General features: G+C 71.1%; 51 protein-coding genes, 1 tRNA gene and 1 pseudogene (1 of these 53 cut by a window edge). 17 read left to right on the top strand and 36 right to left on the bottom strand.

The features are described from left to right. The 6 genes from ABZS40_RS02280 to ABZS40_RS02255 form a co-directional block, all read left to right on the top strand. On the top strand, nucleotides 1-377 hold the end of the coding sequence (locus ABZS40_RS02280; protein ID WP_112624284.1) for a M56 family metallopeptidase. Its footprint begins 529 nt before the window's first position; only the last 377 of its 906 coding nucleotides appear in the window; its start codon lies beyond the left edge, outside the window; it ends in the stop codon at nucleotides 375-377. Nucleotides 378-649: 272 nt separating this feature from the next. Continuing rightward, on the top strand, nucleotides 650-1,903 hold the full coding sequence (locus tag ABZS40_RS02275; RefSeq protein WP_354940997.1) for a cytochrome ubiquinol oxidase subunit I: 1,254 nt from the start codon (nucleotides 650-652) through the stop codon (nucleotides 1,901-1,903). Nucleotides 1,904-1,913: 10 nt separating this feature from the next. Next, nucleotides 1,914-2,921, top strand: coding sequence for a cytochrome d ubiquinol oxidase subunit II (locus ABZS40_RS02270; protein WP_354940994.1), 1,008 nt, complete (start codon nucleotides 1,914-1,916; stop codon nucleotides 2,919-2,921). Then, on the top strand, nucleotides 2,918-4,594 hold the full coding sequence (cydD, locus tag ABZS40_RS02265) for a thiol reductant ABC exporter subunit CydD (protein WP_354940991.1): 1,677 nt from the start codon (nucleotides 2,918-2,920) through the stop codon (nucleotides 4,592-4,594). Before ABZS40_RS02270 ends, cydD begins: the two co-directional genes overlap by 4 nt. Beyond that, nucleotides 4,591-6,378: a thiol reductant ABC exporter subunit CydC gene (gene cydC, locus ABZS40_RS02260; RefSeq protein ID WP_354940988.1), complete on the top strand. Its 1,788-nt coding sequence runs from the start codon at nucleotides 4,591-4,593 to the stop codon at nucleotides 6,376-6,378. The genes cydD and cydC overlap by 4 nt, the downstream gene beginning before the upstream one ends. Before the next feature lie 68 nt (nucleotides 6,379-6,446). Further along, nucleotides 6,447-7,121 carry a permease prefix domain 1-containing protein gene (locus tag ABZS40_RS02255; RefSeq protein ID WP_354940985.1) on the top strand — a complete coding sequence of 225 codons (675 nt, stop codon included), beginning with the start codon at nucleotides 6,447-6,449 and terminating at the stop codon, nucleotides 7,119-7,121. A gap of 21 nt (nucleotides 7,122-7,142) precedes the next feature. On the opposite strand, the gene ABZS40_RS02250 is transcribed toward ABZS40_RS02255, so the two are convergent. Next, nucleotides 7,143-7,481 (bottom strand): helix-turn-helix transcriptional regulator, encoded by a 339-nt coding sequence (locus tag ABZS40_RS02250; RefSeq protein ID WP_112680778.1) that lies wholly within the window; start codon nucleotides 7,479-7,481, stop codon nucleotides 7,143-7,145. A 160-nt stretch (nucleotides 7,482-7,641) separates the two neighbouring features. Between ABZS40_RS02250 and ABZS40_RS02245 the strand changes: the two genes are divergently transcribed. Together ABZS40_RS02245 and ABZS40_RS02240 are read left to right on the top strand one after the other, a co-directional pair. Further along, a complete protein-coding gene (locus ABZS40_RS02245; protein WP_354940982.1) occupies nucleotides 7,642-8,589 on the top strand; it encodes a DNA primase in 948 nt (315 codons plus the stop codon). 39 nt (nucleotides 8,590-8,628) lie between these two features. Then, nucleotides 8,629-11,103, top strand: a complete 2,475-nt coding sequence (locus ABZS40_RS02240) for a transposase (RefSeq protein ID WP_354941578.1) — start codon at nucleotides 8,629-8,631, stop codon at nucleotides 11,101-11,103. A 181-nt stretch (nucleotides 11,104-11,284) separates the two neighbouring features. Here ABZS40_RS02240 and ABZS40_RS02235 read toward each other — a convergent pair whose 3' ends face one another. From ABZS40_RS02235 to ABZS40_RS02220, 4 genes are all read right to left on the bottom strand, one after another. After that, nucleotides 11,285-11,878, bottom strand: coding sequence for an ATP/GTP-binding protein (locus tag ABZS40_RS02235; RefSeq protein ID WP_007455465.1), 594 nt, complete (start codon nucleotides 11,876-11,878; stop codon nucleotides 11,285-11,287). 1 nt (nucleotide 11,879) lies between these two features. Then, a complete protein-coding gene (locus tag ABZS40_RS02230; protein WP_124820399.1) occupies nucleotides 11,880-12,254 on the bottom strand; it encodes a DUF742 domain-containing protein in 375 nt (124 codons plus the stop codon). A 98-nt stretch (nucleotides 12,255-12,352) separates the two neighbouring features. Next, entirely contained in the window at nucleotides 12,353-12,757 is a 405-nt protein-coding gene (locus ABZS40_RS02225; RefSeq protein WP_030329023.1) for a roadblock/LC7 domain-containing protein, read from the bottom strand. After that, a complete protein-coding gene (locus ABZS40_RS02220; protein ID WP_354940979.1) occupies nucleotides 12,754-16,335 on the bottom strand; it encodes a nitrate- and nitrite sensing domain-containing protein in 3,582 nt (1,193 codons plus the stop codon). The genes ABZS40_RS02225 and ABZS40_RS02220 overlap by 4 nt, the downstream gene beginning before the upstream one ends. A 502-nt stretch (nucleotides 16,336-16,837) precedes the next feature. Here ABZS40_RS02220 and ABZS40_RS02215 point away from each other — a divergent pair. Next, entirely contained in the window at nucleotides 16,838-17,131 is a 294-nt protein-coding gene (locus tag ABZS40_RS02215) for a hypothetical protein (RefSeq protein ID WP_354940976.1), read from the top strand. Nucleotides 17,132-17,133: 2 nt separating this feature from the next. On the opposite strand, the gene ABZS40_RS02210 is transcribed toward ABZS40_RS02215, so the two are convergent. Further along, nucleotides 17,134-18,207 (bottom strand): adenosine deaminase, encoded by a 1,074-nt coding sequence (locus tag ABZS40_RS02210; RefSeq protein WP_354940973.1) that lies wholly within the window; start codon nucleotides 18,205-18,207, stop codon nucleotides 17,134-17,136. A gap of 52 nt (nucleotides 18,208-18,259) precedes the next feature. Further along, nucleotides 18,260-18,676: a PPOX class F420-dependent oxidoreductase gene (locus ABZS40_RS02205; RefSeq protein WP_354940970.1), complete on the bottom strand. Its 417-nt coding sequence runs from the start codon at nucleotides 18,674-18,676 to the stop codon at nucleotides 18,260-18,262. A 57-nt stretch (nucleotides 18,677-18,733) separates the two neighbouring features. On the opposite strand from ABZS40_RS02205, the gene ABZS40_RS02200 reads away from it, so the two are divergent. Continuing rightward, nucleotides 18,734-19,231 carry a MarR family transcriptional regulator gene (locus ABZS40_RS02200; protein WP_354940967.1) on the top strand — a complete coding sequence of 166 codons (498 nt, stop codon included), beginning with the start codon at nucleotides 18,734-18,736 and terminating at the stop codon, nucleotides 19,229-19,231. 1 nt (nucleotide 19,232) lies between these two features. Further along, nucleotides 19,233-20,117 carry a putative RNA methyltransferase gene (locus ABZS40_RS02195; protein ID WP_354940964.1) on the top strand — a complete coding sequence of 295 codons (885 nt, stop codon included), beginning with the start codon at nucleotides 19,233-19,235 and terminating at the stop codon, nucleotides 20,115-20,117. A gap of 2 nt (nucleotides 20,118-20,119) precedes the next feature. Here ABZS40_RS02195 and ABZS40_RS02190 read toward each other — a convergent pair whose 3' ends face one another. The 14 genes from ABZS40_RS02190 to ABZS40_RS02125 form a co-directional block, all read right to left on the bottom strand. Continuing rightward, complete coding sequence (locus ABZS40_RS02190; protein WP_112677367.1) at nucleotides 20,120-20,800, bottom strand: DUF4272 domain-containing protein; 681 nt, start codon at nucleotides 20,798-20,800, stop codon at nucleotides 20,120-20,122. 110 nt (nucleotides 20,801-20,910) lie between these two features. Then, nucleotides 20,911-22,191 (bottom strand): thymidine phosphorylase, encoded by a 1,281-nt coding sequence (locus ABZS40_RS02185; RefSeq protein WP_354940961.1) that lies wholly within the window; start codon nucleotides 22,189-22,191, stop codon nucleotides 20,911-20,913. Between the two features lie 136 nt (nucleotides 22,192-22,327). After that, nucleotides 22,328-23,032: a cytidine deaminase gene (locus tag ABZS40_RS02180; protein WP_354940958.1), complete on the bottom strand. Its 705-nt coding sequence runs from the start codon at nucleotides 23,030-23,032 to the stop codon at nucleotides 22,328-22,330. A gap of 176 nt (nucleotides 23,033-23,208) precedes the next feature. Continuing rightward, nucleotides 23,209-24,489 carry an ABC transporter permease gene (locus ABZS40_RS02175; RefSeq protein ID WP_238680475.1) on the bottom strand — a complete coding sequence of 427 codons (1,281 nt, stop codon included), beginning with the start codon at nucleotides 24,487-24,489 and terminating at the stop codon, nucleotides 23,209-23,211. A 3-nt stretch (nucleotides 24,490-24,492) separates the two neighbouring features. Continuing rightward, nucleotides 24,493-25,866: an ABC transporter permease gene (locus ABZS40_RS02170; protein ID WP_354940954.1), complete on the bottom strand. Its 1,374-nt coding sequence runs from the start codon at nucleotides 25,864-25,866 to the stop codon at nucleotides 24,493-24,495. Nucleotides 25,867-25,942: 76 nt separating this feature from the next. Further along, nucleotides 25,943-27,454 carry an ABC transporter ATP-binding protein gene (locus ABZS40_RS02165; protein WP_354941576.1) on the bottom strand — a complete coding sequence of 504 codons (1,512 nt, stop codon included), beginning with the start codon at nucleotides 27,452-27,454 and terminating at the stop codon, nucleotides 25,943-25,945. Nucleotides 27,455-27,704: 250 nt separating this feature from the next. Next, entirely contained in the window at nucleotides 27,705-28,772 is a 1,068-nt protein-coding gene (locus ABZS40_RS02160) for a BMP family ABC transporter substrate-binding protein (protein WP_238680491.1), read from the bottom strand. Nucleotides 28,773-29,048: 276 nt separating this feature from the next. Then, nucleotides 29,049-29,390 (bottom strand): hypothetical protein, encoded by a 342-nt coding sequence (locus ABZS40_RS02155; protein WP_091397247.1) that lies wholly within the window; start codon nucleotides 29,388-29,390, stop codon nucleotides 29,049-29,051. A gap of 69 nt (nucleotides 29,391-29,459) precedes the next feature. Beyond that, nucleotides 29,460-30,830, bottom strand: a complete 1,371-nt coding sequence (locus ABZS40_RS02150) for a hypothetical protein (RefSeq protein WP_354940950.1) — start codon at nucleotides 30,828-30,830, stop codon at nucleotides 29,460-29,462. Nucleotides 30,831-30,834: 4 nt separating this feature from the next. Next, the gene (locus ABZS40_RS02145) at nucleotides 30,835-31,245 is read right to left on the bottom strand and encodes a hypothetical protein (RefSeq protein WP_354940947.1); all 411 of its coding nucleotides are present in this window, start codon (nucleotides 31,243-31,245) and stop codon (nucleotides 30,835-30,837) included. Further along, nucleotides 31,242-31,964 carry a glycosyltransferase family 2 protein gene (locus tag ABZS40_RS02140; protein WP_354940944.1) on the bottom strand — a complete coding sequence of 241 codons (723 nt, stop codon included), beginning with the start codon at nucleotides 31,962-31,964 and terminating at the stop codon, nucleotides 31,242-31,244. Before ABZS40_RS02140 ends, ABZS40_RS02145 begins: the two co-directional genes overlap by 4 nt. A gap of 171 nt (nucleotides 31,965-32,135) precedes the next feature. Then, nucleotides 32,136-33,035: a sugar ABC transporter permease gene (locus ABZS40_RS02135; RefSeq protein WP_354940942.1), complete on the bottom strand. Its 900-nt coding sequence runs from the start codon at nucleotides 33,033-33,035 to the stop codon at nucleotides 32,136-32,138. Then, a complete protein-coding gene (locus ABZS40_RS02130; protein WP_354940939.1) occupies nucleotides 33,032-34,675 on the bottom strand; it encodes an ABC transporter permease subunit in 1,644 nt (547 codons plus the stop codon). The genes ABZS40_RS02135 and ABZS40_RS02130 overlap by 4 nt, the downstream gene beginning before the upstream one ends. Beyond that, complete coding sequence (locus ABZS40_RS02125) at nucleotides 34,675-35,922, bottom strand: maltose ABC transporter substrate-binding protein (RefSeq protein ID WP_354940936.1); 1,248 nt, start codon at nucleotides 35,920-35,922, stop codon at nucleotides 34,675-34,677. The genes ABZS40_RS02130 and ABZS40_RS02125 overlap by 1 nt, the downstream gene beginning before the upstream one ends. 197 nt (nucleotides 35,923-36,119) lie before the next feature. On the opposite strand from ABZS40_RS02125, the gene ABZS40_RS02120 reads away from it, so the two are divergent. Further along, nucleotides 36,120-37,166, top strand: coding sequence for a LacI family DNA-binding transcriptional regulator (locus ABZS40_RS02120; RefSeq protein ID WP_354940933.1), 1,047 nt, complete (start codon nucleotides 36,120-36,122; stop codon nucleotides 37,164-37,166). Between the two features lie 32 nt (nucleotides 37,167-37,198). Next, a complete protein-coding gene (locus ABZS40_RS02115) occupies nucleotides 37,199-38,833 on the top strand; it encodes a glycoside hydrolase family 13 protein (RefSeq protein WP_354940930.1) in 1,635 nt (544 codons plus the stop codon). A gap of 154 nt (nucleotides 38,834-38,987) precedes the next feature. Here ABZS40_RS02115 and ABZS40_RS02110 read toward each other — a convergent pair whose 3' ends face one another. From ABZS40_RS02110 to ABZS40_RS02085, 6 genes and pseudogenes are all read right to left on the bottom strand, one after another. After that, nucleotides 38,988-39,425: a hypothetical protein gene (locus ABZS40_RS02110; RefSeq protein ID WP_091394593.1), complete on the bottom strand. Its 438-nt coding sequence runs from the start codon at nucleotides 39,423-39,425 to the stop codon at nucleotides 38,988-38,990. 81 nt (nucleotides 39,426-39,506) lie between these two features. Then, nucleotides 39,507-39,893 carry a GntR family transcriptional regulator gene (locus tag ABZS40_RS02105; protein WP_354940927.1) on the bottom strand — a complete coding sequence of 129 codons (387 nt, stop codon included), beginning with the start codon at nucleotides 39,891-39,893 and terminating at the stop codon, nucleotides 39,507-39,509. After that, nucleotides 39,893-40,819, bottom strand: a complete 927-nt coding sequence (locus ABZS40_RS02100) for a YhjD/YihY/BrkB family envelope integrity protein (RefSeq protein ID WP_354940924.1) — start codon at nucleotides 40,817-40,819, stop codon at nucleotides 39,893-39,895. The genes ABZS40_RS02105 and ABZS40_RS02100 overlap by 1 nt, the downstream gene beginning before the upstream one ends. A 124-nt stretch (nucleotides 40,820-40,943) precedes the next feature. Next, nucleotides 40,944-41,513, bottom strand: a complete 570-nt coding sequence (locus ABZS40_RS02095; RefSeq protein ID WP_354940921.1) for a 2'-5' RNA ligase family protein — start codon at nucleotides 41,511-41,513, stop codon at nucleotides 40,944-40,946. 25 nt (nucleotides 41,514-41,538) lie between these two features. Further along, a complete protein-coding gene (gene trpS, locus ABZS40_RS02090; RefSeq protein WP_124820377.1) occupies nucleotides 41,539-42,564 on the bottom strand; it encodes a tryptophan--tRNA ligase in 1,026 nt (341 codons plus the stop codon). 249 nt (nucleotides 42,565-42,813) lie between these two features. Beyond that, a pseudogene (locus ABZS40_RS02085) lies at nucleotides 42,814-43,767 on the bottom strand (hemolysin family protein); the annotation flags it as partial. A 195-nt stretch (nucleotides 43,768-43,962) separates the two neighbouring features. On the opposite strand from ABZS40_RS02085, the gene galE reads away from it, so the two are divergent. Both galE and galK read left to right on the top strand, forming a co-directional pair. Next, nucleotides 43,963-44,946, top strand: coding sequence for a UDP-glucose 4-epimerase GalE (galE, locus tag ABZS40_RS02080; protein WP_354940918.1), 984 nt, complete (start codon nucleotides 43,963-43,965; stop codon nucleotides 44,944-44,946). 55 nt (nucleotides 44,947-45,001) lie between these two features. Next, nucleotides 45,002-46,171 carry a galactokinase gene (gene galK, locus ABZS40_RS02075; protein WP_354940915.1) on the top strand — a complete coding sequence of 390 codons (1,170 nt, stop codon included), beginning with the start codon at nucleotides 45,002-45,004 and terminating at the stop codon, nucleotides 46,169-46,171. A 134-nt stretch (nucleotides 46,172-46,305) separates the two neighbouring features. On the opposite strand, the gene ABZS40_RS02070 is transcribed toward galK, so the two are convergent. The 8 genes from ABZS40_RS02070 to ABZS40_RS02035 form a co-directional block, all read right to left on the bottom strand. After that, nucleotides 46,306-47,634 (bottom strand): GTP-binding protein, encoded by a 1,329-nt coding sequence (locus ABZS40_RS02070; RefSeq protein ID WP_354940912.1) that lies wholly within the window; start codon nucleotides 47,632-47,634, stop codon nucleotides 46,306-46,308. Continuing rightward, nucleotides 47,634-48,545 carry a sulfate adenylyltransferase subunit CysD gene (cysD, locus tag ABZS40_RS02065; RefSeq protein ID WP_091394617.1) on the bottom strand — a complete coding sequence of 304 codons (912 nt, stop codon included), beginning with the start codon at nucleotides 48,543-48,545 and terminating at the stop codon, nucleotides 47,634-47,636. The genes ABZS40_RS02070 and cysD overlap by 1 nt, the downstream gene beginning before the upstream one ends. Nucleotides 48,546-48,620: 75 nt before the next feature. Continuing rightward, entirely contained in the window at nucleotides 48,621-49,451 is an 831-nt protein-coding gene (locus tag ABZS40_RS02060) for a 3'(2'),5'-bisphosphate nucleotidase CysQ (RefSeq protein WP_354940909.1), read from the bottom strand. Nucleotides 49,452-49,582: 131 nt separating this feature from the next. After that, complete coding sequence (gene pth / locus ABZS40_RS02055) at nucleotides 49,583-50,173, bottom strand: aminoacyl-tRNA hydrolase (RefSeq protein ID WP_266303711.1); 591 nt, start codon at nucleotides 50,171-50,173, stop codon at nucleotides 49,583-49,585. A gap of 94 nt (nucleotides 50,174-50,267) precedes the next feature. After that, a complete protein-coding gene (locus ABZS40_RS02050; RefSeq protein ID WP_354940905.1) occupies nucleotides 50,268-50,963 on the bottom strand; it encodes a 50S ribosomal protein L25/general stress protein Ctc in 696 nt (231 codons plus the stop codon). A gap of 331 nt (nucleotides 50,964-51,294) precedes the next feature. Beyond that, nucleotides 51,295-52,275, bottom strand: a complete 981-nt coding sequence (locus ABZS40_RS02045; RefSeq protein WP_030329105.1) for a ribose-phosphate diphosphokinase — start codon at nucleotides 52,273-52,275, stop codon at nucleotides 51,295-51,297. A 58-nt stretch (nucleotides 52,276-52,333) separates the two neighbouring features. Beyond that, a complete protein-coding gene (gene glmU, locus ABZS40_RS02040; protein ID WP_354940902.1) occupies nucleotides 52,334-53,866 on the bottom strand; it encodes a bifunctional UDP-N-acetylglucosamine diphosphorylase/glucosamine-1-phosphate N-acetyltransferase GlmU in 1,533 nt (510 codons plus the stop codon). 110 nt (nucleotides 53,867-53,976) lie between these two features. Next, a tRNA-Gln gene (locus tag ABZS40_RS02035) sits at nucleotides 53,977-54,048 on the bottom strand. A 314-nt stretch (nucleotides 54,049-54,362) separates the two neighbouring features. On the opposite strand from ABZS40_RS02035, the gene ABZS40_RS02030 reads away from it, so the two are divergent. Continuing rightward, a complete protein-coding gene (locus ABZS40_RS02030) occupies nucleotides 54,363-55,328 on the top strand; it encodes an acyl-CoA desaturase (protein ID WP_354940899.1) in 966 nt (321 codons plus the stop codon). Between the two features lie 224 nt (nucleotides 55,329-55,552). Beyond that, a complete protein-coding gene (locus ABZS40_RS02025; protein WP_354940896.1) occupies nucleotides 55,553-56,257 on the top strand; it encodes a TetR/AcrR family transcriptional regulator in 705 nt (234 codons plus the stop codon). Nucleotides 56,258-56,263: 6 nt separating this feature from the next. Here ABZS40_RS02025 and ABZS40_RS02020 read toward each other — a convergent pair whose 3' ends face one another. Then, complete coding sequence (locus ABZS40_RS02020) at nucleotides 56,264-56,740, bottom strand: DUF4383 domain-containing protein (protein ID WP_354940893.1); 477 nt, start codon at nucleotides 56,738-56,740, stop codon at nucleotides 56,264-56,266. Between the last annotated feature and the right edge of the window lie 213 nt (nucleotides 56,741-56,953).

Below are 56,953 nucleotides of genomic sequence, written 5' to 3'. Positions count from 1 at the left end.
TCAGTCACGAGCGTGCGCACGCCCACGAGCGGCACGACCTGGTGCTGCTGCCGTTCACCGCGCTGTGCCGGGCGCTGCCGTGGTTCGGCTGGGTGCGCGACGCGCACGAGCGGGTCGCCCTGCTGGTCGAGATGCGCGCCGACGACAAGGCCCGCGAACTGCACGCCGAGGCCCCGCTGGCGGGGGCGCTACGCCGGTTCGCCGCCGCCGGGCACCGGATCACCCCGGCCGGCGCGCTCGGCATGGGCGACCGGGATCTTGACGTACGGGTGCAGCGCCTGCTGGTCAGCGACCGGCCGCCCCGGGTGCTGGGCGCCACCGCCCTCGCGGTCGCCACCACGCTGGTCGCCCTCCCGGTGACCCTCTTCCTGAGCTGACGCCCGTACGGCGCCACTGAGCCCAGGCGGGCACTACCGCGCGACATGCGCTGCCCCGCGCGCCCGCACCCCCTCGCAAGATCGCGCTCGATCCCGGATCGAGGGGCAACCCGGGGCCGCGAGGCCACTACATCCAGGATCGAGCGCGATCTCCCCCAGTTACTACATGACGTAGTAGAGTTGTCTACGACAGGGCGTAGTAGCTTCTACCGGTAGGCAAGCTACGTGTAGGGTGACTACGACAAGGCTGCCAACGCTATGGAGGGCTGGTCATGGACACCCTGCTCCTCGCCCGCCTGCAGTTCGCCACCACCACGTCGATCCACTTCCTGTTCGTCGTCGTCACGCTCGGGCTGGTCACCCTGCTGGTCGGCATGCAGACCGCCTGGGTGCTCACCGGCAACCCGAAGTGGGAGCGGCTGACCCGCTACTGGGGCCAGCTCTACGTGATCAACTACGTGCTCGGCATCGCCACCGGGATCGTGATGGAGTTCCAGTTCGGGCTGAACTGGAGTGGGCTGTCGCGCTACGTCGGCAATGTCTTCGGGGCGCCCCTGGCCATCGAGACGCTTGTGGCGTTCTTCCTGGAGTCCACGTTCCTCGGGATGTGGATCTTCGGCTGGCACCGGCTCGGCAAGCGCGTCCACCTCGCGCTGCTCTGGGGCGTGGCGATCACCGCGTACGCCTCGGCGTTCTGGATCATGGTGGCCAACTCCTGGCTCCAGAACCCGGTCGGGTACGAGGTCCGCGACGGGATCGCCCACCTCACCGACTTCGGCGCGCTGCTCACCAACCCCAGCCTCGGCATGGCCTTCGGGCACGTGGTCTCGGCGGCGCTGCTGGTCGGCGGGATGCTGATGGCGGCGGTCAGTGCCGGGCACCTGATCCGGCGTACCCCGGACTTCGCGCTCTTCCGCACCTCGCTGCGGATCGGCCTGGTCACCGCGGCACTGGCCATCACGATGGTGCAGGGCTTCGGTTTCGCCCAGTTCGGCCCGGTGGGCTCGGTGCAGCCGACCAAGTTCGGCGGCGACAGCCTGGAGAGCCAGGCGCTGATCGCCGAGTGGACCACCCGGTTCGGCCCCGGCGACTACACCCCTCCGGTGCTGGCCAGCGTCGGGTTGGGCTTCATGATCCTGATCGGCTTCACCCTCGGCTGCGTCTGGCTCCTGCTGCCCCTGCTCTTCCGGGACTGGATCATCCGACTGCGCTTCCCGCTCTGGCTGATCCTGCTCGCCCTGCCGCTGCCGTTCATCGCGGTGATCCTCGGCTGGATCTCCCGGGAGGTCGGCCGTCAACCCTGGGTGGCGTACGGGCTGCTTCCCACCGAGCAGGCCGTCTCCCCGGTCAGCGCACCGCTGATGCTCACCTCGCTGATCGGGTTCAGCCTGCTGCTGGGCACCCTCGCCGTCACCAACTGGGTGCTGCTCGCCCGGCACGCCCGGCGCGGCGCGGCCGACCCGGCGCTCGGCCGCCCACCGGCACCGCCCAGCGAGCCGGCCCACCCCGAACCCGCCCTCGTCTGAGGAGTAGACAGTGGACCTCGCCTGGTACGCCCTGCTCGGTCTCTTCTTCGCCAGCTACCTGGTGCTCGCCGGCTACGACTACGGCGTCGGGCTGCTGCTCGCCCGCGGCGTCGGCCCGGCCGGGCGGCGGGAGGCGCTCACCGCGCTCGGCCCGTTCTTCCTCGGCAACGAGGTCTGGCTGGTGGCCGCCATGGGCATCCTCTTCGGCGCGTTCCCCCTCCTGGAGGGCGAGTTGCTCGCCGGCTGCTATCCGGTCGTCGTCGGCGCCCTGGTCGGCGTCATCCTGGTCACCGTCGGGGTGCAGCTGCGCAGCCGACCCAGCCACGAGCGGATCCGTGCCCGCTGGGACCGCGTCGTGGTGATCGGTAGCGCCCTTGCCGCGCTGGGCTGGGGTGCGCTGCTCGCCGCGCTGTTGCAGGGCGTACCGCTGCAGGTCGACGGGCACGTCGCCGGGGTGACGCACCTGGCCACCCCCTTCGCGGCCGCCGCCGGGCTGGCCATGGTCACAGTGGTCGCCGTGCACGGGGCGACCTTTCTCACAGTGCGGCTGTCGGCCGAGGCCGCCGCCGCGGTCGGCCACACGGCCCGCCGGCTGGTCCCGGTGGCGCTCACAGCGGTCGCCCTGGCCACCGTCGTGGGCCTGCTCTCCGCCCGGGTACGCGACGCCGTGCAGCGGCCGGCGGTGGCCGTACTCCTGCCGGTGCTGCTCGTGGCGGCGCTGCTGGCGGCCCGCGCGGCGCTGACCCGGCGGCGGCCAGGGTGGGCTCTGGTCGCCACCGGCGCGGCCCTGGCGCTGCCGGTGGTGCTGGTCGGAGCCGCTCTCTGGCCCTACGTTCTGGTGTCCACGACCGACCCGGACGCCTCACTGCGGGTGGCCGACGCCGCCGCCAGCGCGCCGACACTGCGGCTACTGGGCTGGGTGGCGCTGCCGCTACTTCCGGCCCTACTAGGCTTCCAGGCGATGTGCTGGTGGGTTTTCCGAGGACGGACCGACGGTAGGGCACCGGTGTACTGGTGAGCCGCCGTCCGTTCGACAGGCGTCTGCTGCGCCGGGTCCCTGCGGCCCGGGGCGGTCTTGCCGTGCTCGCGCTCCTGGGGGTGCTGGCCGCCGGGTTGATCGTGGCGCAGGCCACCGCGCTCGCGTCGCTGCTGGCCACCGCGATCGACGGCCGGCTTGATCGACCGGCGCTGGCCGGCTTCGTGGTCGCGGTCGCCGCCCGCTCGGCAGTGGTCTGGGCACAGGGCACGGTCTCGGCGCGGGTCGCCGCCACGGTCAAGGCCACGCTGCGGGCCGACCTGCTCGGCGCTGTGGGCCGGCACGGGCCCGGCTGGGTGGCCGGGCAGCGGGCCGGTGAGATCGCCACCCTGGCCGGGCGTGGGTTGGACGCGCTGGACGCATACTTCACCGGCTACCTGCCGCAACTGGTGCTCAGCGTGACGGTGCCCCTGGCGGTGCTGGCGCGGGTCGTCTTCGCCGACTGGAGTTCAGCGGTGATCATCGCGCTGACCCTGCCGCTGATCCCGGTCTTCGGAGCGCTGCTCGGCTGGCAGGCGCAGGCCGCCACCGAACGGCAGTGGCGGCGGCTCGCACTGCTCGGCGGGCACTTCCTGGACATGGTCGCCGGGCTGCCCACCCTGCGCGCGTTCGGGCGGGCCCGTGCGCAGACCGACGTGGTGCGCCGGATGGCCGACGGTCACCGCGTCGCCACCATGAAGACGCTGCGGATCGCGTTCCTCTCCGCGCTGGTCCTCGAGTTGGTCGCCACCCTCTCGGTGGCGCTGGTCGCGGTGCCGGTCGGCATCCGCCTGCTCGGCGGCGGGCTGGCCCTGCAGACCGCGCTGCTGGTGCTGCTGCTGACCCCGGAGGCGTACCTGCCGCTGCGGGCCGCCGGCAGCCGCTTCCACGCCAGCATGGAAGGGCTGGCCGCGCTGGACGAGGCGTTGACCGTCTCCGCCGCACCCACCGCGCCCCGGGCCGCCGAGGGCGCCGCCGTCCCGGACGCGCGGGCCGAGATCCGGTTCGAGGGGGTGACAGTGGCGTACGAGCGGACCACAGCGCTGCGCGACGTGACACTGACCATCCGGCCCGGTGAGCGGATCGCCATCATCGGGCCCAGCGGCGCCGGCAAGAGCACCCTGCTCGGCCTGCTGCTGGGCTTCGTGGTGCCGACCAGCGGCCGGATCACCGTGGACGGGGTCGACCTCGCCACCGCCGACCCGGACGCCTGGCGTCGGCAGCTCGCCTGGGTGCCGCAGCGGGCGCACCTCTTCGCCGCCTCGCTGGCCGACAACATCCGCCTCGGCGCGCCGGACACCCCGGCCGACGCACTCACCGCCGCTGTGCACAACGCCGCCCTGGACGACGTGGTGGCCGGCCTGCCCGACGGGCTGGACACAGTGCTCGGCGAGCGCGGTCACGGCCTGTCCAGCGGGCAGCGGCAGCGGGTGGCACTGGCCCGGGCGTTCCTGCGTGCCGCACCGGTGGTCCTGCTCGACGAACCCACCGCCCGACTCGACACGGCGGCCGAGGCGGTGGTGCTCGACGCCACCCGTCGCCTGGTCGCCGGGCGGACGGCGCTGCTGGTCGCGCACCGACCGGCGTTGCTGGCCGACGCCGACCGGATCCTGCGTATCGAGGACGGTCGGGTCACCGAGTTGACGCCCGAACCGACCGGGAAGGCCACCCGATGACCGGGGATGAGGGGCCGGCGGTGGCCGACGCGGCACCGGCCGGGCGGGCTGCGGCCGAGCGGGCCGTGCTGCGACTGGCCCGGCCGTACCTGGGCCGCCTGGTCGGAGCCGGGCTGCTGGCGGCCGCCACCGAGTTCGCCGGGCTCGCCCTGATGGCCACCGCCACCTGGCTGCTGATGAGCGCCGCCGGTCAGCCTCCGCTGGACCGCCTCACAGTGGCGATCGTCGCGGTCCGGGCGCTGGCGATCAGCCGGGGCGTGTTCCGCTACACCGAACGGCTCGCCGGGCACGACGCGGTGCTCCGCATGATCACCGACGTCCGGGCCCGGGTCTTCGCCACCCTGGCGGCCCGCCGCAGCACGGCGCACCGCTCGGGGGACGTGCTGAGTCGCCTGGTCTCCGACGTGGAGGCCGTCCAGGACCTGTTGCTGCGGGTGCTGGTGCCCGCTTCGGCGGCGGCAGTGGTCGGTGTGTCGGCGGTCGCCGTGGCGGCGCTGATCTCACCGCCGGCCGCCGGCGCGCTCGCCGTCGGGCTGCTGGTCGCCGGGGTGGCGCTGCCCGCGTTGGCCACCGCTGTCACCCGCCGCAGCGCGGCCGAGGTGGCCCCCCTGCGGGGCGCGCTGGCCTCCGACGCGATCGACCTCACCCACGGCGCCGCCGACCTGGCCGCGTTCGGGGCGACCGACGTCACGCTGCGCGCCGCCGAGCAGCGCGCCCACCGGCTGGCCCGGCTGGAACGTCGACTGGCCGCCACCGGGTTCGCCGTGGACGCGGCCGGCGTGCTGGCCGCCGGCGTGACCGCCGCAGCTGTGGTGCTGGTCGCGCTCGCCGCCGACGTGCCGGGGGTGCTGGTGGGCGTCCTGGCCGTCGGCACACTGGCCGCCGTCGAGGTGACGCTGGCGTTGGTCGCGGCGGCCCGGCAGTGGACGCAGCTGCGGCCCGGCCTGACCCGGGTGGCCGACCTGCTCGACACCGACGCGCCGACCGCGCCACCTGCGACCGGGCCAACGGACCTGACCGGTCCGCACGAGCTGCGCTTCGTCGACGTGACAGTGCGGTACCGGGCCGGTGCGGCGCCCGCCCTGGACGGGGTCAGCCTGGACCTGCCGGCGGGACGCCGGATCGCTGTCGTCGGCCCGAGCGGCGCCGGCAAGAGCACAGTGGCCGCCGTGCTGACCGGCACCGTCCGGCCCGCGTCCGGCCGGGTCACCCTGGACGGTCACGACCTCTCGACGTACGCCGAGGAGGCGCTTCCCCGCGCGGTCGGCGGGCTGCTGGCCGAGGCGTACGTCTTCCATGCCACGGTGCGGGAGAACCTGCTGCTCGGGGGGGCAGCGGCGGGCGAGGAGGAGCTGACCGCCGCCACCGCCGCCGCCGGCCTGCTGGACTGGGTCCGCGCCCAGCCGGCGGGCTGGGACACGCTGGTCGGCGAGGAGGGCGGGCAGCTCTCCGGCGGGCAACGGCAGCGGCTGGCGCTCGCCCGTGCCCTGCTCGCCGCGCCGCCGGTGCTGGTGCTCGACGAGCCCACCGAAGGTCTGGACCCGACCGCCGCGGACGCGGTGCTCGCGTCCGCCCTCGCCGCCACCCCCGCCGGGCACTCGGTGCTGCTGATCAGCCACCGGCTCAGCGGGCTGGCCGAGCTGGACGAGATCGTGGTCCTGGACGGCGGCCGGGTGATCCAGCGCGGGCGGCACGCCGAGTTGGTCGCGGCCCCGGGCTGGTACCGGGACCAGTGGCTGCTCCAGGCCGCCGCCGAACGGGGTTACCTGGCGCTCGCTCCCTGACCCGACTCGGGGGCGGACCAGGGTTCTCCCGGACGTCGACCGGCGGGATTCCGTGGCACTGTGGTGCCATGGCGCGCGGTGAGGACGTGATGGTCGACGAGCACCTGCGGGAGCTGGCTGCTCGGTTGCAGGGGCCGGCGCGACTCAAGTCCGACCTGCTGACCGAGGCCCGGCACGGGTTGCTGGACGCCGTCGAGGCGTACCGCGAGAGCGGGGTGCCACCCACCGAGGCGCAGCGCCGGGCGGTGGTGGAGTTCGGCTCACCGGCGCAGGTGCTCCCGTCCTGGCAGGCCGAGCTGGCGGTGGGCGCCCTGCGTGGGCTCTCCCTGCGGATGCTGGCGATCGCCGGGGTGGGGGTGGTCGCCGGTGATCTGACCTGGCGGGGGTCGAGCTGGAGTGGCGGCCCACGTCCCCCGGCCGGCTACCTGCTGCTCTCCAACTCGGTCGACTGGATCTGGATGAGCGCGTTGCTGCTCTCGGTGGCCGGTCTGCTGGTGGTCTGGGCGAGCGCGCGGGCGCCCCGGCCGGGCCTGGCGCTGGCCCAACGTGCGGTGGGCACCGGCCTGACCGGCGTCCTGATCCTCGGCATGGTGGCCGGCAGCGCCCTCTTCACCTGGTCGCTGAACCTCTGGGACGCGGCGGCACACTGGCCCCCGATGATCATCGGAGCGGTGTTGGTGGGCGGCGGATACTTCTCGCTGACCCGCGCGGCGCGCGGCTGGCTGCTCGCCACCACCCGCTGACCGGCGGCGGATCCGAGCGGGTCAGGCCGGGGTGGGCGGGCTGCCGGGGTCGAGGAACCGGCCGACGGTCAGTTGGAACTCGCGCCAACCGGCCCGCTCCCCGGCCAGGGCCCGCCGGCCGGAGTCGGTGAGCTGGTACGTCCGCCGTTCCCGGCCGCTGACAGTGCTCCAGGTGCTCGCCACGTGACCGGCGCGTTCCAGGCGACGGAGCGCCGGATAGATGGTGCCGGTGGGCAGATCCAGATTGCCGTCACTGCGGGCGCGCAGCGCCTCGATGATCGCGTAGCCGTGCAGCGCGCCCTGTTCGAGCACGGCGAGCAGCAGAGCGTCGAGATGGCCGTGCAGCGCCTGGGCCTTCATGCGTAGCTACGCTACTTGTCGAACCGCCGCTTCGCCAGCGGTGACGACCAGCAGGTCGGACCCGTGCGCCAACCGGCCACCGGGGTGCGGGCATCGGTCACCCAGGGCCGCCGACTAGGGTATGTGCCCAGAGTCACTCGCCGGTCAGAGACCCCGGTGGGTGGGCAACCCGAAGCACACGGAGGTCAGCGTGGCCCGCCAGTCGCCCCAACGGCCCGACGCCGACGAGCCCGCGCTCGACGACACCACCGGCGCGGCCGAGCCAGACGAGACCGAGATCGACCGCCCGACGGCGTCGATCGACCGTTCACTCTGGGACGAGCTGCGCATCGACCCAGTGGAGATCGCCCTGCCCGCCGGCACCGGCTTCACGCTCCGGGCGTACCGACCGGCCAGCTCGCTGACCCCGACCGACGTGACCGAGCGCGACCAGGACGACCCGTTCCTCGCCCGCCGCCAGGCGATCGAGGAGGAGGAGGACGACGAGACCGTCGTCATCCTCGACGAGGAGCTGGCCCAGGAGTTCGCCGAGGACGACGACGAGTCGAAGCGCCGCCGGGACGGCGCCGACACCGACACCGACGAGGAGTCGGACGAGGCCGTCACGGACGAGGCGGACGACGAGGAGGTGCCGGTCTTCCTCAGCAACCGAGGCAAGCTGCTGCTGTTCAAGACCCCCGAGTCGCTTGTCAGTTTCATCCGATCCGGTGCGCCCAACGATCTGTCCCAACTGGACAGCTGGAATGAATTGTCCGAACGGGTGGAGCCGGCAGATATCGCTCCGCTCGAGGAGGACACCTACGAGCTCGACCTGGTCGTGGAGAACCTGCGCGGCGGGCACGACACGTGGGATTCGACCCTGCTGATCGAGGCGGGCGAGGCCGCACGTGACCTCTCGTACGCATTGCGGCTGCCTGCGGTACTCGACATGCTCTCCGCCGGCTCCAGCCTCGACGACCTGGACGAGGCGCTGCGTGCCACCGCCAACGGTGGGATCGGCGCGTTCATGGGTCGGCGACGGCTGAAGAAGATCGGTGCGCAGACCGCAAGTTTGGGTTGGCGCACCATTGTCGGCAAGATCTCTGCGGTGGTGGACTGGCGCGACTGACCCGTACCGGGGAGCATCAGTTGCTGGCAGAGGAAAGACCTGTCCCGGGAGGAGGACGACGCCGTGGCGCTCGTGCGCGTTTACTGCGGTCTGGCCTCGGTGGATCCGGCTGACCGACCGGCCTCCGCCGGTTCGACGCTGACGTCCGCTGTGGTCGACGACGCAGGCCGTCTGCTGCATGTCTGCGAGATCAGCGATGACGCCGCTGGCTACGCCCAGCTCGTCGCGCTGCTCGTGGAGCGGTCGGGCGGGCCGAGCGGTGCGGCCATCGCCGCCGACAGCGACGACCACACGGTCATCTCGCTGCTGAGCGCGGCGGGGCGACCCCTGGCGATCGCCGACGACGACTCGGTGGACGACTTCGCCGAGCGGTTCGCCGACGACGACTCTCTTGAGGAGATGCAGTCGCCTCCGGCCGAACGACGGGCGGTCGGCCTCGCCCGCGCGTTGCAGGCGGGGGCACTCTCCGCCGTCACCCTGCCGGCACCCCGGGACCTCGCCGGCTACAAGCAGGTGCTCTCCGCGCACGCCGCTCTGGCCAGTGGGCGGCACTCCGCCGCCGTGGCGCTGCGCGAGGTTCTGCGGGAGCTCTACCCGGCGGCCCTGCGCGCCTACCCGGACCCGGCCGAACCGGTCTCTCTGGCCGTGCTGGACGCCCTGCCCGAGCCGGGCATGCTCGGTGGCACGGTGGCCCGGGGCCGCGAGGTTTCGGTCGCGGCGGATGCCATCGCCGCGCACCTCGCCGCAGACGGGGTCGCCGACGCCGAGGAGATCAACGAGGCGGTCACCGCCCTGCGGGTCGCCATCTCCGAGACGCCCCGACGGGCCGCGGTCAACCGGGCGCTCACGTCCGCGGTGGCCGAGACGGTCCGCCAGGCCGTCGCCTCCGTACGGGCCTGCGACGCCGGGTGTGAGGCGCTGGTCAGCGCGCTCAGCTCACGGGTCAGCACGCCCGTCCAGGCACCCGGCCGCCGGGCTGCGGCCCGCCGTGGCGAGTCCGTCGGCGAGTTGACCGGCCTGGCCGGCACCAACGCCGGGATGACCGGCCTGGCCGGCACCAACGCCGGGATGACCGGCCTCGTCGGCGCCAACGCCGGCTTGCGGTCGGTCCGACCCACCCCGCCGGCCGCCGACCCGGCACCCGCTGCCGGGCGGCGCAGCCGTCCCGAGCCGGTCCCCGGTAACGCGCCGTTGGCGTCGCCCCGCCCGCTCGGGCCACCGCCGGTCGCCCCGGCGCCGGTCATGCCGCCACCGGTCGCACCCGCGCCGATGACGCCAGCGGCGATGGCTGGTCCGCCGGCCTCCACGCTGCCCAGTCGCAGCGAACCACTTCCCAGCCGGATCGACGGCCCGACCAACCGGCCCGTCTCCTCGCCGCCGCCTCCGCCGCCCGGGATCACCCCGATCGCGCCGGCACAGCGGGGCATGGTGCCTCCGGCCGAGGCCGGCGAGCCCTTCCGCCCGACGCTGACGACTGCCGCGATCAACAACGCGCGGGCCGAACGGCAGCGGACGGTCATTCCGCCCCGCCCCAAGACCAACGGCGAGCCCCGGCCGAGCCACCTGCAACGCCCGGTCGACGAGCCACCTACCGGCGGGTTCAGCGCCACCGATCTCAGCATTCCGGTGCCGACCCCCCGACCCGGGCAGGAGGCCGCACCGCCCGGCTCCCGTGCCAACTGGCCGCTGGTCAACAACCCGGAGGACCCGTCCGACAGCTCACCGAACAACCCGGTGGCCTACTCGTACGGCGGCAGCCGCGGTGTCGACGCCCCGACCGACCCAGGCCGGGCCGACGGTCGGGTCACCCCGCCGTGGTTGGCGGACGACCTGCCACCGGAGCCGCCGATGCTGCGGCTGGTGGAGCCGCCGCCGCTGGCCGACCGGGCGCTGCGCGAGGGGCTCAACCCTCCCGCGGACCAGCACCTGGAGACGCCACCGCTGCGCCTGGTCGACCGCGAGCAGGCCGCTCGCAACGGTCGCGCGGCCGCCCGCACCGAGCGTGCCGCCGAGCACCGGCCGGCGCCCCCGGTCGAGCACCGGCCACCGCCGATGGAGCACCGGCCGCCGCCGGTCGCCGACGAGGGCGACGGCGATCTGCTGATCTTCGCGCAGGCCAAGTCGGCCTGGTTCGTCGGGCAGGCCGAGGAGTCCGACCTGGACTGGTCGACCACGGCCGACACCGGCTGGCAGGCCGCCGAGCAGGCCGCCCGCCCGGCGGTGGGCGCCGAGACCAACGCCGGGCTGCCGAAGCGCGTGCCGCAGGCCAACCTGGTGCCGGGTTCGCCGCTGCGCGAGGAGCGCCCATTGCGGATAGTGCGTGATGCGGCAAGCCTCGCGGAGAACACGACCGGCTACTTCCGTGGCTGGCGTCGCGGCCAGGAGATCGGCGGTTTCGCGGTGGGTGGTCGGCCCGGTCGTGAGGCGGCCGGCGGCTGGGACTTCAGCCGCGACCACGGGGACCGCGACGACGACCGGGAGTACGAGTACCGCTCGGCGGGCTACCAGTCCTGATCCTTGTGCATACGTGAGAGCGCCCTCAGTCAGTTGACTGAGGGCGCTCTCACGTATGCGGCAGCTTCCACGATCGTCCAGGAGGCGGCGTGACGGACGCGCTGGCGTACGACGGCGCAGCGGGCATGGTGCTACGCCCGGTGGCGGCCGGAGCCACCACCGGGGCGTGCGGCGTCCCGGATCAGGCCGGGGCGACGGCGCGCGTACGGCGCATGGTCAGCACGTACTCGACCAGCGAGATCAGCACGTGCTTCGTCGACTCCCGGTTACGGGCGTCGCAGGCCACCACCGGCACGTCGCTCGAGATCGCCAAGGCGTCCCGGACGTCCTGCGGGTCGTGGTACTGCATCCCGTCGAAGCAGTTGATCGCCACCAGGTACGGCAGGCGTCGGTGCTCGAAGAAGTCGATCGCCGCGAAGCAGTCGGCCAGCCGGCGAGTGTCCACCAGCACGACCGCACCGATCGCGCCCCGCACCAGTTCGTCCCACATGAACCAGAAACGGGTCTGACCCGGCGTACCGAACAGGTACAGGATCAGGTCACGGTCGATCGAGATCCGGCCGAAGTCCATGGCCACCGTGGTCGTCGTCTTGCCCGGCACCTGCCGGGTGTCGTCGACGCCCACGCCAGCGGAGGTCATGATGGCCTCGGTGGTCAGCGGCGTGATCTCCGAGACCGAGCCGACCAGCGTCGTCTTACCGACGCCGAATCCACCGGCAATAACGATCTTCGCCGACGTCACGCGGCCGCTCGGGTTCGGCGGGCGGTGCGACATGTCAGAGCCTGCGAAGTCCACTCAGCACCCTCTCCAGCAGTTCAGTGCCCACCGCGTCGTCGGAGTCGTCCAAAATGGTCGGCTCGTGGACCGCGACCAGGCCGTCCGTCGCCATGTCGGCGATGAGCACCCGGGCCACACCGAGCGGGAGCTGCATCCGCGCCGCGATCTCTGCGAGCGATTGCACGCGTCCGTCACACAGCGCGGCGATGTACTGGTGTTCGCGGCCACCACCGTTGCCATTGGCAGCGGTACGGCCGCGCACCGTCGTCTCGACGAGCGCCTCCAGCGCGATGTCGAGCCGGGGACGGGTGCGACCACGGGTCACGGCGTATGGACGGACCAACGCTCCGGTCGGTTCGTCACGATCGGCCATCTCGCCGCTCACCTCCTTCGCACCCGTTACCGGCTCCCACCGGTGAAACCCGTCGTTGTCGTTGTTGCAGTCGCGCCGACCCCACGATCGGCGAAACGTCAGCCCAGCATGCCCGCAGCCGCACGCGGCTGCGGGGTCAGCGCGTCGCCCACCCGGTCGACCAGCAGCGCCATCTCGTAGCCAACCTGGCCCACGTCGGAGCTGCGGGCTGCCAGCACGGCGAAGGAGGAGCCGTCCGAGATGGACATCAGGAACAGGAAGCCATTGTCCATCTCCACGACGGTCTGCAACACCGCGCCTCCCTCGAAGCAGCGTGCTGCCCCCTGGGTCAGGCTGACCAGACCCGATGAGATCGCGGCGAGCTGGTCTGCCCGGTCGCGCGGCAGATCCCGTGACGACGCGAGGAGTAGGCCGTCCGCCGATACGGCGACCGCGTGCGCGACGCCGGGCACCCGGTCGGCGAAGTTGGCCAGCAGCCAACCAAGATCCTGCGTAGTTGTCATCCTTCTTGCTCCTTCTGCCCGCTCCCGGCCACCGGGCCTGAGCCAGACTGCGAGGATTGCCCTCCCGGAGTCGCCTCCGGGCTGGTCGGGTTGTCCGAGGTGCTACGCCCTCGCTGCACGCCCCGGTGGTAGGCGGAGAGCAGGCCACGAACCGCCTCCGGGGAGCGCCGCTGGACCGAGGTGGTGGGCTTCTCTACCGCACCGGGCACCAGCTGCGCCATCGGCTTGCGCTTCGGCAGACCGGTCGTGGTCGTCTCGCTCACCGGCGTCGCGCCGGCCGCGGCGGTGGCAGCACGCCAGCCGTCGTCGGCGGCGGTCTGCCAGCCGTTGCTCTGCGGTTGGGGCCGGCGGTTCGGCAGGCTCTCGGCGAGGCTGGGGCGGGTGCCCTCGCTCGCTGTGGAGCCGTTGTCCCGCGGCGCTCCTCCGACCGTCGGAGTGTCTGCCATCGGTGTGTTACCTGTCGTCCCGGGTGGTGTCTTGTGGACTGCCCGACCGGTGGCCTCGACCGTGGCGAACTGCTGGGTCGCGGAGTCGCCGTTCGTCACTGGCTGTGCGCCGGTCGCGGTCTCCTCGGAGCCCGGACGACGGGTACGGAACCAGGCCGACTCGAGCTCCCGGAAGATCGGCAGCTCCATCGTCTCATCCGCGTACCGCTGACGGTTCTGAGCCTGCGGCTGCTGCGGAGCCGGCCGAGCCTGCGGAGCCGGCCGAGCCGGAGCCGCCGCTGCGGCCGGAGTCGGCGCGGGAGCCGGAGGCTGGGCCGCGGCCGGCTGCTCGCCCGGTCGCGGCACCCGCGGCAGCTCCGTGGTCATGTCCAGCGCGGCGGCGAGCCGCTCGGGCACCGGCGGAGTGGCCGTGTCCCGCTCGCTACCCGGCACTGGCGGCCAGGCCGGCGGCGCCGGGGCGCTGGGTGCCTGCGCGGGCGGGGCGGATCGGGGCGCGAAGCCGCTGAACGACTGGCCGGAGGCCGGCGGCGCCGAGTACGGCTGGTTCGAGTACGGCTGCCCGGAGGCCGGGACGGCGGACACCGGTGCGCCGCCGTACGGCGCACCCGAGTAGGGCTGCCCGGAGTACGGCTGGCCGGAGTAGGGCTGGCCGGAGGCCGGCGAGGCGGAGACCGGCGCGCCGGAGTAGGGCTGCGCGGAGACCGGCGGCGCCGAGTACGGGTGCGCCTCGGGGCTGCTCGGCAGCTGACGCGGGATGGACGGCTGCTGGCCGGTGGTCGGGGTCTCGTCCCCGGCCCGGCGCTGCGGCAGCGGGTCGTTCCCCGGGCCGTTGGCCGACCGGGGCGTGAACCCGTCGCCACCGTTGACGCCGTTCGACCCGGCCGCGCCGGTCAGATCGGACCAGGCCGGCATCGACCGGTACGCGCCACCGTTGGCGGGGGCGCCGGCACCGTTGCGCGTCGCGGGGTCGAACGGGCGACCGCCCAGGGTGACCTGGTTGCCGGACTCGCTCGGGCGAGGGCCGTTGCCCAGCGCGGGCAGCGCGCCGAACACCGGCGCGGGCCCACCGGACTGCGGACCACCGAACTGGGGAGCACCGGCCGCCGGCAGAGCCGGAGGCTGCTGCACCCGACCGGACAGCGCCCGGGGCACCAACACCGAGGTGGGCAGGGTCACGTCGGCGACAGTGCCGCGATCGTTGCCGGGGCGCAGTTCGACCCGGACACCGTGCCGGGACGCCAGCCGGGCGACCACGACCAGGCCCATCATCCGGGACACGGCCACGTCCACCTGCGGCGGCGTCGCGAGCCGCTCGTTGAGGTCGTGCAACTGCTCGGCGCTGATGCCGATGCCGCGGTCCTCGACGTACAGCGAGGAGCGGTCGCCGACCCGGCGAGCCTCGACCATGACCTGCGAGTCGGGCGGAGAGAACGCTGTGGCGTTGTCGAACAGCTCCGCGACGAGGTGCACCAGGTCGTTGACCGCGTGCGCGGCGACCTCGATGTCGCGGTCGATGACACCGAACTCGATCCGGGTGTAGTGCTCGACCTCGGACTGCGCGGCGCGCAGCACGTCGATGAGAGCGGCCGGCTCACGCTGCACACGGGTGGAGTCGGCACCGGCGAGCACCAGCAGGTTCTCGTCGTTACGGCGCATCCGGGTGGCCAGGTGGTCGAGCTGGAACAGCTCGGCCAGCCGGTCCGGGTCCTCTTCGCCGCGCTCCAGCCGGTCGAGGTGCCCGATGAGGCGGTCGACCAGGATCTGGGAACGGCGCGCCAGGTTGACGAACATGGTCGCGACGGAGGCGCGCAGTGCCGCCTGCTCGGCGGCCGTGCGGACGGCTTCCAGGTGGACGGCGTTGAACGCCTCGGTCACCTGGCCGAACTCGTCCTTGCTGCGCACCGGAAGCGGTTCGGCGATCTGGTTGGCCAGCTGCACCGGCGAGAGCTGCCCGACGACCTGCGGGTCGCGCAGTCGGGCCACCGCCTGTGGCAGGCCGTACTGGGCCACGGAGAGCGCGCCCTGCCGCAGCTCACGCAGTGAGCGGGCCATCGAGCGGGCCACCAGGTAGGCGAAGAGGATGGCCAGCAGCAGCATGCTGAGCAGCAGGCCGGTCTCCAGGAAGACCTGGCGCTGGACGTCCGAGCGGAGCGTGTCGGCCTGGTTGACCACTTCACTGTCGAGCTTCGTCTCGACGGCGCGGATCAGCTTGGCGTTGGCCGTCATGGCGGCTTCCCACTGGTCCGGGCCGAACGGCGCACCGCGCATGTTGCCGGTGGTGTTGCCGTCGATCCAGCCGGTGTAGTTCTGTGCCTGCCGGCGGTCGCCGCCCGCGACCGTCTGGTCGTGGAACTTGGCGTCGTCCGGGGTGGCGACGGCCTTGAAGCTCTGCAGGGCCTGCTGCTGGCCGGTGTCACTGGCGACGTAGTCCCTGCGCAGTGCCGGGGTCAGGCGTTGCCCGCCCTTCACCCCCAGCGCGCGGTGCACCACGACCCGGCGTACGGCGAGGAACTCCTTCTCCCGGGCGACTGCCGCGGCGGCGCGCATCCGGTCGCTCAGCTGGTTGTCACCGGCGAGCTGGGTGGACGAGTCGCGGATGGCGAGCAGGTCGGTGATCAGACCCTCGTACGCCTGCACGGTCTCGGTGAGCGCGAGCTTTCCGTTGAACACCTGACTGCGGACGCCCGACAGGTCCTGGAGGTTCTGGTCGATGCCGTCGAGCAGACTCTCCAGGCTGCTCGGCAGGTCCTCGATCTCGGTCCGCTGCTGCCGGTAGGGCGCCGCTGCCTGGTCCACCCGGGAGTTCACCCGGTTGTAGGCCTCCTGGTACTGCGCCGTCGGCTGCGTCCCGTCCGCACCCAGCAGCAGCACGGCGGCGGTCCGCTCGTCCTGGAGGGTGTCGACCAGGTCACCTGAATAGCTCGACAGGTTGGCCAGGTCGCCAGCTCGGTTGGCATTGTTGAGCGTCTCCACGTGGTCGACAAGACCACTGGTGCCCACCACGACCGTGGCGATGGTCGGCACGATCATGATGAGACCGAGCTTGGACCAGATCGGCATGTCCCGGAGCCGGCTGGCCGGCCGGCGCAGCCGCGACAGGAAGGAGCCCGCCGTCTTTGGCCGTTTGCTCACGTCACCGCCCTCGCGATTACAGCTTGAACGCGTTGCCCCGGGCAACGCCCAGCGACCGACCCGGCGGGTCGGACCCCCGAGATTCCATCACGCCGGTCGACAAGAAGAAAGCCCAGGTTGTCCCCAACCGAAGGTGTGATGAGATGTTGATGCGATTTGATAGCAGTCTGTCTGGCCGGAGTAACTGAAGGTAATGAAACATCCGCACCGAGTTGTCCTACTGGCCGGTCCATCGGGGTCCGGAAAGTCGTACATAGCGCAGCAAACCGGCTTGCCGGTGCTGTGCTTGGACGACTTCTACAAAGACGGCGATGACCCTACGTTGCCGAGACGAAACGGCCAGGTGGATTGGGAATCGCCGCACTCCTGGGACGCCCTCAGTGCGGTGGAAATCATTGCCCAACTTGCCCGCGAGGGCCGAGCCGATGTGCCGGTTTATGCGATCGGCGCAGATCGACGGGTGGCCACCCGGCCATTTAATGTCGCCGGATCGCCACTTTTCGTGGCCGAAGGGATCTTCGCCGCCGAGATCGTCGAGGAATGCCGTCGCCGTGGCCTGCTCGCCGGGGCGTACGCGCTGCGCCGCCCGCGCGGTGCCACCTTCCTGCGCCGGCTCGCCCGTGACCTGTCCGAGCAGCGCAAGGCGCCTCGGCTGCTGATTCGGCGCGGGGTGGCGCTGCTGCGGGCCGAGCCCGCTGTGCTGCGTCGACAGATGGGCCTCGGCGCGGAGGCGGCCCGGGCTCGGGAGGTGCTGCGCCGGGTGGCCGGGCTGCTCGCCGGCCACCCCCATGGCTGAGCTCAGGCCAGCAACTTCGCGTACGCCGGCTTGATCACGTCATCGATGATCCGCAGCCGCTCGTCGAACGGGATGAAGGCGCTCTTCATCGCGTTGATGGTGAACCACTGCAACTCTTTCCAGCCGTAGCCGAACGTCTCCACCAGCAGCGACATCTCCCGCGACATCGAGGTGCCACTCATCAGCCGGTTGTCGGTGTTGACGGTGGCCCGGAAGCGCAGGTCCCGCAGCAGGCCGATCGGGTGGTCCGCGATCGAGGCCACCGCGCCGGTCTGCACGTTCGACGAGGGGCACAGCTCCAGGGGGATCCGCTTGTCCCGGACGTACGCGGCCAACCGGCCGAGCGAGCCGTCGGGGGCGATGTCGTCGACGATCCGCACCCCGTGGCCGAGCCGGTCCGCTCCGCACCACTGGATCGCCTGCCAGATCGACGGCAGACCGAACGCCTCGCCCGCGTGGATGGTGAAGTGGAAGTTCTCCCGCTGGAGGTATTCGAAGGCGTCCAGGTGCCGGGTGGGCGGAAAGCCCGCCTCGGCGCCGGCGATGTCGAAGCCGACCACCCCGGCGTCCCGGTGCCGCACGGCCAGCTCGGCGATCTCCTGGGAGCGGGCGGCATGCCGCATCGCGGTGAGCAGGGTGCCCACCCGGATGGTCAGGCCCGCCTCGACCGCCTGGGCGGTGCCCTCGGCGAACCCGGCCAGCACCGCCTCGACCACCTCGTCCAGGCTGAGGTCCCGTTCCAGGTGCTGCTCCGGGGCGAAGCGCACCTCGGCGTAGACCACGCCGTCGGTGGCCAGGTCCAGGGCGCACTCGCGGGCCACCCGACGCAGCGCGGGCGCGGTCTGCATGACCGCCACGGTGTGTGCGAACGTCTCGAGGTAGCGCTCCAGGGAACCGGAGTCCGCCGCGTCCGCGAACCAGCGTCCGAGCGCCTCCGGGTCGGTGGTGGGCAGTTCGTGGCCCACCTCGGCGGCCAGGTCGACGATCGTCGCCGGCCGCAGCCCGCCGTCGAGGTGGTCGTGCAGCAGCGCCTTCGGGACCTTGACGATGTCCTCGTACCGGATAGTTGCGACCATGCTCAGACCCTAGTCAGCGGCCTGGGCGGTCCGGTACGGGACCGGCCGGGCGTCATGGCCGCCACCCGTACACCCGGTGGACGTCGAGGCGGATCACGAGCCTCCCGTCGGCAACCATGGCGGCGCGGTAGTCCGCCCAGTCCGGGTGGTCGCCACGAATACGGCGGTAGACCTCGACCAGCTCGTCGACCGTCTCGTCGGTGGCGGCCACTGCCGGCTCGGTGAGCGTCACGGTCCCCTCGGCGACCGCGTACGCGCCGCCGTCCGGCGTGGTCACGTGGAAGCTGGCCCGGGGATCGCGGCGCAGGTTGCGCACCTTCGCCCGGCCCCCGGTGGTGGAGCAGCGGATCAACCCCGGCTCGGCCAGGTAGTCGAGGTTGGACAGCTGGGGCCGCCCGTCCCGGCGCACTGTGACCAGCACTCCGCGCCCCCGCTGACCGAACAACTCCCACAGCCGGTTTGTTGACATGTCATCGACCGTAGGGGGCGCTCGATGACATGTCAACAAAATGGCTAGACTGGGAGCATGGACGCACCCCGGTGGCTGGACGAGCGGGAGGACCGCGCCTGGCGCGGCTACCGCCGGATGCGTCGACTGCTCGACCTGGAGCTGGCCCGGGAGCTGACCCAGGACGCCGGCCTCTCCGAGCCGGACTACGACGTGCTGTCCGACCTCTCCGAGACACCCCAGGGGCGCCTGCGCCTCAGCGAGCTGGCGGACAGGATGCTGTGGTCACGTAGCCGGCTCTCCCACCACCTGAGCCGGATGCAGCAGCGTGGCCTGGTGACCCGCGAGGAGTGCGCCGACGATGCCCGCGGCTCGATCGTCGTGCTCACCCCGGCGGGCCGGCAGGCCATCGAGTCCGCCGCACCCGGTCACGTGACCGCCGTCCGCCGGCACCTGATCGACCTGCTCACCCCCGCGGAGGTCGACGCCCTCGGCGCGCTCACCCACCGGGTGGTCGACCACCTCGCCGACCCGGGCCCTCCGGCCACCCGGCCGCAGCCCGCAGCGAAGGCCTGACGTGGACCTCCGCATCCTCGACCGACTGCGCTGCCCGGTCTGCGGCGAGCCACTGGCCGAGGCGACCGCCGGCACCACCAGTGCGCTGCGCTGCCCGCGCCGGCACAGCTTCGACATCGCCCGGCAGGGTTACGTCAACCTCCTCGCCGGGCGCGCGCCGCACGTCGGCGACAGTGCTGAGATGGTGGCCGCCCGGGCGGGCTTCCTCGCCGCCGGGCACTACGACCTCATCTCGGCCGCCCTCCGCGACGCCGCGACGGAAGCCGTCGGTCGGCTCCGCGCGACGCCGACGCCGACGCCCGACGTCGGGGCGTACCCCCTGGTGGTGGATGCCGGCGCGGGCACCGGCCGATACCTCGGCGCGGTGCTGGCGGCGCTGCCGGACGCCGTGGGTCTGGCCCTGGACGTGTCCAAGCCGGCGCTGCGCCGCGCGGCCCGCGCGCATCCCCGGGCCGCCGCAGCGCTCGCCGACACGTGGCAGCGACTGCCGCTCGCCGACGCCTCGACCGCCGTACTGCTGAACGTCTTCGCCCCGCGCAACGGCCCGGAGTTCCACCGGGTGCTCGACCCGGCCGGCACGTTGCTGGTGGTCACGCCCGACACCGACCACCTCGCCGAGTTGGTGGACGCCCTCGACCTGCTGCGGGTTGACCCGGACAAGGCCGACCGGGTGGCCGGCAGTCTGGGCGGGCACTTCACGCCGGTCAGCTCCGTCGTGCACCGGGCGGAGCTGGCGCTGACCCAGGCGGAGGTCGCCACACTGGTCGGGATGGGCCCCAGCGCCTGGCACACCGACCCGGGCGCGCTCGCCGCCCGGCTGGCGGCGCTGCCCGAACCGGTCCGGGTCACAGTGGCGGTCCGGCTCGACGTCCTGCGACCTCGCTGACGTCAGGTGGAGAGGTCGACCTCTTCCCAGCCGGGCGGCTCGTCGTGGTACGGCCCGCGCAGGATCACCGCCCACTCCAGCGCCCAACGCCGCTGCCCGATCGCGTTCGCGTCGACCAGGCCCGGCGCACGCCGGCCGCCGCGCTCGGTCTCCAGGTACGCCCAGTCCAGGCAGTAGTGCAGATCCAGCAGGGCTGCCGCGTCGGCCGGGTGCTGCGGCGCGGTGAGGATCCGGGAGCGCCAGTGCGGGAAGGTCTCCCCCTCGGCGATGTGCGGCAGCCGCTCGACCAGCCGCTCGTCGACGGCCAGCGTCGGGTCGAGCTGCTTGCTCAGCCCGAGCACCCAGGCCAGCGCGAACAGCGCGTCGTGGTGCAGCACGAACGACCGGTGGTCACCCTTGCCGCCCATCACGAACTGCCACTCCGGCGGGGTGACCATGTCGACCAGGTGCGAGCCGAGCAGCCAGCTCATCGCCGCCTGCGGGGGCATCCCGAAACAGCGGGCCAGGATCAGGTGCAGCACCGCGATCCGCGCCTCGATCTCCACGGTCGGGCGCAGATCGATCTGGTCACCCGGCTCCCAGACGAGGGGAAACTGGGCCGGCGGCAACGGCAGGCCGAGCCGGGACAGCTCGTCCAGGCTCGCCTCGCGCACCTCACGTGGGTCGGGGGCAGCAACTGTCACGGCGGGTCTTCCTGTCTGCTCGCGCCGGCGCAAGGCCGGTTGTCCCCCCTTGGCCTGGGACAATAGCGCTCCCAGATGACCGGCACCACGCCAGGGCGACGCCGGATCGATCAGCCGATGCGTTCGATGACCAACGACGTCGCCGCCGGGGCCGTCGACGCGATCCGCACCGCGTTGGCGGCCTCGGTCAGCGCGGCCGGAATCCGCGTCGCGTCGTCGGCACGCAGCTCGTAGAGCGGGTCACCGGCCCGCACCTCGTCACCTGGCCGCTTGTGCAACACCACACCGGCCGGCACGCTGACCGGGTCCTCCTTGCGCGCCCGACCCGCGCCGAGCCGCCACGCCGCAACCCCCATGGCGTACGCGTCGATCGCCGCGACGTACCCGTCCCGCTCGGCGCGGACCACCTCCACCTCGGCGGCCGCTGGCATCGTCGCGTCCGGGTCGCCGCCCTGCGCCCGGATCATCGCCCGCCAGGAGTCCATGGCCCGGCCGTCGCGCAGCGCCGCCGCCGGGTCGGCGTCCGGCAGACCGGCGGCGTCGAGCATCTCCCGGGCCAGCGCGAGGGTCAGTTCCACCACGTCGGCCGGTCCACCACCGGCCAGCACCTCGACCGACTCGGTCACCTCGACAGCGTTGCCGATCGCCAGGCCGAGCGGGGTGGACATGTCGGTGAGCAGGGCGACCGTCCGCACCCCGTGCGCCCCGCCCAGTTCGACCATGGTGCGCGCCAACTCGCGGGCCTGGTCGGCGGACTTCATGAAGGCGCCCGAGCCGACCTTGACGTCGAGGACGAGCGCCCCGGTGCCCTCGGCGATCTTCTTGCTCATGATCGAGCTGGCGATCAGCGGGATCGCCTCGACGGTGCCTGTCACGTCGCGCAACGCGTACAGCTTGCGGTCGGCGGGGGCGAGCCCGGCACCGGCCGCGCAGATCACCGCGCCGACCTCGTCCAACTGGGCGATGAACTCGTCGTTGCTCACCGTGGCCCGCCAGCCCGGGATGGACTCCAACTTGTCCAGCGTGCCGCCGGTGTGCCCGAGACCCCGACCGCTCAGCTGCGGTACGGCCGCGCCACACGCCGCCACCAGCGGGGTGAGCGGCAGAGTGATCTTGTCGCCGACGCCGCCGGTGGAGTGCTTGTCGACAGTCGGCCGGCGCACCGCCGACAGGTCCAGCCGCTCACCGCTGGCGATCATCGCGGCGGTCCACCGGGCGATCTCCGGGCCGGTCATGCCGTTGAGCAGGATCGCCATCGCCAGCGCGGACATCTGCTCGTCGGCGACAACCCCCCGGGTGTACGCGTCGACCACCCAGTCGATCTGCGCGTCCGACAGCACACCCCCATCCCGCTTGACCCGAATAACGTCAACAGCAGCAAAACCACTCATCAGAAGATCTTTCCTCGTCTGTTGCAGATCCCGACCGGCGGCCGCTGACCACGTCGGGGCGGGGGCCGACCGTGCCCGGCGGAGGGATCAACCCTGACCGCCCGGAGCCGGGCACGGTCGGCCCCCGCCCCCAAGCTCAACCCCAGCGAACCGGGATCTCCAAAGGCGGCTCACCCTCGCCGGCCCAGAAGATGGTGCCGGTCGCGTCGACCACCACCACACGCGGTGTCCGGGCCAGGCCCCAGGTGATCGCCTCGGCCGGGTCGTCCCAGCTCGGCGCCTCCTCCAGCACCCCGGTCTCGGCGCCGGCGTCGTCGCCGGCCGACCTCTCCCAGTACGCCGTCCAGACCTGCTGACCAGCGGACATGTCCGGGTGCACGAAGACGGTGCCGCGCCCGCGCCAGGCAGCGAGCCGCTCCGGGACCACCGGCACCGGCGTCTCCCCGGTGACGGCCTCCAGATCCTCCACGCCGAAGGCGTGCGGCAGCAGCTCGGCCATCCGCAGTGGCCGGGTCTTGCTCTCGATCAGGCACTCCGGCCCGCCGTGCTCCCAGAGCAGCTGGCGGCAGCGGCCGCACGGCATCAACGGCTCGCCCGTCGCGTCGACGCAGGAGAGCGCCACGAGCCGACCGCCACCGGTGGCGTGCAGGCTGGAAACCACCCCGCACTCGGCGCACAGCGTCACCCCGTACGCGGCGTTCTCCACGTTGCAGCCGACCACGACGCGGCCGTCGTCGACCAGCGCGGCCGCGCCGACCGGGAACGTCGAATACGGCGCGTACGCGTGCCGCATCGCGTCGGTGGCGGCGGCGCGCAGCCGCGCCCAGTCAATGTCGGTCATGCCACCATTCTGCCCACGTAGCCCAGGTCAGAAGCGGGCAGGGCCGGGTGCAGGGGCAGCCCTCGGAAACTCGGCCGCGCCACAGCACTCCCTTCCGTGATCAAGTGATGAAAAGTAGGTCAGAGAACCCCCTGACACCTACTTTTCATCACCTGATCTCGGTGAAGGAACCTGCGTCAGCCCTTGATGTACGGCTTGCCGTCGGCGGCCGGTGCCCGGACCCGACCGACCAGCCCGGCGACGGCCAGGATGGTCGCCAGGTACGGCAACATGGCCAGGAACTGGCTGGGGATGACGCTGTTGATGGCCCCCAGGTAGGTGGCGAGCTGGTCGGCGAAGCCGAAGAAGAGCGCGGCGAGCAGCGCGCCGGTCGGGTTCCACCGGCCGAAGATCAGCGCGGCCAGGGCGATGAAGCCCTTACCGCCGATCATGTTCTTGGTGAACGAGTAGAGCGCCAGCGTGTAGGACGCGCCACCGATGCCGGCGACCACGCCGGCCAGCAGCACGTTGCGGTAGCGGACCCGCAGCACCTTGACGCCGAGCGTGTCGGCGGCGATCGGGTGCTCGCCGACCGAGCGGGTCCGCAGCCCCCACCGGGTGCGGAACAGCCCGATGTGGATCACCAGCACCAGGAGCAGCCCGAGGTACAGGAAGATGTTGCCGCGGAACAACGCCGGACCGAGCACCGGGATGTCCTTCAGCAGCGGGATCTCCCAGTTGCTGAAGCGGGGCGCGCTGTTGTACTTCGCGGCGTCGGTCTGCATCAGCCGCTCGTAGAGGAAGCCGGTGACGCCGACGGCCAGCAGGTTCAGCACGATACCCATGACGACCTGGTCGACCAGGTAGCGGATGGCGAAGACGGCCAGCAGCAGCGAGATGAACGCGCCGCCGATGGCGGCGGCGACCAGGCCCACCCAGACGCTGCCGGAGATGCTGCCGAACAGCGCGCCGCTGAACGCGCCCATCAGCAGTTGGCCCTCGATGGCCACGTTGACCACGCCGGACCGCTCGCAGAGCACCCCGGCGAGCGCGCCGAAGATCAGCGGCAGGGCCAGGATGAACGTGCCCCGGATGATGTTGACCAGCGGCATGAAGTTCTGCCCGGCCGGCGCGGCGGAGACCTGCCAGCAGAGGAACGACAGCACGAAGGCGACCAGCCCGACGCCGAGCACGGGGAGGAACCACCGCTTCGGCACACCGGCGAGCAGCGCCGCGCCGGCCGCGATCGTGATGATCCCGAACAGGATCGCCCCGATCGTTCCGTTGATCTCCAATGCGGCACCGGCCGCGTCGTCGCTGAGTGTGAACCGGGCCTGCTGGTCGGTGGCGAGCGCGCCGAAGAGCACCGCGGACAGCAGGCCGAGCGCCAGCAGCGTGAGACCGACCTTCCGGCTGCGGGTCCAGAAGCCCTCGTCGACCGGGGCGACCGCGATGTCGGGGACAGCCATGGTGGACATGAGTTACCAGCCCTTCGCCAGGCTCGTCTGCAACCGGGCGGCACGCGCGGCCCGGAGCTGGAAGATCGCCTTCACCAGGGCCGGTGCGGCGATGAAGATGACGATCAGCGCCTGGAGCACTGTCACCAGCTCCAGCGAGATCCCGGAGTACGACTGCATCCGGTTACCACCGGCCTGAAGCGCACCGAACAGCAGCGCGGCCAGCAGCACACCCCAGGGCTTCACCCGCCCGAGCAGCGCCACCAGGATGCCGTCGAAGCCGATCTGCGCGACCACCAGCGGAGTCAACGCGCTGGCGGTGGATCCGAGCACCATGTTCGAGCCGCCGAGGCCGGCCAGGATCCCGGCGAAGACCATGATCAGGATGTACGTCCGGGTGACGCTGATGCCGGCGGTCCGGGCGGCGTCCGGGTTGGCGCCGACAGCGCGCAGCTCGAAGCCGAGCGTCGAGCGGTTCAGCAGCCAGGCGACCGCCCAGGTGGCCAGCACGGCGAGCAGGATGCCGGCGTGCACCCGCAGGTTGTCGCCGAGCAGTCGGGGCAACTGGGCGGAGCTGTCCACCGCCTTGCTGATCGCGTCGGTGCGGTTCGGGTCCTGCACGCCGTTCTGCACGATCAACCAGGTGAGGAAGTACGTGGCGACGTAGTTGAGCATGATCGTGTTGATCACCTCGTGCGCGCCGGCACGGGCCTTGAGGATGCCGGGGATGAAACCCCAGATCGCTCCACCCAGCGCGCCGGCCAGCACCGCCACCAGCAGGTGCAGGCCGGGCGGCAGCGGCAGCAGGAAGCCGGCCAGCGCCGCCATGATCACGCCGATGGTGGCCTGGCCCTGGGCGCCGATGTTGAACAGGCCGCCGCGGAAGGCCAGCGCCACCGACAGACCGGTGAAGACCAGCGGCGCCGCGTAGGTCAGCGTCTCCGAGATCGGCGCGAGCACTGCCTGCCAGCCGTTGGCGCCGTCCAACCAGCCGGAGAACGCCTCGGGGTCGAAGACCGAGCCCTTGAACAGGTTCGCGTACGCCTCGCTGACCAGCGTCCAACTGGAGTTGATCGCGTCGGACGGGCGCGAGGTGATGTACGAGTAGGTGGAGAGCACCTCGGGATCAGAAATGATCATCAGCACCGCGCCGACCACGATCGCCAGCACCAACGACAGCAGCGTCACGGTGAAGGTGTTGGCCGCCCAGAGGTTGTCCAGGAACAACCGGCCCAGGCTCGGCTTCGGCTCCGGCTCCGGGGCCGGCTTCGCCACCGAGCGGTCCGGCTCGGTCGCCACCTCGGCCCGTTCGGTGTTGCCGAGCGCGTTCTGCGCGGCCTGCGCCTCGCTCGCCGGCTCCTTGTCCGGGGAGCCCGACTGCGGGTTGGGGTTGGTCATGCCGTCACTCCGCTTCGCTGCATGACGCCATGAGGCACCAGACCCCGACAACGATGATTCGCTCGCTGGCGCTTGCTCATGCCTTGTCCTCGCTCGCGGAACCATCGGCGCTCGCCGGGCCCTCGGTGGCGTCGTGGGCCGCGTCCGGGCTGATGCCGGCCATCAGCAGACCGATCTCCTCACGCGGGGTGTCCGGGCCGACGATGCCGATGATTCGACCGCGGTACATCACCGCGATCCGGTCGGCCAACCCGATCACCTCGTCGAGTTCGCTGGAGACCACCATGACGGCGGTGCCGACGTCCCGTTCGTGGATGATCTGGCTGTGGATGAACTCGATCGACCCGACGTCGACGCCACGGGTCGGCTGGGCGGCGATGAGGAGCTTCAGCGGCCGGGACAGCTCCCGGGCCACGATCACCTTCTGCTGGTTGCCGCCGGAGAGGGTCCCCACCGCCGCGTCGGCCGATGAGGTACGGACGTCGAACTGCTCGATCCGCTCCTTCGCCGAGGCGGCGATCGCGTCCGGCCTCAGCGCGAGCCCGGCACCGAACGGCGGTCGGTCGTAAATGTCCAGCACCAGGTTCTCCGCGACGCTGAACTCCTTGACCAGGCCGTCCACGCTGCGGTCCTCGGGCACGTAGCCGACGCCCGCCCGGAGCACCTTCTTCGGCTTCCAGCCGTCGATCCGGTCGCCGGCCAGGCTGATCGTGCCGGCGAGCACCGGGCGCAGGCCCATGACCGCCTCGATCAGCTCGGTCTGACCGTTGCCCTGTACGCCCGCCACGCCGAGCACCTCACCCGCGCGCACGGTCAGGTCCACCCCGTCGACCGCGCGGATCTGCCGGTCGTCGTCGACAACGAGCCCGGCCACCTCCAGCACGGGCTCGCCCGGTGTGGCCGGGGTCTTGTCCACGGTGAGCCGGACGTTGCGCCCGACCATCAACGCGGCCAGTTCGTCCCGGCTGGCCTCGGGTGAGGCGGTGGCGACGGTCTTTCCGCGTCGGATCACCGTGATCCGGTCGGCGATGGCCTTGACCTCGCCGAGCTTGTGGGTGATGAAGACGATCGACTTTCCGGCCGCCTTGAGCGACCGCATGACCGTCAGCAGTTCCTCGGTCTCCTGCGGGGTGAGCACAGCGGTCGGCTCGTCCAGGATGAGCAGGTCGACGTCGCGGGTGAGCGCCTTGACGATCTCGACTCGTTGCTGGATGCCGACCGGCAGGTCCTCGATCACCGCGTCCGGGTCGACCCGCAGGTTGTAGCGCTCGGACACCTCGGTGACCTCGCGCCGGGCCCGACGCCGGTCAAGAAAGCCGGCGATGCCGCCCCGGACCTGCTCGGCGCCGAGCATGATGTTTTCGGCGACGGTGAACACCGGCACCAGCATGAAGTGCTGGTGCACCATGCCGATCCCGGCCCCGATCGCGTCGGACGGGCCCTTCAGCTTCAGCGGCTTGCCGTCGACCAGGATCTCGCCCTCGTCGGGCTGGTAGAGCCCGTAGAGCACGTTCATCAGGGTCGACTTGCCCGCGCCGTTCTCGCCGAGGAGGGCGTGAATCTCTCCAGGCTCCACCGTCAGGTCGATGTGATCGTTGGCGACCAGATCACCGAACCGCTTGGTGATGCCGCGCAGTTCGAGTCTCAGCGCAACCTCCTGGAGTGCGAGCGATGGTGCAGCCTAGCTGCAGTGGACCGGCCGGACCGGGCCGGCCGCCGTGGTGCGCGATCGGCCGCTCCGACCCCCGCGGGGTACCCGCAGAGCCGGAGCGGCCGATCGGTCGTACCTGTCCCCCGCCGATCCTCCCGATGATCTCACCGGAGGGGCCGGCCGGTTGTCACTTGGTCGGCTGGGCCTTCGAGGTGACGGTGATGGTGCCGGCGGCGATGTCCGCCTTGATCTTGTCGACCTCGGCCTTCAGCTCGGCCGGAACCTTGCTGTCGAAGTCGTGGTACGGGGCGATCGAGACACCGCTGTTGGCGAGGGTGCCGACGAAGCCCGGGTTGGCCGGCAGCTTGTCGCCAGCGGCGGCCTTGACCACGGCCTCCTTGACGGCCTCCGGGATGTTCTTGACCACTGTGGTGATGATGGCCGCGCAGTCTGGGGTGCTCTCGCAGCCGTCGACGTCCACCCAGATGGTGCTGTACTTGCCGCCCGAGGCCTTGGCCGCGGCGGTGGTGCCGAGGCCGGAGCCGCCGGCGACCGGCATGATGATGTCCGCGCCCTGGGCGACCAGCGCGTCGGAGACCTTCTTGCCCTCGTCCTGCTTGGCGAAGTCGTTGGTGAACGAACCCTTCTGGGTCTGCTTGTTCCAACCCAGCGCCTGGACGTTCTTCTTCTTCGTGGTGTTGTAGTACGTCACACCGTCGACGAAGCCGTCCATGAAGATGGTGACCGGCGGGATCGGCAGACCACCGTAGGTGCCCACCTTGCCGGTCTTGCTCATCCCAGCGGCGAGGTAGCCGGCCTGGAACGCGGCCTGGGCGGTGTCGAACTGCATCGGGTAGACGTTGGCGTCACCCGGGTTCGCGTCGACGATGCCGAACTCCTGGTTCGGGTTCGCCTTGGCGATCTTCGAGGTGGCGTTGGCCATCAGGCCACCGACCGCCAGGATGAAGTCGCACTTCTGGTTGACGTACTGCGTCAGGTTCGGCTCGTAGTCGGCCTCGGCCTTGGACGCGACGAACTTGATGTCGATGTTGTCGTTGGCGGCCTTGGCCTCCTGCAGACCCTTCCAGGCCGAGGTGTTGAACGACTTGTCGTCGATGCCGCCGACGTCGGTCACCATGCAGGCGCTGAACTTCTTGGCGCCACTGCCGGCGTTGTTGTCATCCTTGGGGGCCTCGCCACAAGCGGCGGCGGTGAGCGCGAGCCCACCCACCGCGAAGATCGAGGCGATCCGCATCCCACGCACCGAGCGCAAGACGTCTCCTTCCCATTGCACACCGCGCCTAATGCGGTGGCAGCCCATCAGCCGACCTGCGGTATGCCGCCGGCTGTCCCACGTTACGGACGGGAGCGTACGCCTGCGCCCACCCACCGGCCGACAATCGTGCACGACTGTTGAACGCCTGTTACCCGGGTGTAACCCTTGCGTGGGGCACGTCACTCTTCGTACTGGTAAGCGAGCGCCGAGGCGTCCGTAACGTCCGTTTTCTGGAGGCGCCTTCCTCCTCGGACGTTACCGCCAAAAGACCGCGACCGCCGCGTTGACCAGGGTCAGACCGACGATCGCGAGGAAATGACCGCGGTTGACCACGTCCCGCTTCCGGGAGAAGAAGACCATGACGAAGATCAGCAGGGCGATCACCAACTTCGTCACAAGTTTTGCCGGCGCCGGCTCGTCGCCGTCGCGCAGCGGCGCGGAGAGGCCGAGCCCGGTCAGCAACTGGATCACCGCGCCCCACAGCATGGCCGGGTTGATGCGTAGCCGACCGCTGGCGTACTGGGCGATCGAGCCACCGAGCAGCAGGGCGAACCCGATCAGATGGACGTAGAGGAGGATGAGTCTGAGAGCTTCCACGGTCGCCATACTTCCCTATGAACGACGAATCGTAGTAGTGGGAACCGCCGATGGGCGTGGATCAGTCGATCAACCGGTCGCTGTGGGGGTGGCACCAGACAGGGCCGGCTCGCGCGGCTGGTCGAGCACCGGTTGCGACTCCGCCCGGCTGTCACCGCCGAACGCGACGGCGACCCATCCGGCGAGGCTCACCGCAGCCAGGAGCAGCACCGGCAGCGTCACCCGGTGCACCGAGGTCGCCAGCCACCACTCGATGTCGTTCGGGCCGGACAGGTACGTCCCGACCAGAACAGCAAGGTAGTAGCCGTTGGCCGCCCACACCCAGCCGTCCGCCGCAAGCCCGGCGGCACGCCGTCGCCCTCGCAGGAACAGCGTGCCGAGCAGCGCCACCACGGCAGCGCCCACCAGCACCGGACCGACCACGTCCCACAGGGCCGCGATGGTGAACTGGAACCGCTCCACCACCTCCGCGCCCCGGTCACCCGAGCCGCCGTTGGTGATGTCCGACTGGGCGTCCAACAGGCGGGCCAGCACCGCCCAGGCGCCCCCGGCCAGCACCGGCAGCCAGACCAGCGCGGCTCGCCGCAGGTCGGCGCGGGCCCGCACGGTGACCAGCACGGCCAGGCCCGCGGCGGCGATCAGCCCCTCGTTCTTACTGAGCGCCGCGACGGTGAGCAGCAACAGCGGCAACAGGGGTCGGCGCAGTGGTTCCGCACTGAGCAGCAGGGCCACCACCGCTCCGGCGAAGGCGGCGGACCAGAGCGCGTCGGCGAGCCCGCCGGTCACCGCGTACGGGACGTTCGACCAGGTCGCCAGGCCCACCGCGATGGCCAGCGCCCAGGCCACCCGCGCGGACACCCGGCCCAGCGCCCGCCGGACCAGGTAGACCAGCATCGCGACCGCGGAGACGGTGACCAGCGCGCCAACGAGCTGGGCGGTACGGAAGTCCGGCTCGACGACGCTCCACACGGCCGCGACGGGCGCGGAGGCGAGTGGCGGGTAGTCGGTGTGCGAGAAGACGAAGGCGGGGCTGCCGATCGTCGCACGCGCGTACTCACCTCCGTTGGCGAAGTAGCCGGCGTGCAGCCACCAGATCGAGTGCGCGTCCCACTGGTGGGCCGGCTCGAAGATCATGAGGCACGGCGGGAGCAGTGGCAGCGCGATCAACAGCGCGTGCGACCACCGCCCGTACGGTGCGGGCTCGCCGGGGCGGCGCAACAGCCACCAGGCGCCAACCGCCCCGGCGGCCAGCACCAGGGCGATCCAGAGCGGCAGTGGACCGCCGACGACCAGCATCAGGACCACCGCGACAGTGCTCAGCAACGCCGCCACCAGGGGCGCGAGGAGCAGGGCGAGGAAGGGGCTGCGCAGGATCGCGAAGGCCAGCGGGAAGCCGGCGACGAGGAGGGCGAGTACGGCGAGCACCGGGGTGGGATCCATGTCGTCAGTCGACCTTCCGTACGACCAGCCGCACGCCGGCGCTGGTCGGCCGCTTCCGCTGCACCGAGGCGACGCCCACCGTGTAGTCCTGCGGCGCACCCGCGACGACCACACATCCGCGCAGCACGGCCAGCTCACTCAACCGCTGACGCCACAGGTCCTTGTTGGCCCGGGCCGGGGTGAGCGAGATCCGGCTGCCCGTGGGCACCTGCTCGACGAACTGGCCCCGGAGCGTCTCCAGGTCCACCTGGTGCTGGAGTGCGGGGAGGTCATGTTCCCGGTCACTCATCAGGGCGACGCCGCGGCCGGTGGCCTGAACGGCGCCCTGGACGGTCAGGAGCAGGCAGCCCACCCCGACGAGCGCCACGACGATCCGAGCGACAGTTGTCGAATTCCGGTGCTTCGTGGCCGTCATCGGTCAGCGAGCGTCTTGGCGGGGACGCCCTGCGGACGACGCCGGGCCCGTTCCCGGCCCAGGATCCACAACGCCTCGACCCCGTCCCGCCAGGTGATCTTCTTGCCCTCGTCCCGGCCCCGCGCCCGGTAGGTGATCGGCACGTCGTAGGGGCGGATCCGCCGCCGCAGCAGTTTGCCCGTCACCTCGGCCTCCATGCCGAACCCGCGGGAGCGGATGTTCAGCGACCGGTACAGCTCCACCGGCATCAGCTTGAAGCACGTCTCCAGGTCACCGATGTAGGAGTTGAACAGGACGTTGGCCGCCGTGGTGACCCCCCGGTTTCCGACCACGTACCAGAAGCTGTAGGCGCTGTGGCTGCCGAAGGTGCGGTTGCCGTAGACGACCGTCGCGTGCCCCTGCAGGACCGGTGCCAGCAGCCTCGGAATGTCCTGTGGGTCGTACTCCAGGTCGGCGTCCAGGATCACCATGTACTCGCCGCGGGCGCTGGCCACGGCCGTCTTGATCGCCGCGCCCTTGCCCGCGTTACGCGGGTGCGTCACGACCCGTAGCCGCGCGTCATCCATCCGAGCGAGGATCTCCGCAGTTGCGTCGGTACTGCCGTCGTCGACCACCACGATCTCAATCTCGCACGGGTACCGCACAGCGAGGGCCTGCTTCAGTGCCTCCGCGACGCGTTCCGCTTCGTTGTAGACCGGCATCAAGATCGACAATTGCACGAGAGTTCTCCCCGGGAACCGCACCGGACGGCGGATGAAGAGGCGGCGAAACCGCCAGCGGCTAGTGAAGCAGGCGCGCCACACGTTCGCTGGCCCGCTCTCGCTGAGCAGCGTCGTGGCGGTGCCGAAGCACCCTACCTCGCGCCACCGGAGACCGACCGCCCCCCGACCTCACCCCTTGACGGCGCCCGAGGTCAGTCCGGAGACGATGTACCGCTGGAGGAACTGGAAGACCAGCACCGTCGGGACCGCGGTCAGCAGGGTGCCGGCTGCGAAGATACCGAAGTTGTTGTTGCGCTCATTGCCCTCCAACAGCCCGTACATCCCCACCGCCAGGGTCTTGGAGTCCGTGCTGGTGAGGAAGACGTTGGCCATCAGGAACTCGTTGATGGTGCCGATGAAGGCCAGCAGCCCGGCGACCGCCAGGATCGGCGCCACCAGCGGCAGCATGATCCGGAAGAAGACCTGGGCGTGCGAGGCGCCGTCCATGGTCGCCGACTCGTCCAGCTCCCGGGGCAGCGTGTCGAAGAAACCCTTCATCAACCAGGTGTTCACCCCGAGTGCGCCACCCAGGTAGAGCAGCAGCAGACCCCAGGGAGTGTTGAAGCCGATCGACGGCCACAGGTCGGTGATCGTGCCGAAGATCAGGTAGATCGCCACGATCGCCAGGAACTGCGGGAACATCTGGATCAGCAGCAGCGAGAGCAGCCCCACGCGGCGGCCACGGAACCGCATCCGGGAGAACGCGTACGCGGCGAGCGCCGAGAGGAACACCGACGCGAACGACGCCACCCCGGCGATCAGCAGCGAGTTGAGGAACCACCGCCCGAAGGCGGTTCGCTCGAACAGTCCACCGAAGTTGCCGAGGGACACCCCGCCGGTCGGCACCAACTCGGTGGTGGACAACGTGCCGAGCGGGTTCAGTGCGGCGGAGAGCACGAACACGATCGGGAAGAGGCTGAACAGCACGCCGAGCAGGGCCACCAGATGCCGCCAGCCGACCTGGGCGAACCAGCGATTACGCCGCCGGCCGGTCCGGTTGAGGTTGCGGTTGCGGTTGACCACGCTCACGCGTACACCTCTTCCTGTTTGCGGGTCCGCCGGAAGCTCACCGCGGAGACCACAGCGACGATGGCGAAGATGAACAGTGAGATCGCGGCGGCGAAGCCGAACTGCGCGCCCTGCCCGCCGAAGGCCAGCCGGTAGGTGTACGTGATGAGCAGGTCGGTGGCGCCGTTGGCCGGGTTGTCGGCGGGGAACGGCGCACCCTCGGTGGTCAGGTAGATCGCGTTGAAGTTGTTGAAGTTGAACGCGAAGGACGAGATCAGCAGCGGGGAGAGCGCGACCAGCAGCAGCGGCAGTGTGACCGCGCGGAAGGACTGCCAGGGCGAGGCCCCGTCGACCGATGCGGCCTCGGTCAGCTCACGCGGGATGGCCTGCAACGCGCCGGTGGCGACCAGGAACATGTAGGGGTAGCCGAGCCAGAGCTGCACGAGGATGACAGCGAAGCGGGCCGTCCACGCCTGCCCGAACCAGTCCACATTCACCCCGAACAGGTTGTTGATCAGGCCGAAGTCGGCGTTGAACATGTCCCGCCAGGCCAGCAGCATCGCGAACGACGGCATGGCGTACGGCAGGACGAGCAGCACCCGGTAGAAGTTGGTGCCGCGCATCCGGGGCGAGTGCAGGACCAGGGCGAGCAGCATGCCGAGCAGGAACGTTCCGCCGGTGGAGCCGATCGCGAAGGCGAAGTTCCAGATGAGACTGCTCAGGAACGGGCCGGAGATGTTCTCGTCGGTGAGGACCCGGGTGAAGTTGGTCAGCCCGACATTGACCTTCCAGCCCTGGGCCAGCCGCTCACCGTCGGCGGCGACGAAGGCGCCCGCCTCGGCGTCGGCGGTCCAGGTCTGCCCGGTCTCGGCGTCCCGGATGCAGTCGCAGCCGGCGTCGTACGCCCGCACCGCCTTGCCCTCGTACGCGCGGGACAGTCCGCTGGAGCGCACCGCACCGACCGGGGTGGGCACCACCAGGTCGGTGATCTCCTTGCTGCGGGAGCTGGCCTGGCCGACGGTCAGCACCGTGTACCCGTCGGCGGCGGTGACCCGGCCACCGGTGGCGACAGTGACGTCGGCGGGGTCGAGTCGGCGCAGCCCGTCGGTGTCGCCGACGGAGACCGCGCCGGTGCCCGGGTCGGTGACCAGGAAGACCAGCGCACCGGTGGCCGGGTCGCCCTTGGTGGCGATGGACAGGGCGTACTCGGCGGACCCGGGTACCTGGGTGACCGACGAGGACCCGATGGCGACGATCGCGTCGTCCTTGCTGCCCCGGTGCCCGTCGCCGAAGTTGGTGAAGGCGGTGCTGGCGGTGTAGAGCACCGGGAAGACCTGGAAGGCGAGCAGGAACAGGGTTCCCGGGACCAGGTACTTGGCCGGGATGTGCCGGCGGGTGAGGTACAGGTAGAACAGCCCGGCGGTGGACGCCGCCAGCAGTGCCAGGCCGGGCCACATCCCGGCGGCGATGAGCGGGAACGCCGCCCAGACCGCGACACCGGCGGTCAGGCCGAGCAGGAGCACCTTGCCGGCGAGCCCGGTCACCGTGATCGGCGCGTCGTCGCGGGTACGCGACGGACAAGAGCGCGGAGGGCGGGAGCCGGCGGGCTCCCGGCCCGGGGCCTGCGTGGCAGACCCCGGGCCGGACAGCGGCGTACTCATTACTTGATCTGGCCGGAGATGGTCTTGCCGGCCGCGGTGATGGTGCTGGTCGGGTCTGCCCCGCCGATGACGGCTGCCTCGGCCTTGCCGAACGGGTCCCAGATCGCTGCCATCGCCGGGATGGCCGGAAGCACCTGCCCGTTCCTGCCCGCCTCCTGGAACTTGGCCAGGTCCGGGTCGGTGCCCTTGACCTGGTCGAGGGCGGCGGTCAGCGCCGGCGGCCGGGGCTCGGCGTTGTACAGCGCGACGGCCAGCTCGGGAGTGGTGGTGTAGTTGGCCACGAACTCCTGGGCCAGCGCCTTGTTCTTGCCCTTGGCGGCGACGTAGAACGCCTGCACGCCCACGAACGGCTGGGCCTCCCTGCCGCCGGCGAAGCCGGGGATCGCCGAGATGTCGTACGTGATGTTGGCCTTCTTCACGTCGGCCACGGCCCACGGCCCGGAGACCAGGTACGCGCACTTCCTGCCGGTGAAGGTGGCGATCGAGTTGGTGTCCGCGATGGAGCGCTTGAGCACGCCCGCGCCCTTCTCGCCGAGCGCGCCGATCTTCTTGAAGGCTTCGATCGACTCGGGCTTGCCCACGCCCAGGTCCTTCGGGTCGTAGTCCCCGTTGGCGCCGGTCCCGAAGAGATAACCGCCGGCCGAGGTGTACAGCGGGTAGATGTGGTACGCGTCGCCGTTCTGGCCGACCTGGAGGCAGAGCGTCTCGGTGGCCTTCTTCGACGCCTTGAGCGTCCTGCCGGTGGCGACCAGGTCCTCAATGGTCTTCGGCGCCTCCGGGGCCAGCTCGGTGTTGCGGATCAGCGCCAGGTTCTCCTGGGCGTACGGCACGCCGTAGAGCTGACCGTTGAAGGTGACCGCCTTGATGGCTGTCGCGTTGAAGGCGCTCTTCTGCTCGGCGGCGAGCTGCACCGGGTCGATGGCGCCGTTCTGCACCAGGTTGCCGATCCAGTCGTGTGCGCCGACCACCACGTCCGGGCCGCTGCCCTGCTGGGACGCGGTGACGAAGTTGGTCTGCAGGTCCTTGCTGACGGCTTGGACCTCGACGGTGACACCGTTCTCCTGGCCGAACTTCTCGGCGAACGGCTTGAGGGCGGCGGTCCGCTTGTCGTCCGCCCAGATCACCAGTTTGCCGCCGGCGGCCTTGGGGGTGTCCTTCGCGGCCGGCTCGTCGCTGTCGCCACCGCAGCCCGAGGCGGCGAGGGCCAGGGCGAAGAGGGCGACCACACCCGCGGTACGGATGCGCATCGGTGCTCCTGTCGTCATGGGGGTCCGCCGGGGGAAGGGCGGCCCGCCAGTGGAAACCTCTGGAATTCTTGCCATCCGGCGCATGGATGCTGCGCCGCTGCTCTCGCATGTTGCGGGGACGTTAGCAAGACGTTGCAAGTAATGGAAGGGTTTGCAGAGCACCCCGCAAGAACTTGCCGGTGGGCTAAAGTGCCGCCATGCGCGCTCGACTGTCCGACATCGCCCAGCAGGCCGAAGTCAGCGAGGCCACGGTGTCGCGGGTGCTCAACGACCGCCCCGGCGTGGCCCCGGAGACCCGGCAGGCCGTCCTCACCGCCCTCGACGTGCTCGGGTACGAGCGCCCGGCCCGGCTGCGTAAGCGCAGCGCCGGGCTGGTCGGCCTGGTGGTGCCGGAGCTGGACAACCCGATCTTCCCCGCCTTCGCACAGGTCATCGAGTCCACACTGGCGCAGAGCGGGTTCACCCCGGTGCTCTGCACCCAGACCGCCGGCGGCGTGACCGAGGACGAGTACGTGGAGATGCTGCTGGACCGGCAGGTCTCCGGGATCGTCTTCGTCTCCGGCCTGCACGCCGACACGGCCGCCAACCACGACCGCTACCGGGCGCTGCTCGCCCGGCCGTTGCCGGTCGTGATGATCAACGGGTACGTGCCCGGCATCGGCGCGCCCTTCGTCTCCTGCGACGACCGGGAGGCGGCCGAGCTGGCCGTCGCCCACCTGGTCGCGCTTGGGCACCGGCGGATCGGCCTGATCACCGGCCCGAACCGGTTCGTCCCGGTGCAGCGCAAGGTGGCCGGCTGGCGCTCCGCGATGACCCGACTGGCCGGCGTCGCCGAGGCCGACCTGGGTCCGCTGGCCGAGCTGTCACTGTTCGGAGTGGAGGGTGGCGAGGCGGCGGCCGGACGCCTGCTGGACCGCGGCGTCACCGGCGTGGTCTGCGGCTCGGACCTGATGGCGCTCGGCGCGATCCGGGCCGCCCGCCAACGCGGCCTCAACGTCCCCGACGGCCTCTCCGTGGTCGGCTACGACGACTCCCCGCTGATGGCCTTCACCGACCCGCCGCTGACCACGATGCGGCAACCGGTCACCGCGATGGCGGTGGCCGCCGTCCGGGCCCTGGTGGACGAGATCAACGGGCACGGCGCCCCGCACTCGGAGTACCTGTTCCGTCCGGAGCTGGTGGTGCGCGGTTCCACAGCTGTCGCGCCGAGTTCCGCCCGCCTTTCTTACGCAAGATCTGCTTGACTCTTGCAGCGGCGGGCCGGCATATTGCTCGAATGATCAGCACCGCCACCCCGCCGCACGCCACCGACGACGACTGGTGGCGCTCCGCGGTCGTCTACCAGGTGTACGTCCGCAGCTTCGCCGACAGCGACGGCGACGGCACCGGCGACCTCCAGGGCATCCGGCAGCGCCTGCCGTACCTGCGCGACCTCGGGGTGGACGCGCTCTGGCTGACCCCCTTCTACACCTCGCCGATGATCGACGGCGGGTACGACGTGGCCGACTACCGGAACGTCGACCCGATGTTCGGCACCCTCGCCGACTTCGACGCGATGATCACCGACGCGCACGCTGACGGCCTGCGGATCATCGTCGACCTGGTGCCCAACCACACCTCCAGCGCGCACCACTGGTTCATCGCCGCGCTCGCCGCCGGCCCCGGCTCACCGGAGCGGGCCCGCTACCTCTTCGCCGACGGCCAGGGCGCGCACGGCGAGTTGCCTCCGAACGACTGGGAGAGCATCTTCGGCGGCCCCGCCTGGACCCGGACCGCTGACGGTCAGTGGTACCTGCACCTGTTCGACAGGTCGCAGCCGGACCTGAACTGGCGCCACCCGGAGGTCCGCGCCGAGTTCGAGGACGTCCTGCGGTTCTGGCTGGACCGGGGCGTCGACGGATTCCGCGTCGACGTGGCGCACGGCATGATCAAGGCGGAAGGGCTGCCGGACGTCGGCTTCAGCTCGACGACCACCGGCCAGCGCCAGGTCGAACTGCTCGGCAAGGGTCGGTTGCCGTACTTCGACCAGGACGAGGTGCACGAAATCTACCGGGCCTGGCGGCCCATCCTGGACAGCTACCCGGGCGGCCGGATGGCGGTCGCCGAGGCGTGGGCCGAGACCCCGCAACGCTTGGCCCGCTACATCGGCCCGGACGAGTTGCACCAGGCGTTCAGCTTCGACTTCCTCGACGCCACCTGGTCGGCCGACTCGTTCCGCAAGGTGATCGACACCGCGTTGGCCGAGGCGACAGTCGTCGGGGCGCCGACCACCTGGGTGCTGTCCAACCACGACAAGCAGCGGCACGTCACCCGGTACGGCGACGGCGTCGAAGGGCTGCGCCGAGCCCGGGCCGCCAGCCTGCTGATGCTCGCCCTGCCCGGCTGCGCCTACCTCTACCAGGGCGAGGAACTGGGCCTGCCGGAGGTCCTCGACCTCCCCGACGAGCTGCGCCAGGATCCGGCGTTCCTGCGCACCGGCGAGAGCCGCGACGGCTGCCGGGTGCCCATCCCGTGGAGCGGCGAACTGGCCCCGTACGGCTTCGGGCCGGCCGGCAGCGAGCTGAGCTGGCTACCCGCCCCGGGCCTCTGGCAGGCGCTGTCCGTCACCGCGCAGACCGACGTGCCCGGCTCGACCCTGGAGCTGTACCGGGCCGCGCTGCGGATCCGCCACGTCCATCCCGCGCTCGCCCTCGACGCCGACGGGGTCACCTGGCGGGAGAGCGAGCCGGGCGTGCTGGCCTTCTCCCGCTCCACCGGCGCGACGGTGCTGACCTGCGTGGTCAACTTCAGCGGCGCTCCGGTCCTGATCGACGGGCACGGTCAGCCGCTCGTTGCCAGTGACGAGCTCACCGAACAGGGCTCCGGTCAACTGCTGCCAATCGACGCGGCAGTCTGGTTGGAACGGCCCTGAACGGGTAACTCGTTCTCGACCTGGTCGTTCGTCGTGCCCCGCGCCGACGGGCGACTGGGCTACCGACCCCTTGTGGTGGGGGGTGAGGTGCCACCGGCGCCGCGCGGAGTCCGCTCCGCGTGGCGCCGGTGTCCGTGTACAGCAACTCAGGTCGTCACTTCGCGGTGAGCAACGCCGCGATCCTGGTGAAACCGGCGCGGACCTCGGCCTCGTCCGGCGGTTCGGCGGGCTCACCGTGGCCGGCCTCGTCGGCTGCCGCGTCCAACTCCTCGTCGATCACGTCCTCGAAGTCCCCGTACAGGTCGGCCCCCTCCACCTGGCGGGCCTCGTCCTCGGCGGCGACCTGCGCGGCGGCGATCTCGCTGCGGATCTCGTCGGCGGACAGCGCCGGCAGCAACGGCTCCACCACGGCCATCAGTTGCTCCTCGGCCACCACCGCCTCGGCCAGGGCCAACGCGTGCGGCCGCTCGTACGGCCCGCAGACCACCGGCTCCCACTCGTCGAGATCACCGAGCGGACCGAAGGTGATGATCCACGGCAGGCCGAGGAGCGGTGAGTCCGCCGGCAGGTCCAGTGTCATGAGTGCGCCCACCAGCTCATCATGGTCCGCGAACGCGAGCGCCGACGCCGTTCTGCTCAGTTATCGCCCGTCCGACTGTCGATCGGCGGCCGGTCAGCCGGGGCGGACGGCGTCCAGGGCGGCGCGGACCAGGGCGAGCGCGGTGGCCGTCGGCACGCCGAGCCGAGCCGCCTCCGCCGCGTAGCCGGCCGCCGCGCGTTGCAACCGGTCGACGGCGTCGTCCCGTCCGGGGGCGACGAAGGTGCCGTTGCGCCCCCGGGTCTCCAGCAGCCCGGCCGCCTCCAACTCCCGGTAGGCGCGGGCCACGGTGTTCGCGGCCAACCGCAGGTCGGCGGCGAGCTGCCGAACGGTCGGCAGTCGGCTGCCCACCGGCAACCGGCCGTCGCCGATCAGCTCGGCGAGCTGCACGCGCACCTGCTCGTACGGGGGCACCGACGAGTCCGAATCGACCGAGATCAGCACCTGTGCGCCTTCCGTCATCAGCCCGCACCGCCCGGCGTACCGGGGTCGATGCCCTCCTCGACATCCTTCGGTGGCGCGGGGGTTTCCGCCAGGTCCACCACTCGGCCGTTGCTGCTGGTCGCCAGGAGCGCCGCGCCGAACAGCACCAACTGGTTGAGCAGGTAGAGGTAGAGCAGCAGACCGACGGCGCCGGCAACCACGGTGTACGCCGGGTTCCGCTCGGTCCGCACCACGTAGTAGCGCCCTACGGTGTTCAGCAGCGTGATACCGATCGCCACCAGCAGCACCACCGGGCGCAGCCGGGACCGGCTCATCCGCAGCCGGGGCACGGCCAGCAGCAACGCGGTGGCGAGCACTGTGTTGACCAGCACGCTGAGCACCGCGCTGATGGTGGTCAGACCCACCGACCCGGTGCTGCGCAGCAGGAAACGCAGCAGCGACTCCAACGCGTCCACCGCCGCGACCGAGACGCCGAGCAGCACGAAGACGCCGATCATCACGCCCAGGTCGACGAGCCGCCGCACCACCAGATTGCCCGGCTGCTGGTTGAGCTGGTACATCAGCCGCTGCGAGGACCGGATGGCCTCCACCCAACCGATCCCGGTGAAGACCAGGATGACCAGGCCGACCACGCCGACAGTGCCGCTGGAGTTGGCGATCTGCTCGGCGTCCAGGAACGGCAGATTCTCCTTGAGGAAGTCGGCCGCCGCCGCGCTGACCTCGTCGTTGTCCTCCAGGATCGCGCCGAAGATGGAGAACGCCACCAGGGCGAGGGCGAACACCGCGAAGAAGCCGTAGTAGGCGATCGCGGCGGCCAACCGGCCGGCCAGCACCTCGCCGTACAGCACGCCGGCCCGCCACACATGATCGAAGAGCCCCGACCGGTGGCGCGCGGCGCTCACCCAGCGGTCGATGCCCGCCTCGATCCGGCCGATCACGTTCACGCGATCATCCTCGCCGATCTCCCACCGCTGTAGTGGCAACCGGCTCCCGATGCTCGCCGGCCGGCGCGTCGCCGACGCTTCAGGTGCTGGCGGTTCGGTTGCCGACGGTTCGGTTGCCGGCGCTTCAGTTGCCGAGGCAGAAGTCCCGACGCGGCTGCCACCTGGCCTGCCCGCTGTGCGAGAAGAGGGTGAACCCGTCGACCTCGAACATCGCGGAGAAGTCGGCCAGATCCTCGTACACCTTGTCCAGGGCCTCCGGTGCCACGTCTTGAGCCACTGTGACGTGCGGATGGTACGGGAACCGGAGTTCGCGGTGCAGGCCCGGCGCCGCGGCGATGGCCGCGGCCAGCAGCTCGCACTCGCTGATCCCGGCGGCCACCGCGACGAACACCACCTGGGTGACCGGACGGAACGTGCCGGTGCCCCGCAGGTGCAGTGTGAACGGCAGGTGCGCGGCGGCGACGGCGGCCAGGTGCCGCTCGACCGCCGGCAGGTTGGCCGTCCGGATCTCGGTGGGCCCGAGCAACGTCACGTGCGCGGGCACCGCCAGCGGGTCACCGGCCTCGACCCGCCGCCGGGTGAGCAGGGCACCCCACGGCTCGGGGATGTCCACCGCGATGCCGATCTGGATGGTGTCGCCGGTCGGCGGCACCCCGCCACTGCGATCCACGCTTCGCGCCGCCCCTCCGACCACCGAGCCGTCCACCTGTACCGCGGAGCTACTCGCCGCGCACGGGCGGGAAGAACCCGACCCGCTCGTACGCGGACCGCAGGGTCGTCGCGGCCACCGCACGGGCCTTCTCCGCGCCGGCCGCGAGAAGCTTGTCCAACTGCGCCGGGTCGTCGAGGTAGGCGCGGGTGCGCTCCTGGATCGGCCGGACGAAGTCCGTCACCACCTCGGCCAACTCCTTCTTCAGATCGCCGTAGCCGCGGCCCGCGTACGCGGCCACCAGCTCGTCGATGCTGCGGCCGCTGAGCGCCGAGTGGATGGTCAACAGGTTGGACACGCCCGGCTTGGTCTCGGCGTCGAAGACGATCTCCCGACCGGTGTCGGTCACCGCCGAACGGATCTTCTTCGCGGACCGGGCCGGATCGTCCAGCAGGTCGATGATGCCGGCCGGCGAGGACGACGACTTCGACATCTTCGCGGTCGGGTCCTGCAAGTCGGTGATCTTGGCAGTGTCCTTGACGATGTGCGGCGCGGGCACCGTGAACGTCGCGCCGAACAGCGAGTTGAAGCGCTGGGCCAGATCCCGGGAGAGCTCCAGGTGCTGGCGCTGGTCCTCGCCGACCGGCACCGCGTTGGCCTGGTAGAGCAGGATGTCGGCGGCCTGGAGGACCGGGTAGGTGAACAGCCCGACGCTGGCCCGCTCGTTACCCTGCTTCTGCGACTTGTCCTTGAACTGGGTCATCCGGCTGGCCTCGCCGAAGCCGGTGATGCAGCCGAGCACCCAGGCCAACTGCGGGTGCTCGGGCACCTGCGACTGGACGAACAGGGTGCTGCGTTCCGGGTCGAGCCCGACCGCGAAGAGCTGGGCCGCCGCCACCCGGGTCCGCTGGCGCAGCAGCGCCGGATCGTGCCCAGCGGTGATGGCGTGCAGGTCCACCACGCAGTAGAACGCGTCGTGGGTGTCCTGAAGCGCCACCCAGTGCCGCACCGCGCCGAGATAGTTGCCGAGGTGGAACGAGTCGGCTGTCGGCTGGATGCCGGAGAAGACGCGGGGCCGGGCGGGAACGTCGGACATGGCGATAATTCTGTCAGCAAGCAACCCGGTCCGTCATGACGGGCCGGCGGGTCGGCTCCGGCCCGCCGGTGCCGGGGTGCTGACCTCGCGTGGTTCGCCCGCGCCGACCCGGCGCGTCGGCCCGACCGCGACCCGGCGATGCTGCCCCGCCATCGCCTCCGGAGCCTGCTCGGGGCCGCCCGCCGAGGCCGACGCGGCGTCGTACTCGCGGCGAGGCCCGGTGCTCTGCTCGGGGCGCTGCTCGGTGGTGCGGGCGGCGGACACGGCCAGTTGGGCAACCCGGCGGCCGTCCAACGTGAGCACCCGCAGCAGCCAGCCGGCCGGCTGCTCGGCCGGATCGGGCGCGCCGACCTCGGCGGGCTCACCCGGCACCGGCACCTCGTCGCCGGTCACCGGGAGCCGACCCAGCGCGGCCATGACGAACCCGCCCACCGTCTCGTACGGTCCGGCGGGTAGTGCCACACCGGTCCGCTCGGCGAAGTCGGCGAGGTTGAGGCGGCCGTCCACCACGGCGGGCAGGCCGGCGTGCACCGGGTCCGGAGTGGCGTCGTACTCGTCGTGGATCTCGCCGATCAACTCCTCGATGAGATCCTCCAGGGTGACGATCCCGGCCGTGCCGCCGTACTCGTCGACCACCACCGCGAGGTGCTGGCCCTCCCGGCGCATCTCGGTCAGCGCGGCGAGCACCCGTTTGCTGCCCGGGAGCCGCTTCACCTCCCGGGCCAGCTCGCCGACGGTGACGCACGGGTCGGCGTCCGGGCGCAGCAGCACGTCACGGAGATGCACGAAGCCGATCACGTCGTCGTGCGTGCCGTCGGTGACCGGGTAGCGGGTGTGCGTCTCGGCGCGGACCAGCCGGGCGGCTTCGACGATGGTCAGCCGCGCCGGGAGGAAGACCACCTCGGTGCGCGGCATCATCACCTCGCGGATCAGACTGGCACCGGCCACCAGGACCTCGTCGATGATCCGCCGCTCGTCCGGGTCGAGAACCCTGTTGGCCGCGACCAGATCCCGCAGATCGGCCTCGGAGATGTGCTCCCGGCCGGCTGTCGGACCGGTCCCGAGCAGATCGGTGACGAGTCGGGTGGCGCCGTCCGCGGCGCGAACCAGCACCCGGGCGACGGCCCGGGCGAGCGGGCCAGGGTCACGGCGGGGGTGTGCCCGCGCGTGTCGACGGAGCCCGGTACGGGCCGCTTCCCGCATGACAGAGATGGTAGACACCGTGAGCCCACCGCACCGGGGATCACGTGGAGCGGCGGACAGATGTTCGGCTCTGTTTAATCATGAGAGATTATGATGGAATGGGGTTGACGGTGGTAACGGCGAGAGCGCCGGCCACCGCCCTAGTGTGATCACCGAAGGGCCACGTCCCGGGCGGGCCAGGCAGGAGGCAACGACGTGAAACTGCTCGTCACCGGGGGCGCCGGCTTCATCGGGAGCGTGGTGACCCGGATGCTGCTGGACGCGGGTCACCAGGTGGTCATCCTGGACGACCTACGCACCGGCCACCGTGAGGCCCTCGCCCCGGACGCCACCCACGTGGAGGCGTCCATCCACGACGCCGCCCAGGTCGTCACCGCGGACGCCGGGTTCGACGGGGTGCTGCACTTCGCCGCCCTGATCGCCGCCGGCGAGTCGATGGTCAAGCCGGAGCTGTACTGGCAGAACAACACCATCGGCACGCTCGCCCTGATCGACGCGGTCCGGGCCGCCGGGGTGCGCCGGATGGTCTTCTCCTCCACCGCCGCCGTCTACGGCAACCCCACCGAGCTGCCCATCACCGAAATCGCGGTCAAGGCACCCACCAACACGTACGGCGCCACCAAACTCGCCGTCGACATGGCACTCACCTCCGAGGCGATCGCGCACGGGCTGGCCGCCGTGTCGCTGCGCTACTTCAACGTGGCCGGCGCCCACCTCGACGGCGACATCACCCTCGGCGAGCGGCACGACCCGGAGACGCACCTGATCCCGATCGCGCTGGACGTCGCCGCCGGCCGGCGGGAGAAGCTCCAGCTCTTCGGCGACGACTACCCCACCGTGGACGGCACCTGCGTCCGCGACTACATCCACGTCGCCGACCTGGCCCGCGCGCATCTGCTGGCGCTGGACGCGGCCACCAGCGGCCAGCACCGGATCTACAACCTGGGCAACGGCAACGGCTTCACCAACCGCCAGGTCGTCGACGTGGTCCGCGAGGTCACCGGGCACCAGTTGCCCGTCGAGGTCGCGCCGCGCCGCGAGGGCGACCCGGCCGAGTTGGTCGCGTCCTCCGAGCTGGCCCGCGAGGAGCTGGGCTGGGTGCCGCAGAAGCCGACCCTGCACGACATGGTCGGGGATGCCTGGGCGTTCTACCGCACACACATCCTGGGGGCACTGTGAGCGCGAGGAGTGAGCCGGGTTTGCGAGCCCCGCAGTCGCGAACGAAGGAGGCACTGTGACCGACCCGAGCGGTGACGTCGCCGAGCGGGCTGCCGCCGGCTTCTCCGCGCAGTTCGGTGGCGAGGCTGCCGGCCGCTGGGGGGCCCCGGGCCGGGTCAACCTGATCGGTGAGCACACCGACTACAACGAAGGGTTCGTGCTGCCGTTCGCGCTGCCGATGCGCACCGTCGTCGCTGCCGACCGGCAGGACGGGGAGCACTGGACGGTCTGGTCCGAGCTCTCCGGCGAGGCGATCACCTTCGGCGCGGACGACGTCGCCGAGCCCGGTCGAGTCACCGGCTGGGGCGCGTACGTCGCGGGTGTGGTCTGGGCGCTGCGCGAGGCCGGCCACCCGGTGCCCGGCGCCCGGCTGGCGATCGCCTCCGACGTGCCGCTGGGCGCCGGGCTCTCCTCCTCGGCCGCGCTGGAGTCGGCAGTGCTGGCTGCCCTGCTGGACCTCGGCGGGCTGGAGCTCGCCCCGGAACTGCAACCCCGGCTGGCGCAACGGGCGGAGAACGTCTACGTGGGCGCGCCGACCGGCATCATGGACCAGTCCGCGGCGATCCGTTGCCGCGCTGGGCACGCCCTCTTCCTCGACTGTCGCGACGAGTCGGTCGAGCACATCCCGTTCGACCTGGACGCCGACGGGTTGGCTGTGCTGGTCATCGACAGCCGGGCGCCGCACCGCCACGCCGACGGGGAGTACGCGGCCCGCCGCCGCTCCTGCGAGGCCGGGGCCAGCGCGCTCGGCGTTGCCGCGCTGCGGGACGTGGGCGTCGACCAGCTCGATGCCGCTTTGGCACAACTTGACGACGAGGAGACCCGGCGACGGGTCCGGCACGTGGTGACCGAGGACCAGCGCGTACTGGACACCGTGGCGCTGCTCCGCGCCGCCCGGGTCCGCGACATCGGCCCGTTGCTGACCGCCTCCCACGTCTCGATGCGCGACGATTTCGAGATAACCGTGCCGGAGATCGACACAGCGGTCGAGGCGGCGTTGGCGGCCGGCGCGCTGGGCGCCCGCATGACCGGCGGCGGCTTCGGCGGCTGCGTGCTCGCGCTGATCGAGGCCGGCCGCGCCGACGCGGTAGCCACCGCCGTGACCGACGCGTACGCGCAACGAGGTTTCACCGCCCCCGCCACCGTGACGGTCCTCCCCTCCCCCGGCGCCACCCGCCTCCTCTAGCCTCCTGCCCCAACCCACCCGCCTCAGCCGATGATCAAGAGGTTTGCGTCAGGATTCGGGCTCGAACTGACGCAAACCTCTTGACCACCGGTCGGGATCGGGGCGGGCGGGCCGGGCCGGCGCGGGCGGGTTGGTCAGCTGGCTTCGACGATCATGGCGGCGCCCACCGTGCGGTTGGTCGCCTCGTCGATGATGACGAAGCCGCCGGTGGTGCGGTTACGGCGGTACTCGTCGGCCAGCAGCGGCACCGTGGTGCGCAGTCGCACCCGGCCGATCTCGTTGAGCCGCAGTTCGTCTGCGGACTCGTCGCGGTGCAGGGAGTTGATGTCCAGCCGGTAGTGCAGCCCGCGCACGATCGCCCGCGCCGAGCGGGTGGTGTGCTTGATCGCGTACCGGCCGCCGACCCGCAGGGGGGCCGTCTCGTCCATCCAGCAGACCATCGCCTCGATGTCCTGGGCCACCGCCGGTGCGTTGTTCGGCCGGCAGATCAGGTCACCCCGCGAGATGTCGATCTCGTCGGCCAGTCGTACCGTCACCGACATCGGCGGGAACGCCTCCGCGACCGGCCCATCGGCGGTCTCCACGGCGGCGATCCGGCTGGTGAAGCCGGACGGCAGCACCATCACCTCGTCGCCCGGCTTCAACACGCCGGAGGCGACCTGGCCGGCGTAGCCGCGGTAGTCGGTGACAGTGGTGGACTGCGGACGGATCACGTACTGCACCGGGAACCGGACGTCGACCAGGTTGCGGTCGCTGGCGATGTGCACCCGCTCCAGGTGGTGCAGCAGCGACGGGCCCTCGTACCAGGGCATGTTGTCCGACCGGGTGACGATGTTGTCGCCGCGCAACGCGGAGACCGGCACCACTGTCAGGTCCGGTACGTCGAGCTTCGCCGCGAACGCGGTGAACTCGTCGGCGATCCGCTCGTAGACCTCCTGCGACCAGTCGACCAGGTCCATCTTGTTGACACAGAGGACCAGGTGCGGCACCCGCAGCAGGGAGCAGAGGAACGCGTGCCGGCGGGACTGCTCGACGAGGCCCTTGCGCGCGTCCACCAGGATCAGCGCCAGGTCAGCTGTCGATGCGCCAGTGACCATGTTGCGGGTGTACTGGATGTGGCCCGGGGTGTCGGCGATGATGAACTTGCGCCGGGGGGTGGCGAAGTACCGGTACGCCACGTCGATGGTGATGCCCTGTTCCCGCTCGGCACGCAGGCCGTCGGTGAGCAACGCCAGGTTGGTGTATTCGTCACCGCGGGCCGCGCTGACCGCCTCCACGGCGGCCAGTTGGTCGGTGAAGAGCGACTTGGTGTCGTAGAGCAGCCGCCCGATCAGTGTCGACTTCCCGTCGTCCACGCTGCCGGCGGTGGCGAACCGCAGCAGGTCCATCGGCCGGGCCTCCGGCCCGGCCCCGGTAACAGCCCGCGCCTCCGCGCCCGCGGCGGCCATGATCTCGGTGCCCATCAGAAGTAGCCCTCCCGCTTGCGGTCCTCCATGGCGGCCTCGCTGACCCGGTCGTCACCACGGGTGGCGCCGCGCTCGGTGATCCGGGTGGCCGCCACCTCCTCGATGACCTTCTCCACGGTGTCCGCGTCGGAACGGACCGCGGCGGTGCAGGAGGCGTCGCCGACGGTGCGGTAGCGCACCTGCGCCTTGAACCGCTCCTCACCCGCGCGGGGGCGGAAGAACTCGTTGACGGCGTAGAACATGCCGTCCCGCTCGATCACCTCGCGCTCGTGCGCGTAGTAGATCGACGGCAGCGGGATGCGTTCGCGGGCGATGTAGTGCCAGACGTCCAGCTCAGTCCAGTTGGACAGCGGGAAGACCCGGATCGACTCGCCCGGGTGGTGCCGGCCGTTGTACAGCGACCACAGCTCCGGCCGCTGGTTCTTCGGGTCCCACTGACCGAACTCGTCGCGGAAGCTGAACACCCGCTCCTTCGCCCGGGCCTTCTCCTCGTCCCGGCGGGCGCCTCCGAACAGCGCGTCGAAGCGGTGCTTCTCCACCGCGTCCAGCAGCACCGGCGTCTGGATCCGGTTGCGCATGCCGTCACCGGACTCCCGGACCATGCCGCTGGCCAGTGCCTCCGGCACGCTCGCCACCACGAGCTGCAACCCCAGCTCGGCGACCCGTTGGTCGCGGTATTCCAGGACCTCGGGGAAGTTGTGCCCGGTGTCGACGTGCATGACCGGGAAGGGGACGTTGGCCGGGGCGAACGCCTTCTGCGCGAGCCGCAGCATGACGATCGAGTCCTTGCCACCGGAGAAGAGCATCACCGGGCGTTCCATCTCGGCGACCACCTCGCGCATCACGAAGATGCTCTCCGCTTCCAAGGCGTCCAGGTGGGAGACCTGGTACGCCGCGGGGGTGGTCATGACACCGGCTCGATTCGCTCGCTCATCCGATTTCCAGACCTTTCCGGTCGGGCATGTCAAGAAAGTTCGCTCAGGCTACCCGGAATGTTTTTGCAGCGCTGCAAGCAACCGGGTGGCGAGATCCTTGCGGCAGACCAGGAGGTCGGGCAGCCGCGGATCCGCCTCGTTGTATCTCAGCGCAGAACCGTCGATCCGGGAAGCGTGCAGTCCGGTGGCCGTCGCCACAGCGATCGGGGCCGCCGAGTCCCACTCGTACTGCCCACCTGCGTGGATGTACGCGTCCACCTCGCCGGTGACCACGGCGGCGATCTTCGCTCCGGCCGAGCCCATCGGCACCAGGTGCGCCCCGACGTCCTCGGCCAGATCGGTCAGGAAGACCGGTGGCCGGCTCCGGCTCGCGGCCAGGCGGATCTTCCGCTCGCCGGCCGTCGCCGCCTCGACAGTCATCGGCGGGTACGCCGGCGGGTAGTCCGTGCCCAGCACCCGGTGCTGCGCCGGCAAGCCCACCGCCCCGGCGACCAGCCCGTGCGGACTCGGCGCGTTGCGCGCCCAGAGCGCCACGTGCACCGCCCAGTCCGAGCGGCCCTCCTCGGAGAACTCCCGGGTGCCGTCCAACGGATCGACGATCCACACCCGGTCCGCGTTCAGCCGCGGCACCGCTCCGGTGTTCACCTCCGCGGCCCAGGCCAACCGCGACCCCTCGTCCTCCTCGGAGAGCACCGCGTCACCCGGACGCCACTTCGCCAACTCCGTGCGGATCAGGTCGTGCGACACCTTGTCCCCGGCCGACTTCAGCGCGCCCGCGTCGGCGAAACCCATCTCCGTGCGCAGGTCGAGCAGCGCCTGCCCGGCCCGGGACGCCAACCATCGGGCGAACGCGCCATCGATCATCGGAGGACTGCTCATCTGTCCGCTCCCGTCGCCTCGCCGCGCTGCCCGCACGGGCCGATCCGCCGCGACTCGCGTCGCCGGTCGCGGCACGCCGAAAGGCGCAGACTACCGGCCGCCGTTTCCGATTCGGGTACGCCCCGCCCGGCTCAGCCGCCGTGGTAGAGGTTCTGGGTCGGCTCCACGCCCTTGGTGATCACCGACTCCACCACGTCGGCGGCCCGGTCCACCAGGAAATCGAGCTCCTTGCGCTCGGCCGCGCCAAAATCCGACAGCACGTAATCCGCCGGGTCCTGCCGCCCCGGCGGGCGGCCAACGCCGAACCGCACCCGGGCGTAGTCCTTCGTCCCCAACGACTTCGACATCGAGCGCAGGCCGTTGTGCCCGCCCTCCCCGCCGCCGAACTTGATCCGCACCTGACCGAAGTCGATGTCCAGCTCGTCATGCACCGCGATCACCTGCGTCGTCGGCACCTTGTAGAACTGTGCCAACGCCGCTACCGGCCCGCCGGACAGGTTCATGTACGTCAGTGGCTTCACCAGCACCAGCTTCGGCCCACCGAACCCCAGCCGCGCCTCAGCCACCTCGGCCACCGCCCGTTTGTGCCGGCCGAAACGCGCGCTCACCCGCCCGGCCAGCAGCTCGGCCACCATGAACCCGACGTTGTGCCGGTTGCCGGCGTACTCCCGACCCGGGTTGCCCAGGCCGACCACCAGCCACGGCCCCGCCTCGTCCGTCACGACCCGTCCCTTCCGACGCCCAACGCAGCGACTCCCGATATGCCGACAGGCGCCCCCGAACTCTCGGGGACGCCTGTCGCACGGTACGAACCGATCAGGCCTCGGTGCGCCCCTCGGTGGCCTCGGCGGCCGCCTCGGTGTCCGCGCCCTCGGAGCCCTCGGTGGTCTCGCCGACCTCGGCCTCGGCCTCGTCGGTGGCGGTCTCGATCTCGATCTCGGGCAGCGTCGCCTCGAGCTGCTCGGCGGTCGGGGCGGCGGTGATCGACGCGACGGTCAGCTCCGAGTCGACGGCCAGCTCGACGCCGGCCGGCAACTCGACGTCACCGGCGGTCACCTGGGTGCCCGCCTCCAGGCCCTCGATCGACGCGTCGAGGTGGTCCGGAACCTTGGTGGCGTCCGCGGTCACCGAGAGGGTGTCGTGGTCGTGCACGATCAGAGTGTCCCGTGCGGCCTCGCCGGTCAGCTGGACCGGGACGTCGACGGTGACCTTCTCGCCCCGGCGGACCAGGATGAGGTCGACGTGCTCGAAGGAGTCGCGGATCGGGTCACGCTGGATCGCCTTCGGCAGCGCCAGCACCTGGGTGCCGTCGGTGATGTCGATCGCGAAGAGCTGGTTGGCACCGCCCTTGCGGATCGCGGCGGCGAACTCCCGCGACGGCAGCGCGATGTGCTTGGGCTTCTCGCCGTGGCCGTACAGCACGGCGGGCACCTTGCCGGCCCGGCGGGTACGGCGGGCACCACCCTTGCCGAACTCGGTACGGGGCTCGGCGCTGATCTTTACCTCGGACACGGGGAAACTCCTGATGCTTTTCGCTGCGGCGGCTTGTCGTCTAACGGTGCTGGGGCGAGGGGCTCGCTGGGGCTCTGCGTCATGAACGACTGCCCGGAGCACCGCGTCGATGACGGTGCCTCCGTGCGGCGCTTCTCAGCGGCCCGCCGGGCACCCTCGCCGTGGCAACCGCACCAGTCTACCCGAGCTGTTTCCAGGGTTTCCGGCAGTCCCCGATCACGGCTCAAGACCGGCGCGTCGGTGGTGCTCCCACCAGCGTGCCGGCCCCGTTTCCACCAGTTTGCCAGCCCCGCCCCGCCAGCGTGTCGAGTGGCGGAAACGGGGCTCAGGGTCAGCTCAGGCCACCGAAGAGGGTGGTCACCGAGCCGTCGTCGAAGACCTCCCGGATCGCCCGCGCCAGCAGCGGCGCGATCGACAGCACGGTGAGCTTGTCCAGCTGCTTCTCCGGCGGGAGCGGCAGGGTGTTCGTCACCACGATCTCGCTGATCGAGCTGTTCTTCAGCCGCTCGGTGGCCGGGTCGGACAGCAGCGCGTGGGTGGACGCGACCACGATCTCCGCCGCGCCCGACTCCTTGAGGATGTCGGCGGCCTTGGCGATGGTGCCCCCGGTGTCGATCATGTCGTCGACGATCAGGCAGACCCGGCCCTCCACCTCGCCGACCACCCGGTTGGCCACCACCTGGTTCGGCTTCATCGGGTCACGGGTCTTGTGGATGAACGCCAGCGGGCAGCCGCCCAGCCGGTCGGTCCACCGCTCGGCCACCCGCACCCGGCCCGAATCCGGCGCCACCACTGTCATCGGCCGGCCGGCGTACTTGTGCTCCACGTACTCGGCCAGGATGTCCATCGCGAAGAGGTGGTCCACCGGGCCGTCGAAGAAGCCCTGGATCTGCGCGGTGTGCAGGTCGACGGTGAGGATGCGGTTCGCGCCGGCGGTCTTCAGCAGGTCCGCCACCAGGCGGGCCGAGATTGGCTCCCGACCACGGTGCTTCTTGTCCTGGCGGGCGTACGGATAGAACGGCAGCACCACGGTGATCCGCTTGGCCGACCCCCGCTTCAGCGCGTCCACCATGATCAGGGTCTCCATGACCCAGGTGTTCACCCCGTGCGTGACGGACTGCACCACGAAGGCGTCCGAACCACGTACCGAGTCCTTGAACCGTACGAAGATCTCGCCGTTGGCGAACTCGTACGCGTCGGCCGGCGTCGGCGCGACGCCGAGCACCTCGCCGATCTCCTTGGCCAACTCCGGAAAGCCACGTCCGGAAAAGAGCATCAGGCTTTTGCGGTTTTCGGCGACGATGCTGCCCATGGGCCCGTCTGCTCCCGTTATGTCGGCGGTACCCGGCCCGGTGGTGGTGGGTCGGGGACTATTCGGTTGCAGTATCTCCCGCGCCGGATGCGCCGCCCACCGTCTCGGTCGCCCCGTGGATTGCCTCACTGTGGCTTGCGGCACCAGTCGTATCGGACGCACCCTTCGCGTCGCGGGCCCGCTGCGCCGCGTCCGCGGCGGCAGTGCCGCCGCGCCGCTTGACCACCCAGCCCTCGATGTTGCGCTGGCGCGCCCGGGCGACGCCCATCGCCCCTGGCGGCACGTCGTCGACGATCACCGAACCGGCCGCCGTGTACGCCCCGTCACCCACCTCGACCGGTGCCACGAACATGTTGTCCGCACCCGTCCGCGCGTGGCTGCCGATCACCGTGCGGTGCTTGTTGACCCCGTCGTAGTTCACGAAGACCGACGCGGCGCCGATGTTGGTCTGCTCGCCGATCGTCGCGTCGCCGACGTACGTCAGGTGCGGCACCTTCGCGCCGGCGCCGATCTGTGAGTTCTTCACCTCGACGAACGTGCCGACCTTCGCCTTCTCGGCCAACTGGGCGGCCGGCCGGAGGTACGCGTACGGCCCGACGGTCGCGCCCGCGCCCACCTCGGCGCCGACGGCGTGGCTGCGGACCACCGACGCGGCGGGGCCGACGATCGTGTCGATCAGGGTGACGTCCGGCCCGATCTGCGCGCCCGCGCCGACAACGGTGCCGCCGCGCAACTGGGTGTTCTGGTCGACCACCGCGTCCCGGTCCAGCGCGACAGTCACGTCGATCCAGGTGGTGGCGGGGTCGAGCAGGCTCACCCCGGTGCGCATCCACGCCTCGTTGATCCGGTCGCGCAGCAGCCGGCGCAGCGTGGCCAGCTCCACCCGGTCGTTGCAGCCCAGCGTCTCGACGTGGTCCACGGCGACGTGCACCGCCACCGGCTCGCCGGCGGAACGGAGCAGACCGAAGACGTCGGTCAGGTACTCCTCGCCCTGGTCGTTGTCGGTGGAGAGCTTGCCCAGCGCCTCGCGCAGCCGCACCGCGTCGAACGCGTAGATGCCGGCGTTGATCTCCCGAATCGCGCGCTGCGTCGTGTCGGCGTCGCGTTCCTCGACGATCTGCTCCAGGTGGCCGTCGGTGTCCCGGACGATCCGCCCGAGGCCGGTCGGGTCGGGCACCTCGGCGGCCAGCACGGTGGCCGCCGCGGCGGCCTCCTCGTGGGCGGTCACCAACGCGCCCACCGTCTCGGGTCGCAGCAGGGGCACGTCACCGTTGATCACCACGACCGTGCCGGCACCGTCCGGTACGGCCTCCAGTGCCATCCGCACGGCGTGCCCGGTGCCGAGCTGCTCGGCCTGGAGCACCGGCGTGGCGTCCGGGGCGACCTCGGACAGGTGCGCTCGCACCTGGTCGGCGCCGTGCCCGACCACGACGACGGTGCGGTCGGCGCCCAACGGGGCGGCGGCGCTCAGCACGTGACCGAGGAGCGTCCGACCGAGCAGGGGGTGCAGCACCTTGGGCAGTGTCGACTTCATCCGCTTGCCCTCACCGGCGGCAAGTACGACGACGGTACGGAGGTGGGGCTGGGGCACGACGTGGCTCCCGTCGGGACGGCGGACACTCTCGCGGCCATGCTAGCCGCGAGGCCCGGCACGTTCCCCTCTTACCCCCACCGGATCTTAAAACGGACGTAGGTGGGCAGCTCGGCCGCCAGGGTTCGAACCTGAAATACGGGTACCAAAGACCCGGGTGTTGCCAATTACACCACGGCCGATCAGCGACGCGAGCACGTCGCGCGAGGGATGGACATCCCGCCGCTACACCTTAGCGCCCCGGCCGTCGGACGCCAGCGCTCATCCCGCCGCACGGCGAGCGATCGATGCCGTCGACAGTCCGGGGGTGGTTGGCCCGCACCTCGGCCGCCCTCTTCCCAGGTCGGTCAGGTACCCGCCACCGGACGGGGCTGACCTGCCACTTCGGGCAGTTATGCGAAGGCGATTCGAAACCTCCCCGTGCGATCTACGGTGCCGTAAGTTACGGTGACGTAGGCGTAGCTTCGTGATCGTTACCATCCCCCTGCGAGGTCCCATGTCCACTGCTCTGCTCGATCCCAACACCGCCGCACCCGGCCCCAAACCACTCACCGACGGCAGCCAGTCCCCCGGCATCCTGGCCGCCCTCTGGGCCTTCGTGGTGATCCCCTTCGTCGCTCTGCTGGTCGCCGTGCCGGTGGCGTGGGGCGGCTGGCTGGGCTGGACCGACGTGATCATCGGCCTGGTCTGGTACGTCGTCTCCGGGCTCGGCATCACCGTCGGCTTCCACCGCTACTTCACGCACGGCTCGTTCAAGGCCAAGCGGTGGCTGCGGGTGACTCTGGCGGTCGCGGGTTCGCTGGCGGTCCAGGGCGAGATCATTCAGTGGGTCGCCGACCACCGGCGCCACCACGCGTTCTCCGACCTGGAGGGTGACCCGCACTCGCCGTGGCGCTTCGGCACCAGCTTCTGGGCGTTGACCCGGGGCCTGTTCCACGCACACGTGGGCTGGCTGTTCCGCCGGGAGCTGTCCAACCGTGGGCGTTTCGCACCGGACCTCATCGCCGACCGGGACATCAGCCGGGTCGATCGACTCTTCCCCGCGTTGGTGCTCATCTCGCTGCTCGGCCCGGCGCTGATCGGCGGCCTGGTGACCTGGTCCTGGCAGGGCGCGCTGACCGCGTTCTTCTGGGCCGGGCTGGTCCGGATCGGCCTCCTGCACCACGTCACCTGGGCGATCAACTCGGTGTGCCACGTCTACGGTGAGCGTCCGTTCGCGATGCGCCAGGGCGACCGCGCGTCGAACTTCTGGCCGCTGGCGATCCTGTCGTTCGGCGAGAGCTGGCACAACCTGCACCACGCCGACCCGACCAGCGCCCGGCACGGCGTGCTGCGCGGTCAGGTGGACATCTCCGCCCGGGTGATCTGGTTGTTCGAGAAGGTCGGCGCGGCAACGCAGGTGCGCTGGCCAAAGCCCGAGCGCCTCGCCGCCAAGCTGGTGAAGCCGGTCGCACCCCGCTGAAACCGGGCGGTGCACGAGGATGCCGCCTGGCAGGATGGCCGGGTGACCGAGCCATGCGGGGGGACCGGGCGGCTCGGCGGACGGGGGGCCGAGTCCGATCCGGCTACTGTCGGACGGCGCGTCAGGGTGGTCGGACCGCCCGACAGTGAGGCGACGACGTGAACGGGCACAGCGGAGGCACCATTCCACGGCAGGGCGTCACCGAGCGCCAGCGAGGCGGCGACATGCCTGAGGTCAGCGACGACGCGGCGGCAGCTGTCGACGGCCGACGGGCGACGCCGACGCCGGCGGCGGCACCGAAAGCCAAAGCCCCTGCCCGGGTCCGCATGTCGGCCGCCCAACGCCGGGAACAGTTGATCGCGACCGGCCGGCAACTCTTCGCCGAACGCGGCTTCGACGCCACCTCCATCGAGGAGGTGGCGGCCCGCGCCAAGGTCTCCAAGCCGGTGGTGTACGAGCACTTCGGTGGCAAGGAAGGGCTCTACGCGGTGGTGGTGGACCGGGAGGTCCGGGCCCTGTTGGACCGGATCACCACGGCGTTGACCGCCGGGCATCCCCGGGAGCTGCTGGAACAGGCGGCGCTCGCCCTGCTGACCTACATCGAGGAGGAGACCAGCGGTTTCCGGGTGCTGGTCCGCGAGTCGCCGCTGATGTCCGGCACTGCCACCTTCAGCAGCGTCATGAACGACGTGGCGCACCAGGTCGAGCACATCCTGGGCGCCGAGTACAAGAGCCGCGGGTACGACCCGAAGCTCGCCGAGCTGTACTCGCAGGCGCTGGTCGGCATGGTGGCGTTGACCGGCCGCTGGTGGTTGGAGGTGCGTAAGCCGCGCAAGGAGACGGTGGCGGCGCACCTCGTCAACCTGGCCTGGAACGGCTTGTCACACCTGGAGGCGAAGCCAACGCTGATCACCGCGCGGCGGCGCTGACCCCGATCAGCTGCGGTGCACGTCGGCCACCGGGTGCTTGCGGTGCTCCAACTCCGCCTCGGCGGATTCCGGTGGGCCGACCTTGTCGTAGAGGCCGGTGCCGAGCAGGATCAGGCCGAAGAGCATCGACACCACGACTGTCGACATCGAGAAGTTGAGAAAGTTCGCTCCGGTCTGCAGCACCGACATCGTCAGGATGCTGGTCACCAGGAACACCACACCCGCTGTGAGGTTCATGTAGTGGCCGAGGTTGGTACGCCGTGAGGCCCCGATGATCAGGACAACTCCGAAGATCACCGAGGCGAGCGAGAAGGCCAGGTTGGTCCGGAGCCCGAGGGCCCAGGTGCTGCTGCGGGCAAAGAGCGGTTCCCCGATCGTCACGGCGACGCCCCAGACGCCGAAGACCAGGATGTAGACGCCGATCAGCCCGGAGAGGACCCGGTAGAGCGGCCGTGCCGGATGGTTGACCGGAAAGTGCGGCATACCCAGACCCCCTGATGCGACCGTTTCAGGGGGAATTGTCGCCTAGAGCAGAGCTGGCTGTCCGGGAAACCACGATGCCGACGGGGTCCGCCGAAAGGCTGGACCAGGTCAGGTTTTCCGCCGGAGCCCGAGCTGCGCAGGGACGCCTACCAGTTCGACGGCGCAGGGCTACCCGTACTCCTGGACGCACGAGCGCAACCGGTCGCCCGGCTG

Source organism: Micromonospora sp. NPDC005324 (genome assembly GCF_040607155.1).
Taxonomy (GTDB): domain Bacteria; phylum Actinomycetota; class Actinomycetes; order Mycobacteriales; family Micromonosporaceae; genus Micromonospora; species Micromonospora trifolii.
Note: the sequence above shows the minus strand (reverse complement) of the source record. Positions and strands in the feature narration are given on the sequence as shown.

What these genes read in the sequence shown, in the direction of transcription:
- ABZS40_RS02275 (WP_354940997.1), top strand. Translation starts at nt 650, where the DNA reads ATGGACACCCTGCTCCTCGCCCGCCTGCAGTTCGCCACCACCACGTCG.
- cydC (WP_354940988.1), top strand. Translation starts at nt 4,591, where the DNA reads ATGACCGGGGATGAGGGGCCGGCGGTGGCCGACGCGGCACCGGCCGGG.
- ABZS40_RS02255 (WP_354940985.1), top strand. Translation starts at nt 6,447, where the DNA reads ATGGCGCGCGGTGAGGACGTGATGGTCGACGAGCACCTGCGGGAGCTG.
- ABZS40_RS02250 (WP_112680778.1), bottom strand. Translation starts at nt 7,481, where the DNA reads ATGAAGGCCCAGGCGCTGCACGGCCATCTCGACGCTCTGCTGCTCGCC.
- ABZS40_RS02235 (WP_007455465.1), bottom strand. Translation starts at nt 11,878, where the DNA reads ATGTCGCACCGCCCGCCGAACCCGAGCGGCCGCGTGACGTCGGCGAAG.
- ABZS40_RS02230 (WP_124820399.1), bottom strand. Translation starts at nt 12,254, where the DNA reads ATGGCCGATCGTGACGAACCGACCGGAGCGTTGGTCCGTCCATACGCC.
- ABZS40_RS02225 (WP_030329023.1), bottom strand. Translation starts at nt 12,757, where the DNA reads ATGACAACTACGCAGGATCTTGGTTGGCTGCTGGCCAACTTCGCCGAC.
- ABZS40_RS02210 (WP_354940973.1), bottom strand. Translation starts at nt 18,207, where the DNA reads ATGGTCGCAACTATCCGGTACGAGGACATCGTCAAGGTCCCGAAGGCG.
- ABZS40_RS02205 (WP_354940970.1), bottom strand. Translation starts at nt 18,676, where the DNA reads ATGTCAACAAACCGGCTGTGGGAGTTGTTCGGTCAGCGGGGGCGCGGA.
- ABZS40_RS02200 (WP_354940967.1), top strand. Translation starts at nt 18,734, where the DNA reads ATGGACGCACCCCGGTGGCTGGACGAGCGGGAGGACCGCGCCTGGCGC.
- ABZS40_RS02185 (WP_354940961.1), bottom strand. Translation starts at nt 22,191, where the DNA reads ATGAGTGGTTTTGCTGCTGTTGACGTTATTCGGGTCAAGCGGGATGGG.
- ABZS40_RS02180 (WP_354940958.1), bottom strand. Translation starts at nt 23,032, where the DNA reads ATGACCGACATTGACTGGGCGCGGCTGCGCGCCGCCGCCACCGACGCG.
- ABZS40_RS02175 (WP_238680475.1), bottom strand. Translation starts at nt 24,489, where the DNA reads ATGTCCACCATGGCTGTCCCCGACATCGCGGTCGCCCCGGTCGACGAG.
- ABZS40_RS02170 (WP_354940954.1), bottom strand. Translation starts at nt 25,866, where the DNA reads ATGACCAACCCCAACCCGCAGTCGGGCTCCCCGGACAAGGAGCCGGCG.
- ABZS40_RS02160 (WP_238680491.1), bottom strand. Translation starts at nt 28,772, where the DNA reads ATGCGGATCGCCTCGATCTTCGCGGTGGGTGGGCTCGCGCTCACCGCC.
- ABZS40_RS02150 (WP_354940950.1), bottom strand. Translation starts at nt 30,830, where the DNA reads ATGGATCCCACCCCGGTGCTCGCCGTACTCGCCCTCCTCGTCGCCGGC.
- ABZS40_RS02145 (WP_354940947.1), bottom strand. Translation starts at nt 31,245, where the DNA reads ATGACGGCCACGAAGCACCGGAATTCGACAACTGTCGCTCGGATCGTC.
- ABZS40_RS02130 (WP_354940939.1), bottom strand. Translation starts at nt 34,675, where the DNA reads ATGAGTACGCCGCTGTCCGGCCCGGGGTCTGCCACGCAGGCCCCGGGC.
- ABZS40_RS02125 (WP_354940936.1), bottom strand. Translation starts at nt 35,922, where the DNA reads ATGCGCATCCGTACCGCGGGTGTGGTCGCCCTCTTCGCCCTGGCCCTC.
- ABZS40_RS02120 (WP_354940933.1), top strand. Translation starts at nt 36,120, where the DNA reads ATGCGCGCTCGACTGTCCGACATCGCCCAGCAGGCCGAAGTCAGCGAG.
- ABZS40_RS02115 (WP_354940930.1), top strand. Translation starts at nt 37,199, where the DNA reads ATGATCAGCACCGCCACCCCGCCGCACGCCACCGACGACGACTGGTGG.
- ABZS40_RS02105 (WP_354940927.1), bottom strand. Translation starts at nt 39,893, where the DNA reads ATGACGGAAGGCGCACAGGTGCTGATCTCGGTCGATTCGGACTCGTCG.
- trpS (WP_124820377.1), bottom strand. Translation starts at nt 42,564, where the DNA reads ATGTCCGACGTTCCCGCCCGGCCCCGCGTCTTCTCCGGCATCCAGCCG.
- ABZS40_RS02070 (WP_354940912.1), bottom strand. Translation starts at nt 47,634, where the DNA reads ATGGGCACCGAGATCATGGCCGCCGCGGGCGCGGAGGCGCGGGCTGTT.
- cysD (WP_091394617.1), bottom strand. Translation starts at nt 48,545, where the DNA reads ATGACCACCCCCGCGGCGTACCAGGTCTCCCACCTGGACGCCTTGGAA.
- ABZS40_RS02060 (WP_354940909.1), bottom strand. Translation starts at nt 49,451, where the DNA reads ATGAGCAGTCCTCCGATGATCGATGGCGCGTTCGCCCGATGGTTGGCG.
- ABZS40_RS02045 (WP_030329105.1), bottom strand. Translation starts at nt 52,275, where the DNA reads ATGGGCAGCATCGTCGCCGAAAACCGCAAAAGCCTGATGCTCTTTTCC.
- ABZS40_RS02030 (WP_354940899.1), top strand. Translation starts at nt 54,363, where the DNA reads ATGTCCACTGCTCTGCTCGATCCCAACACCGCCGCACCCGGCCCCAAA.
- ABZS40_RS02025 (WP_354940896.1), top strand. Translation starts at nt 55,553, where the DNA reads ATGCCTGAGGTCAGCGACGACGCGGCGGCAGCTGTCGACGGCCGACGG.
- ABZS40_RS02020 (WP_354940893.1), bottom strand. Translation starts at nt 56,740, where the DNA reads ATGCCGCACTTTCCGGTCAACCATCCGGCACGGCCGCTCTACCGGGTC.